Consider the following 57,671-nt stretch of genomic DNA (forward strand, 5'->3'; position numbering starts at 1 on the left):
AAGGATAGACCGCTTATTAGGGAATACGCGATTACAAAAAGAAGCGATTGAATTTTATAGGACAATGAGTCATTATCTACTAGCAGCACAAAGACGCCCCTGGATTCATGTTGATTGGAGCTGTATATGTTCGCAGACTAAACTCTATTTATTGAGAGCCTCCTTGTCGATGCAAGGACGCTCGATTGTGATTTACGAAGAATGTCATCCACAGAAAAAACAAAATAACCATCAAACTCATAAAGAATTTTTAAATAATCTAAAAGCTATTTTACCGAGCTCTGTACAACCTATTATTGTTACCGATGCGGGATTTAGAGCGCCTTGGTTTTCCTATGTTCGAGCGCTTGATTGGGATTTTTTAGGCCGATTACGCCATAAGAATGCGATATATTTAGAGGCTACAGCAACTTGGCAATTAAGTCATATCTATTATGAACAAGCCACAGCCAAACCTAACTACTTGGGGCAGGGCCTTCTTACAGAGAAAGAACAAATCCCTGCTCACTTTATACTCTATAAAGGCCTCTCTAAAGGTCGTCATAGAGTGAATACAAGAAAGGTAGGCGTGATGCAATGAGTAAACGATATGCTAGAGCTCATCGTGAGCCTTGGTTATTGGTCACTTCATTGACCTCAACAAACACCGCTGAATACGCTGTGAATATTTATCGGCAACGCATGCAAATAGAAGAAAATTTTCGTGATACAAAATGTACTCGTTATGGGTTTGGATTGAAAGAAAGTCTTTCTCGTTCTCCTCAAAGAATGAGCATATTACTGCTTATTGCTGCTATCTCTACTTTTGCTTGTTGGCTTGCTGGCATTTTTACCAAGCGTAAAGGATATGCATCTTCCTTTCAGGCTCACTCTTCAAAATTCACCAACATTTTATCCCTGGTCTATTTAGGGCGCGAAGCTCTCAAAAAAGGAATCTCTCTCAAAGTAAAACAGTTTCAAAATTTATTACCTCTACTCTCTGAGCTAAATGCCACAACACAGACCCCCACTACAGTCTTTCTTTGAATTTTGTGGGGATCGTACAGGACTTGTTCGCGGAATCCATAATCGATCTAGTTAATCAGTCCTTATTCTCGATGTTCTGGATCCTGCGAACAAGTCTCAGGACGTGGTGCTATGGACAAATTATCAAAAATTTATAAATCGAGTCTGGTATCTTGATTTTTGCATTCATACTCATCATAGTGCAGAGCCGACTTTTGATGGGCATTTACAAAGACATCATAGTTAATACATTCTTAGCAAGGAGTATAATAAATGGGCTACAAATTTCGCTTAAGCTTTGCACTTTTATTGAGTGTGCCGTCGCTTTTGTTTGCAGACGATACCCTTATTTTTGCTGTTGATATCATTCGGCATGGGGACAGAACACCTATTGTTCCTCTTTCAGCTGTAAATTATCAATGGCAGGAGGGGCCTGGCCAGTTAACTGCTGAGGGGATGCAGCAAGAATATAAAATGGGCATGGAGTTCCGTAAAAAATACATTGAGCAGGCACATTTATTGGCTGAACATTACGAACAAGGAACAATGTATGTCCGTTCTACGGATTATGAGCGTACGCTTATGAGTGCCGAGTCATTATTAATGGGATTATATCCTCCTGGAACGGGGCCAAATACTTCAGAGCCGTCTCTTCCTGCTTTACCCCATGCTTTTCAACCCATCCCTATTTTTAGCGCACCGTCTAAATATGATGAGGTGATCATTCAACAAGTAAGCTCTGCAGAACGGGCAAAATTGATGGAACAGTATGTGTATTCAACCAAAGAATGGCAAGAAAAAAATAATGCACTCAAGGATAAGTATCCTCTGTGGAGTGCTTTGACAGGTGTGCAAATTAAGAACTTGGTTGATCTTGAATTACTTGGTGATACTTTATACATTCATCAACTACATAACGCACCGATGCCAGTTGGATTGAGTACCCAAGATGTGGAAACAATTATTAGTGCCAGTAATTGGGCTTTTATGGCGCAGGAAAGACCACATCCAGTAGCAACGGCTTACAGCACCAAGCTCATGACCAATATTGCTAATTATCTCAATAGCGGCAGCCAGAAAAAATCCAAGCTTAAATATGTTTTGCTATCAGCACATGATACTACTATAGCTAGTGCGCTGAGCTTTTTGGGCGCTCCTTTGGAAATCGCACCACCTTATGCTTCAAATCTCAATTTCTCACTTTATGAACGTGATGCAAATTATTATCTGGTAAACATCACGTACAATGGAAATCCTGTTTCAGTTCCGGCATGTGGCGGGGCTACCTGCGAGCTGCAGCAATTTATAAAACTGGTGAAGAGTTCCGGAAATCATCTGAGTTAAGAAAATTGTGTTCTCTCCCGTGAAAAACGGGGGAGCCAAAGTTATAAATAACTCATCTCAGCGGGAATATACTATTATTAATTCATTTAAGTAAGAGAGTTCATTACTCACCTAAAACTAGTAAGTCCATAGGGCTCTCTACTCCCACTACCAGTCTGGATTTACGTTCGATTTTTGGTGTTTCATTTTTATAATTTTGTTTCAGTGCTTCTGTTAGAGTGGAGACAGCAGTTAATGCTTTTGAATGCTCTTTTTTATTGTGCTTCTCCAATTTAGCAGCCAGGTTTGCAGTTTCTCCAATCACTGTATATTCAAGTCGGTCTGCGTTACCTATCACTCCAAAAACAATTTCGCCACACGCAAGTCCTATGCCGACATCGATAACAATCTCTCCATTTTTTTTACGTGTTTCATTCCATACGGGCAGTATAGAAAGAATTTCATCTACTGTTCTTAAAGCATCCGCTGCATAAGTATCTGAAGGAGTTACCGCACCAAAACTTGCCATGATGCCATCGCCCATAAACTTATCTATGGTCCCATTATGTTTTTGAATAATAGGAACGAGTAAGCGCTGATAATCTCCCAGTAATCTGATTAAATTGCTTGGCGAAAGTGTTTTTGATGCTTTAGTAAAGCCGCGCATGTCCGTAAACAAAATAGCTGCTTGTCGTGTTTCACCATATCCTGCTTGGAGCACGGACTCAGAGCGTGTAATTTTTTGAGCAACACCTATATCAAAAAAACGCGCCAGATCTTTGGCTGCGCTGGTTTGTTCTACTGCTTGGCAAAGCGTCTTTTGGGCACGCTGGAGTACTAACGCCAAAACAATAGTGACTAATAAAATAGACAAAAGTACATCAAATACAGCACCTAAATAGACACTGCGTGTTGAGGCATAGGTTACATAATCCCAAGTGATAACATTCATGCCGGCGCTGGATAAAGTTTGCCAAATGATAAGGCTCCAGCCTATTACTGCACTAAAACCTGAGAGTAATACCCATTCTGGTTCGAAGCGCAATGCGCGCAGTGTGATTAAAATGTAAGCATAATTAATGTGTGTATTTTTTAAATTAATCGTCGGGGAAGTTTCATATTGTAAGTAGTAAGTCCAGATAATAAACAGCAACAAGAACATTTCTGTGATTACAAATAATCCGAGTACTAGAGGTGTTAATTGATTCGTATAAGCAAACCATAATCGCGTTAATATGAGAATAGTAAATAATGAGAGGCCCAGAGTGGTGGAATGTACTGGTGCATTCGGTGTATAACCCACCGGAGTGAAACAGTTTATGACCATAAACAAAATGATTACCCCTAATTGTACTCCTCCTACTAGCAATTCGCTTTGATACTGCTGTATCTTTATTTCATTTTTGATACGAGGCGGCAATTGGGTATAATTAAGCACTTATTCCTCCTGCGATGCGTTCACACAGTCCTTTAGGTAACATAATGTATTCTTCTGGATCGCTGTCCGTTGTTGCTTGGGCGGCACAAGAGTGTTTCGATGTTGCACAGTCATTTTTACCTGCGCGAACTATGTGATAACATCGTTCAAATTCTCCAGTCTGGCCCTTTTCAGACAGCCAATCGGTATTTGTATGTAAAGAAACGAGTGCAGCGCCTACAGCAGCTGCAATAACGGCACTATTTTGTATCTTACGTTTATTCATGTTTGTGATCCAACCTTGGATTTATAAATATCGCTTTTTTACATGTGCAAAATAGTAGTCGGGATTTAATGTTTCACCAGTTGCCAGATGTAATAACTCAGGATAGGTTAATAGCCTTCCTTTTTGATGAATATTTTCCCTTAGCCAAAGTAACAAAGGTTTGAAATCACCATGTTTTAACTGCTCTTTAATACCAGGAATTGATTTTTTTACTGCCGAGAATAACTGAGCAGCAATTAATGCTCCGAAGGTATAGGCAGGAAAGTATCCAAAAATTCCTGAGGGCCAATGTACATCTTGCATCACCCCATTTTTATCATTACCTTTTGTTGATAATCCTAAATATTTTTGCATGGATAAATCCCAAATTTCGGGTAAGTCAGCAATATTAATCTCGGAAGCAAAAAGTTTCTGCTCTATTTCGTAACGAAGTATCACATGTAAGGGATAGGTTACTTCGTCGGCATCAACACGAATTAATCCGGGCTGTACTTTGGTGAAATGATAAAAAATATTTTCTTCAGTTATATTTTCTACACCTTTGAAATATTTTTGGGCAATAGGGACCAGAAAATGGAGGTATTCCAGACTTCTGCAAATCTGCATTTCAATAAATAAGGACTGACTCTCATGAACTGCCATTCCTAAGGAATGACCCACTGGTTGTGTACTCCATTCTTTTGATAAGCCTTGTTCATATAGGGCATGACCTGTTTCATGGGTAATTGCCATTAAGGAAGATAAAAATTCATGTTCGTTGTAGCGTGTTGTAATACGCACGTCACTTGAAATACCGCCACAGAAGGGGTGATGGCTCACATCCAATCGGCCATGATTAAAATCAAAACCAAGACGCGACATTATTTCCATTCCCAATTGTTTTTGCTTTTCTATTGGAAACGTTCCTGTAATTGTTTTTGTTTGTCGTGTTTTTTGCTTTTCAATAATCCTGGGGATCAGTCTTGGTAATTCATCTTTTAAAGAATTGAAAATTGGAGTAATCGTCTTACAATCTAAATCTGGAGAATACTCATCAATTAAAACATCCAGAGGGGACTTGCCAAATGTTTGTGATTTAATCTCCGCAATTGTTTTTACTTTTTCGAATAATTTTTCCAGGTAAGGCTTAAACGATTTCCAATCATTTTTTGCGCGTAATTCTCGCCATGCCTGACCACAAATTAAGGATTCATTAGTAAATTCTTCAACTAAATTTACGGGAATACAGCTTGCCTGCAAATATTCTTTTTCCATCCAGTATAAATTTTTTCGCTGCCATAATGATAAACCTTCAATATCTTTTGCTTGGTTTAGCAAGTCGCCTACTTTTCTATTGGTTAACCAATCATGTTGAACAGCACTTAACGTAGCCAAAGCTTCTGCCCGAGCTTTGCCTCCACCAACGGGCATCATCGATGCCTCATCCCAGGAAACAATTGCTGCCAAATTTTCAAAATCATAATATTTTTTAAAATGCTGTTCTAATTGCTTGTATGCGTTCATGAAGGGCTCTCATTATTCTGTTTGAATTGCGCAATTTTAAATATATATCCCATATTCATATGAATTAAAATAAATTTATGCTTCGATTAGGTTTGTTTGCATTTCGCTAGATTAAGTCAAAATGGTCTGATTTTTCGAGTACTGAAGCGCAGCATACATGAAGTATGCGAGCATTGGGGCACAGAAAATCAAAATCAGTGCATTACATGGTTTTTAGATTAGAAATGGATCATTTTAAAAAATGATGAAAAAAATAAATTAAATTGTACATTTGCACTACCAAAATTTGTAAATTAACTGTAAACTTGCTCCCTGAAAAGACATAGTCGTAACAAAACGAACTCTTTTCGAGAGGTACTTTATTATCGGATTTTTAATTAATTTTAATTTTTAAGGAGCAATGATTATGCCTCAAACACCGCCAGGCTCACCTAAAGTTGAAAGAAAAACTGAAGAAGAAAAAAACTTGGAAAGTTCTCAGGAAAGCGTAGAAGAAAGCCTGGAAGATGGTTCTCAATATAGCGAAGAAGAATCTTCTCAACACAGTGAAGAAGAAACTGCAGAGCAACAAACCGCACAAGAACAACAAAGCCCACAACCCCCAAGAAATCCCAATACATTATTTGGTTTTGCTCCTAGAGTCCAACGTATGGTTCTTTTTGTTTGTCCACAGGGCCATATGCATATGTTACCCGCAGAGATGTTGCCTATTCTTCAAATTGCATCACTCCTGAACGCTTTAGAAGATGAAAACGAGCTGAAAGAAGATGTTAGTCAAGAGGCTCAAACTGAAGAAAAACAAGAAGAGTCAGTAGAGCAAGAGAATGAAAAAGTAAGTGAATCAAAAAATCAAAAAAATTACGAAGAGTCAGATGAAGAGTCAGACGAAGAACGTAACGAATCAGTTCGCTGCTATCAAATGTAAGCTCGAATTCCGCAGCCTTGGCTGCGGAATCGCTTTAACTATAATCTTCCCCTAAAAAAATACCGTTAATCTCCAAAACAGAATATTCACGGTTGCTAATCCACACTAACTTCCTATAATATCGTCGCACCTAAAAAAAGCGACCTGAAATTTAAAAAGGAATAATAATGCGTGGTATAAAATGGATGTTAATTGGATTTTTTGCTTCTGCTTCAATGGCTCATGCCAATTTACCTTATTTTCCCCTCGACTTTCCTAGAGATGAAGCAGCCCATTATCAAAATATACCTTATTCATTTGATCGCCTCATTGAATGGTGGTATTTCAATGGCAAGTTGGTGACTGATGAGGGCAGGCATTTAAGTTTTGATGTGGCTTTGTTTAACTCGGCGATTAATGTAAAAGGGCGTGTTTATACACAACCCATGCTGCATATGCAGCTTGCAGATTTGGACAACAAAATAGGCTATGGGGTTGCTAAAGACTATTTCCTTAATGAAGGTAAATTTGCTACGGATACATTAAATATTACTTTAAAAAATGATTATAGCTTACAAAAGAAGGTTCAGCAGGGGAAAGAGGTCTATTTGTTGAAAGCAGAGGGTCGGCAAAATAATACGGTTTTAAAATTCAATTTAATTTTGGAACCCAATGCTCCGTTTTTTTTGATCAATGAGAATGGACTGATGCCCATGGCTGATGACACCAACTCCTATTATTATTCTATACCTCATTTTAAAACAACAGGTACTCTTAAACTGAATAACAAGACTTATCAAATTACCCAAAACCCCGGTGATTCTTGGATGGATCACCAGTGGGGAGATTTTAATCTGGATGCGAATGGTTGGGAATGGTTTGGCGTACGCCTAAATAATGGAATGGTCGCTAATATTTTCCTTATTTTCAATTTTAATGGCAACCATGTAATCGGTGGTTTAGCCAATGTCATTCTTCCTTCTGGAGAAAAACGATTTATTTCTTATCAGGAGATGGAGGTGATTCGAGAGGATTATTGGCTTGATTCCGAATTATCAATCCTTTATCCCACTACATACCGGATTAATATACCCAGTATCGGTCTGTCATTTACTAATGTTGCAGCTTTTCCTGAGCAGGAAAAACATGGTTATTGGGAAGGGTATTGCGAGATATCAGGGAACTACAATCAACAAGAAGTTTCAGGTTTTTCTTATACAGAAATTGTTTACCAGAATCCAACTTTATCTTTTTTTCCCGACGGAGATGGTTTGAGAATGAATAAATTAACTGATTAAATCATCAACGATGCGTTTTTAAATCAGGACTAGCACGATATTAAAGTGAGAATAAATGAGACTATTAATAAAGATGATTAAAAAACTTCTTTTCTTTCCATTTATAATAATAATTCTCTTCATCGCCATTTCAGTGAAGGGCGCTCCTGAGTCTAAAGAAATTCAGCTAGAGATAAATAAATTGGCTGAAATCGATAAAATAGGTGCTAAGGTAAGCTCTACTCAATTGCCTGAGCCTTACAATGAGTTATTAACTCAATCTTTAATGACAAAAAGTATCGAAAAATATTACGGGCGTAACGCTATTATAAAAACAATATATGCAAATAAGGATCAAGCGAGCAATACTTATAGACGTTCCATCATAATGTTTGTTGATAGCAACAAAACGCGAAATAAACCGAATGTTGCACAAACCAAAAATGAAGCGCTGGCGGTTGAGCTTGCCTTTATCACTATAAATTTTAATGAACTCCCAAAGCGCGTTATAGAAGAAGTGCTGCATACGAGTACTCCTTTTGGCAAACTGCTGGTCAAACATCATATACAAATACTTACTCAAGACCGAAATTATTTTAAGATCAAGTGTGGCAGCAAATTGAAGTCGTTAATCCATTGCAATTTAAACGATTTTATTTATGGACGCACTAATACCATTATTAGAGCAGATAATAAAAAATGGCTGGCGCATGTTATAGAGATTTTACCCAATCCTGCTGCAGTAACCTCCCAAAACAAAGACAAAAAAAGTGTTAAATAACGGTTTCTTTCAGTGTGTATTAAATGTTTATTGTGATATTATCCAGGCCAATAAGTTATTACATTAAACCTTGATATTCATAATGCTCTAGATCTAAATGAGATTTTTATTGTTTAAAATAGCAAAAGGAACTTGGTGATTTATGTGGAATCAAAAAGCAACAAAACCTTTCCTCATTATTTATATTGGCTTTTTATTTCTTGCAACTTTTTTTATTGTTCCTACCATCACTAGTTTTTATTATTACGCTTGGGGAAAACACTTGGCTTGGTCCTATTTTGATGGGCCGCCCATGATTGCTTATTTTTTCAATATTTCGCGCACGATTTTTGGTGAGACATTTTTTTCAATTAATATTATTGGTTTTTTGTGTTTAATTGCAGGTGCCTATTATATATACAGGATAGGTTGCCTCTTGCATGATCAACGAACAGGATTAATTAGTGCGCTGATGTGGGTTGCTTTGCCTACTACTACAGAAAGTATTTTTGTTCGTGTTTTATATGATGCGCCATTGAATTTATTTACTATTTTGTCCTTTTATTATTTTGCCCGTTATATTTCATCCAAGCGAATTCTTGATTTATATCTTTGTGCTTTATTTATTGGCGCCATGCTTTTATCTAAATATACAGCTGTAATTAGTGTGATGGGGCTGTTGCTGTATGTTGTCTTTTCAAAACAGAGACAATTATTTAAAAGTATACATTTTTATCTTGCCAGCCTAGTCATTATTCTCATGGTTGCTCCTGTTATTTATTGGAATGTTAATCACGATTGGATATCCATTACTTACTTATTAAATTTTCACAGTCAAACTCAAAATAATACTACGGCAGCCCATAGTCTCTTAGCACTGTTCGGTTCATTATTTATTAATTATTCAGTTTTTCTATTAGTCGCTGCATTTGGGTGGTTCAAGTATCGGCAAACTAAGAATTTATCCGATAACCCGGTTTTGGAACTGACTTATGCGGTATTGCTTATAGGGCTATTATTCTGGATTATTGCAACTTTATTAGGTGGTGATGCCCGATCGGTTTACTTAACCCCGCTTGGGATGAATCTTGCCTTAATCACCGGATTTAATGTTGCACGATACCAATATCAACGCTTTTTTATGATCGTTTATCCATTTTTTTTGTCTTTTAGTATCGTTGTGATTCTCGCTAATTCATGGCCAATCGCAACCTATCTAAAAAAGGGCAGGGCTTATACGGTACTAAAAAAAGCGATTAATACGCCAGAAATTATAAAAAAAGGACAGCCAGTTGTTACAGGTTATTTTGCTAATGCCGCTGCATTGAATTTCTTTATGCCCAGTGAACCTGTCTATGCAATTCCTTGCGGTGATATTAATCAATATCAATATTGGGGAGAAGCTTTTTTAGATGCTTTATCTAAAGGAAAAATTGATAAAATTTCTTATGTTGATTTTAGAGATACAAAGCAATGTGCAGAACGATTTTTTAATCATTGCCAATCAGTAGCGACATTGTCTCATCATAAGATGATTCCGGTAATCCACAAATTGATCAAACCTATGTATCTGTATGTCTATGAATGCTCGTCACCTCGTGCACAAACTTCTAATGCATAGATTGAATGGGATTCTCCCCTAAAAAAGCATTTATCATTTTGCAACAGAACAAAGAGGCTTTATGACACACAATGTTGTGTGTCATAAATTATTAGATTGCGCTTAATTGGTATCAGATTGGCAACTTGCAGGAAGTGGGTTATCGAATGGAGGGTAACTTCCACTCTTGGGGGTAAAACCCATATAACCTGGGACTGTTTTAGTCACCCAAAATGGTTTGATTTTGACTAATAACTGATGGTTATTTATAGCACTCACCTCGCTAAACACCCCTGGAGAGACATTAATTTGGGTTAAATCAATGTTAATTGAACTAAAGTCTAAAATAAAGGGGGCTTTATCGACGTAGATATTGTATCCCATCCAATATGCACTGGAGCCACTTTGGCGCTCTATAGTGCACGTTTCTACGGGATTATTACTAGGTACGACATAAATATAGGCATTCTTAATAATACTTGTAACTGGAGCATAAATTTTATTATTCAGGTTGCGCCCAGGTTCCACCTTTCCATTGGTATCTAATATACCAATCTTAACGGAGAAGTTGTTGCCCATATTTATGACTTGCGCCAACGTATAAGCAATGTTTTCCGGTTTGGCGGACTCACTATCTAATACAAGAGGTTCGGAAGGTAAGAAATAATCTTTTCCGTTGTTATCGATTAACCTTAGCTGGATCTTATCTCCTGATTTTAATGTTTCAGATACGATAGCGTTGCCTACTAGCTGCCAGGAGGAGGTTATCGCAGGCGAGTGGATAAACATTAGACTCGTTTGCGAGCGTAAGTCATTTTTTGTTACTGTAAGATTGATGGTTACAGGTTGCTGAGCTCTTAGATTAGCAAGAGATAAATGGGCTTTTGCACTGTTGCTATTAGTTAATGTATAAGGGGATAAATCATCGGCATCAATTGACCATGTATAACTTAAATCAGAACCAATTGATTGACTGCCATCAAGCTCTAGTTCTTCCGCGCCGGAGATTTGTGTAGGGAGCTTTTGAATCACCGCTTTGATGTCCACCGGCGGCGGGGGATTATCATTAAAGCTTACATCGATACACGAATGGAAACGTTCATAAGTCCATTTATTACGACCCCACTCTCCATAGATTACGGCTCTACTCTCTCTGGCTGGGACGTTACACAGGGTAACAAATTTATTATTCACCTTATCGGGAATCACATTGGGATTTGCGTTAGGGTTTTGATCATTGTAACTTAAATGGCAAAATGGTGTTGTTTCAAAATCATCCCAGCTAAGTTCTTTATTCGGATCAAATCTGAAATCCGGTTTGGTTATCCAATAAACAAATTCTTCAGTATCACCAAAATGGTTACCCCAGGAAATATTCCACACAAATTCCTGCTGTCCGCTACTCATGGGAACCGTTGGCCAATTCAGTGCGCGATCCCATGGTGTTTTTCCACCTTGCCAAGACTCCGAATTAAAACCACATACATTAGCAGGTAGTTCGGAAATAGGTTTAGTTGACCGCCCAGTTGTATGGGTGAGTACGGCCATAAAGTTATAAATGCTGTTATCCAGGCTACCATCACTTTTAGTCATCATCGGACGGCATTCTTCATGAGTCATTTTATCTTTGTATATTTCATCAGGCTTACTTTCAACGCCGCAAAACTGTTGTCTTGAAGCGGGGCTCTCAATTACCCCATGGGCAAAGACGAAAGAGCTAAGCAGTATACTCACAAAATTGAGTAGTAGAAATTGCCATAATTTTTTCATTGAAACTCCTTTTTATGTTGTAGTTAAATAGAACTTTGTGAAACAGCAAACTAAGTTCAACATATAAAGATAAAATAATTCAAAGAATTTTCAAATACTTACACCATACATAATTAAATTTACCACCTGAAAAAAATGGAACAACTTCTGCTACCAATGAAAAATTTCAATCCTTTCTCATAATTGCTACCATTGGCTAAATGGGCAATTTGCTCTTGCAAAATAAAGGGTTTGGAATTTATTTTCTCATTCTGGTTTCTTTCAATTGCACTTGTAGTTTTATAACGTAATAATAAATCCCGCATTGCGCCGTCACAACAGATGGTGTTTTGTATTAGGCTTTATTTCTTTAAGGATGAAAAATGAAACAAAAATTACTCATTGGATTTACTGTTGCTGCACTGTCTTTTGCAACTATATCGCATGCAGATTTTACATTTTATTCTAGTGCAAATAGTTGTGACGATGTTCCTGGAAATTGGATCGGATCAGGTAAGGCTTCTAATTGGTTAATTGAGTGTGTCTATAATGGATCGGGAACAGTTAGCACTCTGGATAGTGCCGGGAATTTTAATATCGAGGTCAGCGCAGACAAACGTTCAGGAAGTATTTTGTGCCCTGATCATCATACCACAAAACTGATGGGAGTTTGTGCTAATGGAGCGGTTACTATTAAAACAGAATTTGGTAACTTAAACGGTATTTTCACAAAAAATTCAGGCAGTGCAAAAGGAAGGTTAAATGTTTCTCCAGGTGTAGATGTTGATGTAGCGATTCAATTTAGACGTGTAGATTAAAAATTCTAACCTGGCAGCAGGGAATCAAAACGACAAGGCTTAATAAAGTCCAGTTTCACTTCGCTGCATCCAGGCTATATGTGTCAGTGCTCAGCCCCAACTTCGGTGCACAGTCCCTATCAGGGAACGATCAGGGAACGGCCGTATTTGGCGTAATCCGCGATTAAATCAAATTATTAGGTCCTGTTACCCCTAATTTAATGATTTTTTTAAAGCTACTATATGCTGATATGCTTCATTTATTCGTTCTTGGCTGATTTCCCCAGATTGGACTTTGGCTTCAATTATATCGATGACTTGCACTGGATCTTGTGCTGGAACAGATAAGTTATTACCAAACATCAGCATGTCTGCGCCGGCATTAATCGCCAGTACTAAAGCTTGTTCAAGTCCATAATTGTCGCTAATTGCCTTCATTTGCATATCATCAGTGATGATCACGCCTTTGAAACGCAGTTGATGACGCAGAAGATCCGTTAATATTTTGTGAGATAGCGTTGCTGGTAATCCAGATGGATCTAATTGACGATTCACAATATGTGCTGTCATGACCATACCACATGCTGCAGAAGAGTTTAGTAATTGCTCAAAAGGATTTAATTCATAAGATTGCCAAGTATCGGTAACATCTACAAAACCCAAATGTGAGTCTTTGGTAGAACTCCCATGTCCTGGAAAGTGTTTATAAGCACATTGAATTTTTTGATTTAAGAAATGATGTGTATAAATTCTTGCATAACGTATTACTTGCTTGGGATCATTGGAAAAGCTTCGATCTTTTTTTCCAATTACAGGATTGTCTGGGTTGACGTTTACATCCAATTCCGGAGCAAAATCTAAATTAAATTCTGCCTTTTTTAAAGTTTGAGCCATAGAAGCGGCGGTAGACTCAGCTTCTTTAGTTTCTCTTTTGCCAACTTCGGCAGCAGATAATGCTGGAGGAAATCCATATTGCTCTCCTAAACGATTTACTTGTCCTCCTTCATAATCTACTGAAATTAATAGAGGTAATTGCAGTCGATGATGTTTCAAATTACCTAATTCAGCAAAATAGCGCAGGTCATGATTAAGTTTCTTTACCTGTTCTGGACTTTCAATATTTTTGTCAAATGTTTTTGTGCGATAATTGTAGTCAAATAAGATAACGCCACCAATATTATTTTCTTTAAGCGCTTTTACTATTGCAGATTGTTCATTAATTTTTTTCCCATCAAAACCAACAAGAAGCATTTGGCCAATTTTATCGCGCAAACTCGCCTCAGATGCAACGCCAGCGAGGCTGCTCGTTGAAAAAAATAAAGCAAGTAATAATGTGTAAAAATAGTTCATATGTGGCCCATATATTTGCCAAATGGAACAAATTTTATCATTTAGCATTGTTTTGTGCAATCTGCATTTTATTTTATCTATACTGGTTTAGTGTACCTGAATGATGGGAGTTGCTATCATCCTCCTTTTTATATAACTAAATACTATAAGGTATAAACCATGACTGCCGCGAGTGAGTACTTTAATAAAAATTGGCAACGGTATCAAAGTGCTATTAAAAATAATACATTATATCATCGTGAAATGTTGCAGGCGTTGCAACAATTTCTCGTAACTCATATGGGAGACCGTCTTTTTTCTTTTGCAGATGTTGGTTGCGGGGATAGCAGTACTGTTGTTTCTGTACTTACTGGAACATCAATAAAAAAATATATTGGTATTGATGCCGCGCCAGATGTTTTAAAAATGGCGGAAAACACGCTTGCATCGCTGGATTGTGAAAAAGAGTTCATTGCGGATCATATGATTGCCGCACTTCCTCGTGTATCTGCACCCGTCGATGTGATTTATACCAGCTATGCGGTTCACCATTTATCTTTGCACGAGAAAAACAATTTTATTGCTCTATGCAAACAAAAATTAACTCCTAATGGTTTTTTATTAATGGTCGACGGTGTGCTTAAGCAGCATCAAACACGTGATGAATGGCTGGATGCTTTAAAATCACGTATGCTGGAAAGCGACTCCGAGATAGCTGATGATGAGATTATTGCACGGATGGAGCATCCACGTACTGACGATTATCCTGAAAAAATTGATACATTTGCCCAGATTGCTTGTCAGCAAGCTTGGAATAACTTTCAAGTTCTTGTAGATAAAGGAATATTTGCTTTTATGGCATTTACCAAATAATTTGATTGTGGCCTTAGGTGCGGGCGAAGCCGTAACCCGGGTTAGCGAACGGTGTTTATCCAGAAACCCTACAATGCTATATATCTTAATTTTATGCAAATAGTTGTGCTTTTTTTGCATTAATATAAATTTGATCGATTACCCCTATAATCAATGAAGCTGGGCCTGAAGCACCACTTGAAGTTGGCCCAACGCATTCAGCATAAAAATGCACTGCATTTTTAGCGGCCAAAAATTGATCTTTAATCACAGAATGAAAAACGCTAATCATTGCTGAAAGTAAATTACCTATCCCCGCGACTTTTTGTACCATGGCCGAATCGAAATTAAATTGCTCTATTTGATTTGAATTGACAACTAAATGTCTTTTTCCACTAACAACTACAGTGAGTTTATATTTTTTTGATAATGACTGAGCGTTTTCTATTATTATTTTATCTTCCATAAGATGGTTATTATCCTGAATTACCAGCTCCCCAGTCAGCAAACTCGCAATTTCATTAGGATAGCCGCGGATAATGGATATTTGATGTTTTTTTATTAAGTTGGTTGCAACATCTGTTCGGTATTGGCTTGCGCCCGCTCCTACAGGATCTAAAATAACGGGAATGTTCTTTTTATTTGCTATATCACAGAGGAGATTAATCAGTGTAACAAAAGTATTATCTAATTTGCCGAGATTGATTATTACTGCTTTAGAAATTCCTAGTAATTCTTCGACTTCCTCTTCTGCGCCACACATTAATGGGAAACCGCCAATGCTACGTATTCCACTTCCCACATAACCCATAGGAAAATAATTGGTGATAGCTAAGATAAAGGGTTTTTGCTGCCTTATTTTCCTTAAGGCTTCATTTACTTCTGGTGTCATAAAAAATCCATTTTAAAATGATTTCAATTTTTAAAATTACTTTAACGCACTTTTTAAATTACAACCACTGAATTTACGAATTAAGTGCCACTCAAAAATCAGGGTTTGTTTCCATGTCTCCTATTTTGGTTCAATCTAGCGAATTGGCACCAGACCTGGTGAGTACGATTGCGAAAAGAGAGTGATTTGCTTTTTTAAGTAAGTCCTACTAAGTTTAAATTCTATGGAAATTTTAATCAAAAGGAGAGTGCACATGTCAAAACATAATAAAGGAGAGTGCACATGTCAAAACATAATAAATTTAAGAATGAGTCACAAGATGCGCGCCGTCACGATCAACAGCATTCTACTCATCCTGATAAAATAAAACATCCTCAAGAAAAGTCTAAATTAGAACCTCATTCTCATAAAAAGAAATAAGATAACTGTTAAGTAAAACTTAGAACAAATAAGTTTCTTAAGTAAAATTGAGTTAAAAATATGGCCTTACCTTTTAAGAAAGGCAAGGCCAAGGAAGTAATTATCTATAACAACGTAATTGGCCCCAAGCATTTCGCCAGCAGCCTGGATGGTATGGAGCTGGTGATGAATTGGGTCCTGGAGCATTTAATACACACCCACCATACATATTCCTATGATATCCATGGCCGCATCCTTGAGCTGCGCTGGCGATAGACGTATAACCTACTGCGAAGAATAATGAGCTGACTATGATACCTGTACGTAGCATTTTTGAAATGCTTGAACTTGTATTCATTACATCCTCCTTGGTTTTACTTTTTTTCACTCAGATTAATTATAGAATTTATTTCTTATTTTGCATTAATTTTAATCAAATATATTTATTTAAGATCCAAGTGGTAGTAAAAAAAATCAGAAAGGTATTCTTTCCAATGAATGTTTGGAATCACTCTACCATTCATCCTCCCAGAGGCTTAATTGTTTGGATAATAAATCTTCTTTTTTACAAAACTTATTTATTTCCAAATGAGGCTCAGGTTCAACATTGAGCCGAAATCGTTTACAAGCAAGAAGAAATCGAGTCTTTAATAGATTGGCATATTCTCCTTCGCCGTGCATACGGACACCAAATCGTGCATCGTATTCTTTCCCGCCACGCATTTGGCGAATAAGACTCATCACATGTTCGGCCCTTTGGGGGAAGTGTTCGCTCAGCCATTCTTTAAATAATTCTTTGACTTCATGAGGTAGTCTGATTAATACATAACTGGCATGTCTGGCACCTGCGTGTGCAGCAGCTTGCAATATTTTTTCCATTTCAATGTCATTGATCATGGGAATAATCGGTGCAACCATAACGCGAGTAGGTATTTTGTTTTCAGTTAAATGTTTTATTACTCTTAGCCTGCCAGAAGGCGCTGTCGTTCTAGGCTCCATAATCCGTTTCAGATCTGTTGAAAGAGAAGTAATACTTATCGCAACTTTGATCAAATTGTGTTTTGCCATATCGGATAAAATATCTAAATCTCGTTCTATAAGCGCATTTTTAGTGATAATAATGATTGGGTGACGGTGATAGGCTAAAACCTTTAAAAGGCTACGAGTAATGGCAAGTTTTGTTTCTGCGGGTTGATAAGGATCAGTATTTGCCCCTAAAACAATAGGTTTACACGCATAACTCGATTTATTAATTTCTTTTTCTAAAAGTTTGGCTGCATCCACTTTATAGAAGATTTTAGTTTCAAAATCGATTCCCGGTGACAGATTGACATAGGAATGGCTGGGTCTGGCATAGCAATAAATGCACCCATGCTCACAACCTCGATAGGGATTAATTGACTGTTCAAAGCCAAGATCAGGAGAATCATTATGGCTAATTACTGATTTAGAATACTCAGGTAGTAAAAAGGTTTCTAAAGGGGGAAGAATATCTTCTTCGATGTCCCAGCCATCAGCAAAATGTTCGCGGGTCTGTGGCTCAAATCGGCCATCTGGATTGCTAAGGGCGCCCCGATTTTTAAGTGTTTGATTGGGTTTCATAACAGCGGAGAATAAATCAAATGCACTTTATTGTATCATAATGTCAGAGGGAAAAAGATACATAGACCGTTTTACTCTTTGGGATGGTTTATTACCGAAGCAGTCATTCTTGAAATACAGGTTAGTCTTCCTTTTTCATTAAAAATCTTAACTTGCCAAACTTGAGTAGAACGTCCCAGATGAAGAGGAGAAGCGATTGCTGTAACTTCACCTTCTTTAACTGAATGAATATGATTGGCATTAATTTCCAAGCCGACGCAAAAAAATTGATTCAGATCAATAACGGCGTTTGCTGCAGTACTGGCTACTGTTTCGGATAATGCGACATTGGCACCGCCATGAAGAATACCTATAGGTTGTTTGGTACGCGCAGTTACAGGCATGGTTGCTTTTAAAAAATCATCACCAATTTCAATAAACTTGATGCCAAGAAATTCAGACATAGTATTTTTTCCAAATTGATTGAGATCTTCTAAAGTAATTTCTTTAAACCATATCGCCATTTTTATCTCCTTTATTAGGGTCTGTTTAGATTTCTACTATCTTGGCCAAAACGGCCTGATTTTTTGCGTTCCGATGCTCACATACTTCGTGATGCTGCGCTTCGGTGCTCGAAAATCAGACCATTTTAGTTCAAGCTAGCAAAATCTAAACAGACCCTATAAAATAAGATAAACTTTATTTATCCAAAAACCAATAAGAAATTTTATGATGAATCAAGCATGTATGAGATGTTATATCTCGGGAAAAGTTCAAGGAGTATGGTATCGCGCCTCAGCACAAAGAGAAGCGAAGAAACTGGGTATCACAGGGTGGGCGCAAAATCTGGATGATGGACGCGTAGAAGTACTTGCGTGTGGGACAGTTGACAATTTGAAATTATTTTATGCATGGCTGCAGGAAGGACCGCAGCTTGCTATTGTAGAAGAGTGTACTTATGAAGAGCTCAGTTGGCAGGAGTATGAGGGGTTTGATACCTTGTAGCCTGGGTGCAGGCGAAGCCGTAACCCGGGTTTCGCAAGCTACTTAGAGTGTGCTTTGATAAAATGTTCTATAGATCCAATTAATCGAGAGACCTGCTCAGGGACAAATATTTCAAGTTGGGCAAAAACATGAATCATTCCCTTAAATTCTTCTAATTTAACGGGAACTCCTAAAGTTTTTATTTTTTTTGCAAAAGCGATTGCTTCATCAAATAAAGGATCGTATTCAGCAGCTGCAATATAGCAGGGCGGTAATAATTCCAAATGTTTAAAATACATTGGTGATGCTTGAATTCGATCGCCACCATTTTTGAAATAATTGTCAAAATACCATTTAACTTTCTCTCGGGTGAGTAAAAATCCTTCTCCATTACGTTGATATGATTCATAGTTCATCGAAAAATCAACGGATGGATAAATTAATACTAATCCTTTAATTGTATGATCACCAAGTTCTTTCATTTGATGACAAACAGAAAGTGCCAAATTTCCTCCAGCACTATCACCTGCTAAAAAAACATGATTTATATTCACCTGAAAGTCTTTGACTAACTCAACTTTTTGTTCAAAAACTGCCATACAATCAAGTAATCCTGCTGGGTATGGAAACTCTGGAGCTAAACGATATCCCACAGAAAGAACTACTGCGTTACTGGAAATAGCAATTCGCCGACAAAGTGCATCATGAGTTTCTATGCTTCCTGATAAATGCCCACCACCATGAAAATAAATAATTAAGGGTAATTTTTTTTGTGGGTCAGGATGATAAATTCGTGTCGCTATGTCATGATCAGCAAGTTGAAGCACTGGGTTGCTGATTAGGGGTACAAATAACTTAGGTAGAGCAAAAGCCTCTGCTGTCTTTTCAGCGAGATCACGTACTTCCTCGGGTATAAAAACAGCTGGTCTTGTATTGGTCAAATCCAAAAAATTTTGGAGTGATTGTGGTATCTGGCCATGCGACATTGTTGCCTCCTGCTCCAATTATAGAATTAAATAGTTAATCTACATCCTAATCACATCAATAAACCTCTTTCCAAACCTATTGGAAAGGAGAATTGCGTATACGACTCATCATATGACTGCGTATACACTCCAGCTTTCTTCGTACTCGCTCTCCTCAATGAGTTTGGACGAGGTCTATTGTGTTATTGGTCTTTGAGACTTTTATTAATAATAGTGCCACAACAAGTAACCAAACAAGGCTTAAAATAATAATAAAACTTAATAAAGGATTGACCATCAAATAGCCCATCACGATGACACTGAGTGTGGCAAAACACATATTAACAAAACTCATCATTGCTGCAGCACTGGCTTTGTCCTCAAGCGCATTGGAAGCAACAAATGAACCTCCCGAAAATAGAAAACTGCTAAATAAATATAAGCTGGCTGTAATAAGAAAAAACCATAATGAAGACTGATTCCCAAAATACCACATGATTAATAAATTAATTATTCCTGCCACAACACCAAGAAAACCAATGGTAATGAGTTGGTTTGCCGAAAAACGAGCAAGTAATCGTTTGGCTAATAATCCACCTAAGAGCATTCCTATAATGTTAAGGATATTCCAATACCCATACTCAGCTGCCGAGAGTTTCAATATTTTTTCTGCAATTTGAGGCCCAGCCGCAGAAAAGCAATAAGATATTGCAGAACAGCAACCTACTACTAATGAAAAAATTACCAATTTCGCAGAAGCAAGTGCAGCATAATAATCGCGAACAATAGTCAAAACATATATTGATTTAGGATGAATCAATGTCTCACTAAAGATACAAGTTCCCCACAGCATTATTAAACCATGCACGAGTAAAATCCAAAAACATCCTTGCCAATGAAGAAATTCTGTAATGACCCCACCTATAACTACAGCAATACCGATGCCCAGTGCAAAGGACAAAACAGAATAGGCTATAGCCGTTTTGCGTTGTGCTTCAGGTAACCATTCATTAATTAACATGAAGGTACAGGCAAGCCCACTGGCAGCTCCCAAGGCAGTGATTAGCCGTCCGCTTACGAGTAACCAATAGTTTTCTTGCAGTAGTGCAAGCAAACATACACCAAGCCCAATCAGATTAATCACCAAACCTATGCGTAATGCTTTTAAACGGCCAAATCGATTAGCAAGTGGCCCATAAATCAATTGACCAACTACATAACCAATCAAAAATGCCGAGACTATCCACTCAATAATACCGGGGCCTAAAGCATATTCAGTTTGGATTTTTGGTAAAGCGGGAGTGATGATAGCCGCCGAAACTGATGCAATAGAAATGTAGTTGAGTAACCAAAACAGATTAAATGATGAAGTTTTTTCTGTTGCACTCATGACTATCCTTAACGTACTTTTAAATTAAGGGATTCATTGTAAGTACTTCTTTATCTGAGTCAATCATTCTTTTTTATGAGTTGTGCTCATTTAGCCTTAGGAGTCGCCAGTTTTTCATTGTCCGTACTTCCTCTACGTCTGCGAATAAGCTGTGGAACGTAGTAATTAATTGAAAATAACTCAATAGATCAAGTTTTTTCTCAAAAAACCGACGATACTCTAGCCTATTTAGATGATTTAAAAATAAATTCGAGTTGCCATCACTCTATAGGTGCTTTGCGAAATGTCCTGACGGCGTTATTTGTCTGATTGTCGATAATCTCACCACGTATATCATCAAAGTGTCCATTGACTTGAATTAACATCCAGGCATAAAGCTGATCAATATCGTTTCCTGTTTGGGTCGCGATTCTTTCTTCTTTACAGTAGACATTTGCAGTAAATTGCTCGCTCATTTTAAGAATCCTTTGATCCAAACATCATATTATATAAGTTTAGCTTTTTTTAACTGTTTCACCACGTTATTCAAGGAGATATTGCACTATAATTTATATAAGAGGGATGTTTCAGGAGATTATTATGAGTACCAATTTTTTAGCTTCTGTACTAGGTTGGTATTTGGTAATTGTGAGCCTGCTTTTACTTATACGACGTGAAGTTGTAATCACTGCCATGAGAGAATTGATGGGACAACGAGCTGTCATGTTAGTTGTTGGTATCATCACATTAATTATTGGATTATTAATGGTTCTGAGCCATAACGTATGGGTAATGGGTTGGCCAGTCATAGTAACAGTCTTTGCCTGGCTAATACTAATTGGCGGCTTGTTTAGGCTCTATTGTCCAGATACTGTGTATAAAATTTGGAATAAAACGATAAATAAATCGGGAGTGTTTATCTCAAGTGGGATAATTACGTTAATCATTGGCTTATTTTTATTGTACAAAGTTTATTTTGGTTGATGAAATGATTCAAAATATATAGACCGCATTAGCTATAGAGAGCCGAACATATACCTATATTTCGGGGATGTTTTAACGTGGAGTAAAAAGAAATTTTACTTTGATTCCTCAATCAGCTCTTTGAATGTTACAGATAAACCGGTATAAAAAATTGTAGTTGTACTTTCAAATCCAGAGTCTGTGCCGAGGACTAACCATACCTCGCCTTGATTATTGCTTCTGGTTGTATAATTGGCGAGCTTCGCTTGCATTTCTTCAGTGGGTAAGTAAGGTAATGCCTTTAACCTGTAAATGGAGTTTGCAGTGTCTACCCCAATGGATCCGATAGTGATCATATCTTTTCCATCAAGAGCTTGATTTCCTTTATCCAGGTTAATTCTGTAATGATTGGAGTCATCCACATCGCGTTGCGGTTTATGAGATACAGCCCCAATTTTTACATACACTGAATCACCAGGCGAGCCTCCTGCACCCATAGAACCCTCAGGAGCATTCGAGGCAAATTCTAAAGAAAAACTGACGTGATAGGTTGTATTGGGTTTTAAATTCTTTACTTTTTTATAAGCATACATGAATAAATCATCACTATGATTATTGCCTGATATTTTTAATCCATGAAGGGGCGTATTAATTTCATGAGGCAATTTAGCACCATTTTTAAATTGAAGTTCAAAGAATTTTTCTTCACCTTTGGGATAATCAGCGAAAGAGACCTTAAAATTTTCTTTTTTGGAGAAAGTATATTTATAGGATTTTAGCTCTGGATTATTTAAAGCAAACACCGAATAAGAGGTGATTAGAAAAAGAAAAAATAAGGCAGGTCTTTTCAAGATTTATCCAATTTCTGGCTGATAATGCTGCATTTTAAAATTAAACCGCCAATAGAGCAATAAAACACTGATGACTGCACCTAATGACACGCCCCACCAGAGGCCAATGCCGCCCCATTGCAGAGGAATTGCAAACAAGTAACCTACAGGTAACGCAATTCCCCAAAAGCTAATCATTGAAGTTATTAAGGTATAACGCGTATCTTTTAATGCACGTAAAGCGCCAAATAGTGAGATCCGGGCTGATTCGAATATTTGAAATACTGCACTGACTGCCAGAAGTTGGATTGCAAAATGTAATATTTCCTGATTACCAGGCTCGTGAATATCAAAATCAATAGCAATAAGTAACTTAGGGAAAAACCAATAAATAAGTGCGGCACCAAACATAAAAGTAACCGAAGTAAAAGTACCGATATAACCCACCTGTTTTGCAGTTACTACATCGCCTTCCCCTAATAAATGCCCCATGCGCACAGTGATTGCCTGGGCTATTGAAAAAATAACAGACGTTAAAATACATAAATATTGCAATGTGATTTGATTGGCTGCTAGCAGTTGATTACCGAGTGAACCCATAATTAAAATCAAAACAAAGAAAAAGCCAATTTCAACACAATACATTATTCCTAAAGGAGTCCCAATTTTGAGTAACTCAATCAAGTAAAATGGTTTAACGTAAGTAAAGAGTAGGCGAGTATACGGTTTATAGTTTTTATTCGTAAAAATATACCAAGAGAAAAATAATACAGTAATCCAAAAACCTATGGTTGTACCCCAGCCTGCACCAGCAACTCCCATGGCTGGCAAGCCAAATTTTCCAAAAATCAGAGCAAAGCTAAATAAAATGTTCAAAGAGACATTCAATGCACTAAAGAATAGTGCAAATCGAGTTTTGCCAAGTCCTATTACAAATTCCATGAGTACCACTGTAATAAAATTCGCTAATAATCCCCATGTTAGTGCATGTAAATAAGATTCAGTTAGTTTCACCAAAGCTTGGTTTTGGCCAAGATATAAGAGAAGTGGGGCAATATGCCAAAAAAAATAACACGCAGGAATGGTCAAGATACAAGCTAACCAAAATCCATCTCGAAATACTAAAGCAATTCCATGTCCATCTTTAGCGCCATGTCGATGGGCTACCAAGACATTAATCGCATTTAATATACCGATAACAATGATGTTAAACGTCCCAAATAGCCAGGCAACCAGTGAACCCGCTGCTAATGCATCTTGACTAACACGAGCTAGGAATATGGTTATAAAAAAATAAACAGAAGATTGTAATAACCCGGTGAGAATTAGTGGGATGGCTAATCGTACCAAGGATTGAAAATTATTTTTAAATGCTTCCACAACTCTCACTACCGTAGTTTATTCTTCTCATTATTCGAAAAATAATAAGAAGAAGTTAAATTGATATGCTAAATAACCTAATTATAGTTGTTACACTCAATAATGAGTATATTTGTCAATCAACCATGCATAAAGCGCGGAAATGTAGGTTTTACCTAACACGTAAGAGAAGTCGATTGGGGTGATTTAGGACAGTAATCATCATAGAAGCATTTTATGTTTTCATATAATTCTGTTAATTCTTCTATATCATAAATTTCTTTTTTGGCTTGTTTGCTTAACTCCTCGTATTTTTCAATGTATTCTTCGAAGAGACTTTTTATATCGGAATCATTCATGAATGAATCTCTTTGAATTGTTACAATAAAATCATCTAATTCCGTTTTTATTGCCTCATATTCATCTTTATTTCCTAGAATTTTCACTTTGGGCTCGGATTTATTATTGAGTGCTTGATACAGTAAATAGAGTGCAATTAATCCAACAGGAATTAAAACAATTAAGCCCAAATAAACGCCGGCATAAGATGTTTCTTGTTTTGATACTGGACATACATCCATATCCTGGTCGCCGCAGGCTGTTATTGCTAGAGCTTGTGGTTGCTCTGGAAACACAGGACATACTGCCTGTTCATAAGTCCAGTTGGGTAAACAGCCATTGGTTCCGGAGATTTGTCTATTCGCCTCAAAGAAGGATGGACGCAGTTTTGGTTGGCTGTGGGATTGTTGTTGTGATTTTGGTTGTTGTGATAATAATTCCAGCTTTTCAGGTTTTTTTGGTGGTTCCAGTCCTTTGATTTTGTATTGGAATGTGATCCAGCGATGCATTGAATCCATCAATGCATTTAATTCTTGAGCTTGCCCGGCTAGTGTTGCGAAATCAGTACTTTTTACTTTAGGGCCATTTAAATGGCCAATAACATAATTTACTTGTTGTTTCAGTGCTTGATTGGTTTTTGCAAGATCTGCTGTAGTTGAGGGAAATTGCGCTAAAGTATCTTGATTGTCTATGAATGTGTTTAACTTTTCTTGCTCGGATGTTAACCACCTTTTTAGCAAAGGTAAATTCTGCTCCTCATGAATCGCTTTATGATAAGCAAGCGTATTGGCATGAATAATTTCGTTAATATGAACGGATGATTCATCAATAAAATGTTCAATTTGTTTCAATAGAAAAGAGAGTTGCTCCTTAAATTGAAAAACGGTATACACTTCACCTGCTTGTCCCAAGAGATCCATTGTTTGAGTAATGACTTTTTGAAACTGATCGAGCTCATTTAAATCAGTTATGGCTTTGGCATAATGATCTAACACTTTATCTTCCATGTTTATTAACTGGAAATTGGAGCAATCTTTAAGCTCTTCACCTGTTAATTGCAATATGGATATAGGGCTTTCTACGACAGCAGTTGAACTTTTCCCACACTCTTTTACTGCCTGAGTAGGGTAGGCTTTTAAATCATCAGGCTTATCAATTGCGAAAGTATAAGGGTGGGGGTTAACCTGATTCGCATTCAGAGCAAAATGTAATATTCTGTTGCGCTCGGTGGATAATTGTTCGATGCTTTTTGATAATTCACCAAGGCGATCTCTTAATAATTGTGATTCAATCTTCCGCGTTAATTGCGGATGGATTTCATCATCAATCGTACTGCGGAAATTAGCTAAAAATAGCCGATCTGAACCTGCAAAGGGAGAAATGTTTTTTTCGATAGTGCGTACGTAGCGGGTGACATGCTCCAGTTGGTCTCTTGTTTGTTTGATATTTGGATTTTGACTTATTCCTTTCAGAATATGATTCAGATCCAATAGGAAAAAATTCATGGGCTGATTTAAATGAGTTTGGGGCAACGCCTGATTTCTTAATAATAAATAATCTCCGGTTTTTTGCATTAAGTCATATAAAGCAGTCCATTGGAGACGTTGGCTATCGATAGGTTGAACATGAAAGTCATCCCGGTTTAAAACATGACGTGTCTTGTATGCATTAGAGTAAAACCAGGAGCGCTCATACACGTTGATTAAGGCCTGGGAGTCATCAGCAAACCAGGAACTGGGATTTGATAAATAATCAGGATGAATTCCTGAGTTACTGCGCACTTTAAGAATCCATGTTCTTTGCTCTAATTCTTCCTCAGTATAACAGGATTCCGAATGGACCCAAAAACGAGATTGATGCTGTTGAGGCTGATATGAGGTGTAATACTCTCTTTTTTCCTTTGCCATACTTCTCACTCCTTGAGATAGAATAACCTGAAAGCTATTGTACGGTTGGTAACTAAATAGAATATTTTTGAACCAATTAATTTGATAACATTCTTTACGCAAATATGCAACATTAGGAGAAATTGACATTTGGAAATATGGTGCCGCATTCTGTTTTTTGTTAAATTACATTTTTAACTTGAACGAGTAACTTATGCCTTCTTTTGATATTGTCTCTGAAACAAATATGGTTGAATTACGTAATGCTGTGGATAACGCTTTGCGTGAGATGGGTACTCGCTTTGATTTTCGGGGAGTAGAGTCAAGCATAGAACTTAAAGATCTGACAGTGACATTACGAGCCGAATCTGATTTTCAGGTCAGACAATTAGAGGATTTATTCCGCAATCACTGCAGTAAACGTAATCTTGATGCTTCGGGAGTGGATATAGAGGATGAGCCGGTGCACAGTGGAAAATTTTATTCCTTGAATATGACGTTTAAACAGGGAATCGATCAGCCAACAGCCAAAGACATCGTGAAATGTATTAAAGATTCCAAAATTAAGGTTCAGGCCTCTATTCAAGGAGATAAAATTCGGGTTACTGGTAAAAAACGTGATGATTTGCAAGAAACAATCGCTCTTTTAAAGAAATCAAATATCAAATTGCCATTGCAGTATGAGAATTTTCGAGATTAATTTCTATTGTGAGAGTAAATTTGAGTAGCCTTTTTGCTTGCACTTGCACTTGTCTCCTGATCACATCTCTGCCTACACCCCGTGGCTTCCGCGGGATCCAATTATTTAGGGCGGATTTTATGGGCTGATTTTTCAGCGATGTATAGAAGATGTAGTTGCAAGCAAACGAGATTAGTCAATAGAAAAGGAAATTCTTACAATTGTGTGGTTTTCTCCAATTAAGTTACACCGCAAACATCATTTAATTCACAATTTCATCAATTTTGGCAGAGATCCTTGCCAATAAATAAGGGTCCTTTTTGGCAAGACTACGGGCTACTTTGAGTTGAGCTACTGCTGCTCTTTTTTGGCCTTCAAGAAGTAAACACTGGGCTTGGGTAAAATAAGCATAGCCTTTTTGATGTGATTGCGCTTGGGCTCGAGCTAGCTCACGACATAAAACAAGATCCTGTTTATATTTCCTACTACCTTTAAGCAGGATGCTTGTGGCTTTTTCATGTTGATTTGCAGCCAATAAACCTTGGGCGTATGCCATAAGTGCCGCATAATTGTCAGGGTAATTCTTTTGTATTTCTTCCAATCGGGAGAGGGCGGCTTTATGTTGGGATAATCCTGTTTCAGCTTGTGCCATAGCAATTTGAAAATATAGATTGTTATTTTGTACTAATAAAGGAGTCAAAATGGCAGCTGCTTTTGTATAACTATTATTGTTGATTAACGCAAGGGCATGACCATATTGGCAAGCATATGCGGGAGTTTTTTGGTTACATTGATGCTCATAATAATCAAGTAGCATTTTAGGATCGCGGATGACTGAAGTGCGAATTAATTCTTTGACTAATGGGTATTCGAGAGTTTCTGTGTATTTTTTGTGCGAAAATTGTGCGGTTCGGTTTTCTGCTTCAGCGATTCTATCCCCATCCAGAGGGTGGGTTCGTAAAATGGCAGGTACATTTGCAGTGTAATAATAACGAGAATTTTCCTGCATTTTTTTAAAAAAAGCGGCCATACCGTGAGGATTATATCCTGCTTTAATCAGCATATCGATTCCAATTCTATCCGCTTCTTTTTCTTTAGAACGGGTAAAATTGATGTTATCTTGGGAAAACCCTGTCATGGCACCCATCATTCCCGCCATCCCAACTGTGGGATTGATTACACCTAAAGCAGCAGAGGCCAGTATGGAAGCAAGCATGGGAATGCGCATTTGTTTTTGATGCTCGATCATTCTGTAGAGATGGTGCAAACGCACATGCGCGATCTCATGGGCCATAACCCCAGCAAGCTCACTTTCACTACTTGTGGTTAAAATAAGCTGTGAATTAATACCTATATGTCCACCAGGACCAGCAAAGGCATTGATTTCATTTGATTTTACTATAAAGAAATCTGGTGTTTTAATATGACCCGCATGAGCAAGATTTTTCCCAATACGATTAATGTATTGGCTTGCTAACGGGTTTCGCTCCACACTTTCTGACTGATTAATTTGTTGTACAAACTCTTTTTCTAATTGTTCCAGTTCTCCTGTTGAGTATGGAGACAGCCCCTGGGAGAAAGAGGATTGTGCAAGAAAAGTGGCTAACAGTATTAAACAGACGTTTTTCTTAATTTTCAATTTAATCATTAGGCTACTCAAAAATTGAATAATTTGTTATCATTCACGCATCGTAACTACTCATCCTCTCTCGTTATCCCGAGGTTTATCCTTAGGAGGACGTCTATTTAGCACGTGAGCAGTTACCATGCATCATAGAAAGGTACTAAACAATGCACAAAAAGTTTTTGCTCGCAGCACTTGAACAGGCCCGACTTGGACAAGGCCATTGCGCCCCAAATCCTTGCGTTGGCGCTGTTGCTGTGCAAAATGGAACTATTATAGCACAGGCATGCCATAGAGGTGCAGGGACTCCGCATGCAGAACAATTATTGTTAACACAGATTCCTCCTAAAATGCCAGGGGTTACGCTATATATTTCTCTTGAGCCCTGTAATCATTGGGGAAGAACGCCTCCATGTGTTGATGCAATTATTAATTATGGAGTGGAAGAGGTTGTTTTTGCTTATTTAGATCCCAATCCAGTCGTAGCTAAAAATAATTCTTCAGATAAGTTACGTGCCCATGGCATAAAGGTAACGTATTACCCTGTAGATGAAATTACAGAATTTTATAAAAGTTACTCTTACTGGACTTTAACTAAAATGCCAAGGGTAACGGTGAAAATAGCGCAAACATTGAATGGTAAAATTGGTCGCGCAGTAGGAGAGCGTGTTATTTTGTCAAATACTCAATGTGGGGAATTTACGCATCAAATGCGCGCTGCAACAGATATCATTCTTACTACGGCTAGAACAATACAACTGGATAACCCTAAGATGAATGTGCGTTTAGGCCAGAAAGAACAGGCAAAGCCAGTTGCAATTATTGATAGGCAGTTGAGTCTTAATCAACAATCCATAATTTTTTCAACAGCAGCTCATTGTCATGTGTATCATTGTAATGAGCAGGAAGCTTCTTATCCCAATAGTACTTTGCATTTAATGCCCATGAAAAATGGAGTAATGGATTTAGGTGCTGTGCTCTGCCATCTGGGGGAGTTGGGGTATCATGATGTTTGGGTTGAGGCGGGAGGCGCTCTTTTTAGTGCGCTGCACCAGGAAAAGTTAGTTCATCGAACTTATTTATATATCGTTCCAAGTATTTTGGAGCACGATGCAATTTCAGCCTACCAGCAGAGTGGGATATTTGACCGAGCGCATACTATTTCTTGGCATGCTATGGGTGACAATATGATAGCATGTCTGGATTGGCAGGAGGATTAAATGAACACTGGATCAAATGAGGTCGCGTTATGAAGTATTCATTAGCTACAATAGAACACGCAGTGGAAACACTTAAAGCCGGTAAAATGGTTATTTTAATGGATGATGAAGATAGGGAGAATGAAGGAGATCTGGTTGTGGCTGCAGAATATGCTACGCCAGAAGCAATTAATTTTATGTCTCGTCATGGTTGTGGATTGATCTGCTTGTCTATGGCTGATGAATTGATTGATAAATTACAATTGCCAATGATGGCGCAAAATAATAAATCACCTTATGGCACAGCATTTACTGTATCTATAGAAGCAGCGGAAGGTGTCTCAACGGGAATTTCAGCTAAAGATAGGGCTCAAACAATTAAAGTTGCAATTAATCCTGAGAGTGGACCGACTGATATCATTTCTCCAGGACATATCTTTCCCTTACGCGCTAGAAAGAAAGGAGTTTTGGAACGGCAAGGTCAAACAGAAGGTAGTGTTGACTTGGCAAAGCTTGCTGGTTTAACTCCTGCTGCAGTGATTTGTGAAATTATAAATGAAGATGGTACTATGAGCCGTCGTGATGAATTGGTTTCATTTTCCAAAAAACATAATATTCCTCTGGTAACGATTAAAGATTTGATAGAATACCGAATTCGCCATGAGGTGCTGGTCAACGCTGCTGCTTCAACACGTATTCCTTTGCAAAATAAAGGTGATTTTACTATGACTGTGTTTGCAAACGAACTTGATAATGCAGAGCATTTTGCTTTGGTAAAGCCGCCTGTGTTTGCGAATCGCGTGCCTTTAGTGCGTATTCATTCAGAATGCATTACTGGTGATATTTTTGGTTCCTGTAAATGCGATTGCGGTAACCAATTGGAAAAATCTTTGGCATTGATTGCTGCTGAAGGTGGTGTTTTAATTTATTTACGCCAGGAAGGACGAGGAATTGGCTTGGCGAATAAACTAAAAGCTTATGCCTTGCAGGAGCAAGGTTGGGATACTGTTGATGCGAATCATCAACTAGGTCTTCCTGTTGACAGTAGAAATTATGCTATTGCCTATCAAATACTCAAATATTTTGGTATTGATGCAATAAGGTTATTAACCAATAACCCTTCAAAAATTGCTGCTGTGGATCGTTATGGAATAAAGGTTATGGAGAGAGTGCCTTTAGAAATAGAGCCTACTAAGGAAAGTCACAGATATTTAAAAACTAAAAAAGAGAAACTGGGACATTTATTAGCGATAAATTAGGGCTATATCCTGATTTGTTTAGCCACAGTATATTGTAGCCTGGGTGCAGTGTAGCGGAACCCGGATTTTCTTACTACGGAATTCCCGGGTTCCGCTACACTGCACCCAGGCTACAATAAAACCTAAATTTCTATTTCTCTACTGAACAGTACTTAATTAGCAGGATACAAGGTCAATTATGACAAATTTTATTTTTATTACAGGTGGTGTGGTATCTTCCTTAGGAAAGGGTATTGCAGCTGCTTCGCTTGCTGCAGTTCTAGAGGCGCGTGGCCTTAAAGTAACATTGATTAAGCTTGATCCCTATATTAACGTTGATCCTGGAACTATGAGCCCATTCCAGCATGGTGAGGTTTTTGTGACCAATGATGGCGCAGAAACAGATCTGGATTTGGGACATTATGAACGTTTTGTAAATACAACGATGACAAAGCGTAATAATTTTACCTCAGGGAAAATTTATGAAAATGTCATTAAAAAAGAAAGAAGAGGCGATTATTTAGGGGGTACAGTTCAGGTAATTCCCCATATTACCAATGAGATTAAGCGATGCATCAAATTAGGTGCCGATGGTTTTGATGTGACAATGGTTGAAATTGGTGGAACTGTAGGGGACATCGAATCGTTACCTTTTCTTGAAGCAATTCGTCAAATGCGCATGGAATTAGGCTCACAAAGAACTTTATTTATCCATCTGACTTTAGTGCCTTATATTGCTACTTCAGGTGAGACAAAAACAAAACCAACCCAGCACTCAGTGAAAGAATTACGCTCCATAGGTATTCAACCTGACATTTTGATTTGTCGCTCGGAAAAAGCTTTGCCTATGTCTGATCGTGCTAAAATTGCATTGTTTACCAATGTGGAGAAAGAAGGAGTTATTCCGCTTGAAGATGCGCCAAGTATTTATCAAATTCCAAGAATATTACATGAACACGGACTCGATGACATCGTTGTCAAAAAATTGGGTCTTGAGGTAAAACCTGCCGATTTAAGTGAATGGGATCGTGTGGTGGCAATGCGAGCCGTGCAAACCATGACTGTAAAAATTGCTATGGTAGGCAAATATATTGAATTGAATGATGCATATAAATCCATTAATGAGGCTTTGCTGCATGCTGGACTTCATACTCAAACTAAAGTTGACATTGTTTATTTGGATGCCGAGTTAATTGAAAAACATGGAGCTTCGCTTTTAGAGGGTATCGATGCCATTCTTGTCCCGGGTGGTTTTGGGGAGCGTGGTGTTGAAGGCAAGATTAAAGCAATCCAATATGCTCGAGAGCATAAAGTTCCTTTCTTGGGAATTTGTTTGGGAATGCAAACTGCTGTTATTGAATTTGCCAGAAATGTTGTTGGTTTAAAAGAAGCGAACTCCACTGAATTTAATAAAGATACTCCATATCCTGTGCTTGGGTTAATTAGTGAGTGGATGGATGCTGATGGCTCAAAACAACTTCGCGATGAACATGGTGATTTAGGCGGTACAATGCGTTTAGGAGCGCAATTGTGTCAATTGGAAGAAGGGACGTTAGCGCGAAAGGTCTATGAGAAGCCGCAAATTATTGAGCGTCATCGTCATCGCTACGAAGTCAATAATAAATATGTTGAAAGCCTGGTTGAACATGGATTGATTATCTCTGGACGCTCAGCAGATAATTCTTTAGTTGAAATGGTCGAATTATCTGATCATCCCTGGTTTTTGGCATGCCAATTTCATCCAGAATTTACATCAACTCCAAGAGCAAGTCATCCACTGTTTAAACAATTCGTACTTGCTGCTCGAACGAAACATCAAGGAAAAAATCAAGAATGAAATTATGCGGATTTGAAGTAGGTTTAGATAAACCTTTATTTTTAATTGCGGGACCTTGTGTCATTGAAAGTGAAGAACTGGCTTTGGAAACAGCAGGTTATTTAAAAGAAATATGCGGTCAATTGCAGATTCCTTTTATCTATAAGTCCTCGTTTGATAAAGCAAACCGTTCTTCTATATCCAGTTATAGAGGTCCTGGTTTTGAAAAGGGATTGTCCATTTTGGAAAAGGTAAAAAACCAGGTGGAAGTGCCAGTTTTAACTGATGTTCATGAAGACACTCCCTTGTTGGAAGTTTCCAGTGTTGTTGATGTGTTACAAACTCCGGCTTTTTTATGCAGACAGACCAACTTTATTCAGAAAGTCGCATCAATGAATAAGCCTGTTAATATCAAAAAAGGACAGTTTCTCGCTCCTTGGGAAATGAAACATGTGATTGCCAAGGCAAAAGCATGTGGTAATGAGCAGATTATGGCTTGTGAGCGCGGTGTTAGTTTTGGGTATAACAATTTGGTTTCAGACATGCGTTCTTTAGCCATCATGCGTGAAACTGGATGTCCTGTTGTTTATGACGCGACGCATTCTGTACAATTACCTGGAGGAAATAACGGAGTTTCTGGCGGACAACGTGAATTCGTTCCTGTTCTTGCGCGTGCTGCGGTAGCTGCAGGTATTTCAGGATTGTTTATGGAAACTCACCCGGATCCGGATAATGCCTTGAGTGATGGTCCAAACAGCTGGCCTCTAGCTAAAATGAAGCCCTTACTGGAGTCATTAAAAGCGCTGGATGCAGTATATAAAAATACAGGGGAGATTGATTAATCAATTTCTCCTAATCCATCTTAGGTATTATGAGCTATAATATTCTTAGGTAAAGTTTTTCCGAGGACATTATGGGCAAGTCATCCAAATGGCAGGCTATTAAATCAAAGATAGAAAATGAAGAACCCAAGGTAGATAAAGAATTAGCGTTTGACCCAATCGATACCCAAAAAGAATTGGATGAGATTGAGAAAATGACTTACGATCCAAACAATACTGCGCGTGAAATGGAAGTTCTTCGTAACACTTTAATTGGTGCCCCAGTAAAGTTGCCAGCACAATTGGCTGATCAAGAAAAGAATTTAGGGGCAGACGATACACTTTTCGAAATTGATGACCCTGAGCCCAATGCCCCGAAAATGCCTTAATCTTTATTTATTGTTCTTATTTTGATCAGATTTTAATTTCTCGCTACTTTTTAAGTTTTGTAGCCATTTTGCTCTATTTTCTTTTCCCATATCGGATTTCTTAATCACATAGTGTAAAAGATAAATGCCTTGATCATCTTTGAGAAACATTTCCAATTCATCTTGAGCCTGGTTTTGAGGTTTTTCTATCCTTATTTCGAGGAGCACCCTGTCTTGCGTATCTTCAAGATAATTCACAATAGGTTGGTACCCTAAAGATTTTATATTTTTAACCATGGTATTTGCAAATTGTTGCAAAGTCATTTTTTTCTGCAATCCAGGAAAAAACTGACTTGTAACCAATTCATTCCAATGATTAATATCATCACCTGCAGGAATGTATTCAATTGTAGTTCCAATTGAATTTTTATTTCCCCATGCCATTTGCCAAGGACGGTCATCAAATACGATTTTTAATTTTTCATAGTTCTTTAGTTCAGGATCCATAGTCTGCGTATCAGTTTTCGTTGTATCACAGTAAAGAACACCTTTATAGAGGTAGTATTGTATGCATTGAGTATCATTTTCTGGAGTTACTTTAACTAAATTGTCTAAAGAAAATGAGGCTGCTGTTGCGTTTGAATTCGTAATGACGAAAGTCCAAATATATAGAATAGCCCTGACGACTTGATACATGATGATCTTTTTTAGAATAAGTGTATTAAAGAATAGCTTAGAAATATGAAATATAGAATAGTAGCCTGAGTGCAGCGAAGCGGAACCCGGGATTTTAAATTACCAATTTTCCCGGGTTCCGCTTCGCTGCACCCAGGCTACAATACACCCAACTACAATCTGATGCCATTACGTGAGCGGTTACTTTGATTAACTCAGTTCGCCCATAGTAGATACAGCATGATAGCCAGCATCTACATGTACTACTTCACCTGTAATACCCGAAGCAAGATTAGAGCATAAAAACGCCGCAGTATTACCTACTTCTTCAATAGTAACATTTCGATGGAGTGGAGTAATGTTGGCATAAGCACTTTGAATTTTACGAAAATCTTTAATTCCGGCAGCAGCAAGTGTTTTGATGGGACCTGCAGATATAGCATTGATACGGATACCCTTAGAGCCTAGGCTTGATGCTAAATAACGTACAGAGGCTTCGAGACTGGCCTTGGCAACACCCATAACATTATAGTTAGGCACTGCTTTTTCAGCACCATAGTATGATAAAGTTAGAAGAGATCCTTCAGTGCCTTCCATCATGGGTAAAGCGGCTTGTGCAAGACCTATTAGACTGTAGGCGCTGATGTCATGAGCAATTCTAAAACCTTCACGAGTGCAGGACTCTACGAAATCTCCACTGATTTGATCTGCCGGAGCATAAGCAACGGAATGGATTAAGATATCCAAATGATCCCAGTGCTTGTGGAGATTGGAAAAAAGAGTTTTGATTTCTTCATCATAAGCTACATCGCAGGGAAAGGTTAGTGATGAATTGAATTCTGCAGCCATTGTTTCCACACGCCCTTGCAGCCGTTCATTTTGATAAGTAAATGCTAATTCAGCTCCTTGCTCATGAAATGCTTTGGCAATACCATAAGCAATTGATCTATTGCTGGCCAGACCAATAATGAGTGCCTTTTTACCTGCTAAAAATCCCACCATTCTCTCCTCAAATTAATTAGTGTGTGACGCTAACAATTCACGCATTTTAGCTTGAATCATTTCAATAGCAATCCTGTTTTCTCCTCCGCGAGGAACAATGATGTCAGCGTAGCGACTGGATGGTTCAATAAACTGCAAGTACATAGGACGTACTGTTGTTTCATATTGATGTACTACTGATTCAAAGGTTCTATGCCGTTCAACCACATCTCTTTTTAAACGTCGGGTTAAACATACGTCCAGAGGGGTGGACATAAAAATTCGAATATCCATTATTTCCCGCAATTCTTTGTCGCTAAAGAGCAAAATACCTTCAAGAATGATAATGGCATGTTGGCCAACTGTTCTGGTTTCAGGCAGACGCATGTGTTTGGAGTGAGAATAAATTGGAATTTCAACAGGTTTTCCATCTCTTAATTGACGTAGGTGTTCACAAAGCAAAGAATGATCAAAAGAATCAGGGTGATCATAATTAATTTTTTCTCTTTCAGGGAAAGGCAAATGTCCATTATCTTTATAGTAAGCATCTTCAGAAATGACTACTACTTGTTCTGAGCCAAGCTCATTAACAATAGTATTTGCTAAAAGACTTTTTCCTGATGCAGAAGGGCCAGAAATCCCAATAATTATCGCTTGCTTATTCATGATGATATCGTTAGAAATTTCGTGCAAATACTAAAGCTTTTTTGTGTTAAATTCAATCTTTATATTAGGTTTTACTTGCAAAACCACTGGTTTTCAGAGTAATAAAACACAGCCATTCTTTATAATATAAGTTTAGCCGATTTCGATATTTTTTTGATACTCAAATGTAGTTTGGGTTCAGCGAAGCGGAACTCAGGATCTGAGATAAATCACTCCTGGGTTACGGCGCGTTGCCTTCACCCAGCTACATTTCTACACAAAAAAGCATTTTTTAATTAAAAGCCTGTACTACTTCTTGCAAAGGTTGGCCCACAGCTCCAGATGGATTTTTTATCATAAGAACAGCGGATAAAGTCGGTGCAATATCTGGTGTGTAAGTCGGTCGAAAAATGCGTTGTGCTTTAAAATCCGGGTGGACGAAGAGTAAGGGGACATAACTGTCATATTGCCAAGGACTGCCATGAGCAACGCGATCTTTACTTTTAGTACCATATGATTGATTAGGGGGTTGAATGAGATATATATCTCCAGATCGCTCCGGATAATACATTTTGTTGACTTTGGCGCTAAGCCAGTCTTTTTCTATTTCAGTAATTGGTAACGCATATGCTTTGAATATTCCCGGTTGTTGTGTTAAAGCATGGGCAAGATAATTTTTCACTTCATCAAGTTTCACCTTATGCTGATTTATGACTTGATGATTGAGATAGATATAAGGCGGGGTAATCGACATCAGAGTTTCCTCTGGAAGTGCATATTGTTTTTTTAATGCAGTACGAATGTATTGTTCCATTTGCAGGATATCAATGGGTTTGATTTCATGCATTTGATGCGCCTTGAGATAAGTTGGCCCATCATTTACGCCATGATCTGCAGTAAGCACAATGAGGGTATTTTTTAGCCCCACTTGTTTATCAATGACTGTAAAAAGATGTGCTAAAGTTTTATCCAACTCTAATAAATTGTCTTCAGACTCAAGGCTATTGGGACCAAATTGATGGCCTATCGCATCAACTCCGGAGAAACTAATACCTAAATAATCGGTTTTTTCGGGAGATTGTCCTAATCGCTCCTCAGTTAAAAGATGCTCTGCAAAATCTGCAGTTAATTGGTCGGCCTTGGGAGTTCTAGACAAGGATTTGAAAAACTCAGGGCTTGGAGCTTGTGTTACATGATGTGGAAAAGTTTGACCAAAAAGCTCATCTTCATGATGGAAAACTGGTGAATTGGCATTTTGATATTCCTCTTTGGCTCGACCAAGAATCCAATCATAGTTTTGCGGATGATAATTTTCATTCCAATTTTTAACCCATTGAGGATATTGAGTATAGTAATAAGAACTGGTAATAAAACCACCATTAGTTGTATCAAACCAAAAAGCTTTGCCCGCATGGCCTGCAAGGGTTATTGCTGAACGATCTTTCAATGATACCCCAAAGGCCCGTCCTTTTTGGGAGAGTATGACTTCATCGCTTAAGGTTGATGTATATAAGTTCTTAGGAGAACGTCCTGGAGTCGTAATGCGTGTATGAGGGGTATTTAATATATTGGTTTTTAAATCTTCCATGCAATAGACCAGCTGTTGTGATTTTCGGTCATACCATTCATTATTTATGACGCCATGTAAGGCTGGAAAACTTCCTGTTGCTACAGTCGCATGCCCTGCACATGTTGTTGTGTTAGCATGTGGATGATGGGTATTATGATAATCAATAGCATGACTTAATAAATAATTAAATCCGCCATTACCAAATTGCTGCTGATGTTGTTGGATTAAATCGCCGCGTAGTTGATCAATAACCAGTTGCACAACCAATTTAGGTTGATTGATTTGTGCGTAGCTGTTCAAGCAGCTTAGAAAAAGAAAAATGAAGTAGGTGTATTTTTTCATAACTTACCCTGGGGACAAAAGTGTAAATTAATCAACAGAGCAGTAAAAAGCAATCAAAAAAGGTAAATTTAAAGTTTTACTCCCAATTTCTTAAGTCTTTTTGCATCGACTAAAAACAGAAAAATAGTTCTGATCAATTGCAGATATGGTTAGAAATATGTGCTCTATGTTATTGACTTTAAAGATTAAAAATTAATTAAGCAGTAAAAAGAAAATGCATGACTGGCTTTGTGAATTAGTTTAAACTTCCTGTTGAAGTAAATTTTACTAATCCCGATTCATGGAGTTTAAGGAGAGCAGAAATGGGTTTTCAGTATGTTGACTATGATACATTGTCGAAGTATATCAGGGAGAGTATTGCAACTGAATTAAAAAGTCATAAGCTCGATGCAAAAAATTTACCGAAAGCATTACGGACTCTTTCTATTAGACATCCTGATCGAGCAATCCAATGTAGGTATTTACTGGCAGTTCTTAACAGTCTTGATAAATCCAGTAACCCAGAAAAAACATGCATACTCAACGCAGCCGCTTTTTATATTCGTGAGCAAATTTTTGATAGTTATCAGGGGACCGTAACTTCATTTTTCCTATCTCCCGAGAACAGTACTTTATATAATGCATTAACTGCTTCACTCAATCTTACCTTGGAAAATTTCCCTGACTCCAAAAATTTGCTCGATATGTATGATGCCCTAAGCAAATTTATGCATGAACATGTATATGTAGATTCAGATCCAAGAAAAGGGTATCTGGATTTAAGTAAACAGCTTTTTTCAAGTCAAAAAATTAAGAATTATAAGGTAGAAAAAGTGCTGCAGGATTTGGTTAAAAAAGTAGCAAATTTCAAGTTGGAACAAATTGAACAGACTAGGGAAAAACAGGTGCAAGACTCTGATAAAAAAACAAAGAACCGTATAGGGCTATTTGCAGAGAAAACTGTTTCTACAAGCCTCACTGAGGTTATTGTAGAGCAGGCATCAACCAATACACCACCATAATTAGACCATGAAATGTGCAGTATGGATACATAAAAAGCAGAATCAAGATTATTTGTTACAGTATCAAACATCCGAGTTCTGCTTACTGCCTTTTCCCCAAGATTCTTAATTTGTGACTAAGAGACAGTTGTTGTTGTGCTCAGGTTGCAAACAGATTTTAAAATTATAATTGGGGCTCAAATGTTTTCTGTTGCTCTATAGGGTAACCCGCCATTGCCCAATCGATAATACCACCATCTACTGAATAAACTTCTTGATATCCCAAATCCATTAAGGATTGTGCAGCAAACAAAGATCGCACTCCACCTTTGCAGTGCAAATAAATAGGTTGATCTTTATTGGGGATTATCGCTGCAATAGATGATGCAATGTTGTCTTTAGGAATATGCAGTGCTCCAGGTATATGAAACTCTTGCCACTCGTCCAATTCACGAACGTCAATTAAACAAAGATTGGGATTATTTGCCATCATTTCTTTTAGTTGATGCACATCGATGGTTTTAATATTAGGGTTGGTCATAGCGAACCTCTCTGATTGTCGGTCTTGTAAGGGTGGAGTGGTGCAGCAACCAATAAATTGTTGCCGTGATCACACCACCAATTAACGTTGCAAATGCCCAGGTAGCTGCGGAAACCAAAACTGGTTTTTGTCCCATTCGATTCATGTTTCCTGCATCATGGGCGACAGCACCAGCAAAAATCAAATGTAAAATACCATTGATGAGCATCATGATATATAAAAAAGTTTGTATTTGCGTGGAAAATTGTTGCACTAGCTCATTGATCATGAATAAAGTTCCTTCAGTTTGTTAATGGATTTCTTCGGAAACTCTTCTACAGAGGAGAGTTTCCGAAGAAGTCCAATCAATGTTAGTTGGATTTTTATGCCCAACAAAACTTATTCCATTAGCAATATCAGGCAATTAACGATTATAGTGAGCATAAAAATCTAAGCTGCAATATAATAACAGAAAATCAATAAGATCTTTTATTTCTGTGTTAACCTCGGTAACATCATCGAAAACAATAAAAAGAGAGAAAGCATGAATGTTCATGAAATCCCTGTTCCTCATTTGACCACAGCACATTCTGGACCATTGTTTCATGTGGAAAAAATTGTTTTAAATCAAATAGCAGCTATTGAAGCTTGGTTCAGACACCAATGGAAAGAGACGCCTCCGCCATTAACTTCATCTGTTGACTTGCGGCATGCTGGATTTAAACTGGCGCCTGTAGATACTAATCTATTTCCAGCTGGTTTTAATAATTTGAATCCGGAGTTTCTTCCATTATGTATTCAAGCGGCACAATCGGTATTAATTGATTATGTTCCTGACTGTACCAGAATTCTACTGATTCCTGAAAGTCATACCCGAAATAAGTTTTATTTAAAAAGTCTTAGTGTACTACGAACTATTTTTACAAGAGCTGGATTTGTGGTTCGTATCGGCAGTTTAGATCCTGAGCTCAAAGAACCTACCGAAATTGTCCTTGACAGCGGAGAAGTGCTTTTATTAGAGCCCATACAACGGCAGGGAGATCGAGTAGGTCTGGCCAATTTTAATCCATGTTTTCTCATGCTGAATAATGACTTGTCCCAAGGGGTTCCTGAAATTTTGCAAGGAATACAGCAAAAAATAAGGCCTACAGCCCAATTGGGTTGGTTTTCTCGATTAAAATCCAACCATTTTAATTTTTATGATGAGATTGCTACAGAATTTTCCGAATTAGTAGGTATGGATTCTTGGTTAATCAACCCTTATTTTAGTGCCCTAGAGGGTTTGGATTTTATGGCTCAGGAGGGTATAGATAGATTAGCAATCGAAGTAGAGAAAATTCTTACTTTAATGAACGATAAATATGCAACCTATGGGATCAAAGAGAAGCCATTTGTTGTTATTAAAGCAGATAATGGCACTTATGGCATGAGCGTAATGATGGTGCATGAGGCTGAAGAAGTACGTCAATTAAATAGAAAGCAACGGACTAAAATGTCAGCCAGTAAAGGCGGTCGCAAAGTAGATAGGGTAATTATCCAAGAGGGTGTATATACTTTTGAAACGATGCCAAACGGTTCTGTTGCTGAGCCTGTGGTTTATATGATTGGCCAATTTGTAGTAGGTGGATTTTATAGGGTTCATCAAGAGCGCGGTATTGATGAAAATCTGAATGCACCAGGCATGCACTTTGAACCTTTAGCGTTTGCTCAAGCGTGTAATATGCCTTGTGATGATTTAACTGAATTGGATGAGTCTAATCGTTTTTATGTTTATGGGGTTATTGCTCGATTGGCTGCACTTGCTGCGGCAAGGGAAATTGCAGCAATTGGAGGTGAATAATGAAACTTGCAGTATTGCTGGATCCTTTACATCAATTAAAACCCTACAAAGATACAACTCTGGCTATGCTTAAGAGAGCACAAGAGCTGGGTTGGTCTTGCGTTGTTTTTACCCAAGAAGATTTATTCTGCAGGGAAGGGCGTGCTTTTGCACAAGTTTATGATTTAAGCATAGGCGATGTGCACAGTAAAGATTGGGCGACAGTTAAAAATTTATCGGAAAAACCTTTAGGTGAGTTTGACATCATTCTGATGCGTAAGGATCCTCCTTTTAATACAGAGTACATTTATACCACGTATTTTCTGGAGCTCGCAGAGCGTGAAGGGGTTCTCGTAGCGAATAAGCCACAAGGTTTACGGGATGCAAATGAGAAATTTTTTACTTTAAATTTTCCTCAGTGCTGCCCAACAACACTTGTTTCGCGAAATATAAAACGGTTGAAATCTTTTTGGGAAGAGCACAAACAAGTTATTTTTAAGCCAATGGAAGGAATGGGAGGAAATTCTATATTTCATGTTGAGGAACAAGGGAAAAACCTGGCGGTCATTTTGGAAGTTTTAACTAAAAATCAGACGCAAACCATTATTGCTCAACGGTATATCCATGAAATAAAGAAATCGGGGGATAAACGTATTTTATTAATTAACGGTGAACCTGTCCCTTATGCATTGGCACGCATTCCTGCAGAAGGAGACTTGCGAGGTAATTTAGCCGCAGGTGCACGGGGCGAAGTGGTACCCATTACCGAAAGAGACCGATGGATTTGCGAACAAATAGCACCAACCCTAAGGGCTAAAGGTTTATATTTTGTTGGTATTGATGTAATTGGCGATTATTTAACAGAAATCAATGTGACAAGTCCGACATGCCTTCGAGAAATAGAAACAGAAACGCAACTCGATATTGCTGGTGATTTTTTACGCTGCCTTGAAAAAATATGTCGTGCCTAACAGTAAATCGTACCTATAAAATATAGACTAAATGAAGGGCAACAAATCCAGACAATAGGAATTGAAACAAGAGGGCTTTAGACTTCTGTTTAATCGTTACCCTACAGCTTCTTCGTAAATATTTTAACCCAATAATTGCACCGTTTAATGATACAAAAAATAGCACGCATGATGGCTTATAAAATTTCGATGGGATTATATTTATGACACTTATCGATTTGTTAAAAAAAATGTATTTAATGAAAGACGTCATCCAAGGAAGTTTTAATCCCCAGAGTGAGCTTTTTTCTTACATAGAAAGCTATCAAGACAAAGAGTCAATCTTGGCTTTTTCTAGATATTTCAGATCATTGTTAACAAGGACTCATCCAATTTTTGATAGAGATGCTAATAATCGTCTGACAACACGCTTTGCATTATATCTTGAAGCCTTTATGAAGTTAACCCAAGGTAATTTAATGCCGATGCTGACTTATCTTGAGAAACACAAAGATGTCACATTATTTTTATGTAGTAATTGGGGAATACTTGAGAAACTTTATTATGAATATAAGGGCTTAGGAAAAGATATCATCTTACTTGAGGAGTATTCACTTTTATTAGATGAGGATTATAAGGTAATTAGAGTGGAGCTTAAAAATGGAATTGAACGAAACAGTGAACCCATTAAGAAAGAATTTTTATATGGATTTTTTCAAAAAATAAGGGACAATAAAGAGGTTTTTTTTGGAAAAAACCAACAAGAGCGCGAAGAATTTATAGAGGTAATGGGTACTTTTTTCTCTTCTTTCCATATTTAGCAACTATTGGATGAAAATTACAACAGTTTACAAGCTTGGGTGCTTGCAACTGTCTCTTGATCACCTCTCTGCCTATGCTCTGCCCCATTCGTTCGTGGCGCCAGTGATTGAAGGCAGATCTTCTAGATCCCGCGGACAAGCCGCAGGATGTAGTAGTAGAGTGAGGCTAGTTTTTCAGCGATGTGTAGAAGATTCAGTTGATTGCAACTAGGAATCTATCTTTTATTCATCAACATAATCACCACCAACTTCTGCAGCAGCTTCCTGATCTGCTTTTTTATCATCAACATACAAAGTTCCAGTATCTGGTTGAGTACCGGTGATAAGATGATTACGATATTGTAGGTAGGCATCTCTCATGAAGGCATATTTGTCCAAAGCCTCATCCATTATGCGATCAGTATCTAACAGTTGCGCACGTAAATCTACCGTACGTAAAGCGAGCAGGCTGTAAACTACAGCATCTTCATTAATGTAAACATATGGACTGTATAATGCAAACTGGAATAACCATCCTGCTCCATCTCGAAGAGTACTTGGACCTAACAAGGGAAGAACCAAGTAAGGAGAGTTTTTATCGCCCCATTTGGCTAGTGTAAGCCCTAAATCATTCGAATGAGGGGGTAAGCCAAAGGTTTTGGCTACATCAAATAAGCCGCCTACACCTAAAGAGGAGTTTATAATGAATCGCCATGAGTCACGAATTGCCCACTTGCCTTCAGCTTGTAGAAGGTCATTTCCTACAGTCGGAATAAGATCTAAGTTGTTATAAAAATTATTGATACTTTTACGAACAGGCGCTGGTAAGACGGATCGATATACTTTTGCGGAGGGTCTTAAAATTGTATTATCTAAGACAGTATTAAATTTATATACTTTTCGGTTAAAAGGTTCAAAAGGATCAATGGGATTAGTTCCCTTACTCACACAGCCAGTTAAAACGATACTACTGGTAAAACTGATAACTATTGAAATTAATCGCATGATTTTTTTTATTATTTAACTTAATGAAAGATGTTACACGAGTTTGATGTTCTTGCAAACAATCATAGTAGGTCGTTGCTTTAAAGCGTTAATATTAGAATTTTAACAAAAAAGTCACGGGGCCATCATTGCACAAATGAACCTGCATATCGGCACCAAAACATCCACTTTGTGTATGAGGATATAATTGAGCAGCTCGCGTCAGGAGATTGTCAAATAATTGTCGCCCCAGTTCAGGAGGTGCCGCATTTGAAAAACTGGGGCGTAATCCTTTTTGAGTTTCGGCTATTAAAGTAAATTGAGGTACTAATAATAAACCACCTTGAACTTCTTTAAGACTTAAATTCATTTTACCTTGGCTGTCGCTAAAAATACGATAATTGATGCACTTATCTAGCATTTTATTGATATTATGTTCCGTATCATCGGGTTCAAATCCACAAAGTATCAAAAGCCCCTGATCTATTTTTCCAACTGTTTCACCATCAATATCTACTCGGGCGTGTGTTACTCTTTGAATTACAATCAACATGCATCAAGTCCTTGTTTGGAAATTTCTTTACTCGCATAAATTAGGGCATCAATTATACCCGATTCTCTATCCGAATGTCCCGCATCACGAACTATTCTTAAATTGGAAGCCGGTATTGCCTGATGAAGCTCAAAAGCACCAGCGAGCGGAGAAATTAAATCAAAACGACCGTGTACGATATAAGTCGGGATGTGTCTTATTTTATGGACATTAGTTATTACTTGATTTTCTTCAATGAAAAAATGATTGTTGATGTAATGGGATTCCAATGTTGCAAGAGCCAGAGCAAAATGAGGATCACTGAATTGATCAATAACATATAAGTGAGGTTGCAAACTGCTGCAACGTGCTTCCCATAAAGCCCATGATTTTGCTGCACTCATGCGCGCCAGTTCATTAGGGCCTTGCAGGCAATTGGCATAATATTTGGGAATTTGATCCAGCATGCTTTCAGGGACACTACTAATAAATTCTTGCCAATAATCAGGATAAACCAGGCTGGCACCATGCTTATAAAACCAATCAAAATCTTGTTGTCTTCCTAAAAAAATTTGATGCAGTTGTAAGGCTTTAATTTGTTGGGGGAATTTTTGAGCATAAAGTAATGCAAGCAAAGAACCCCAACCTCCTCCAGACAATACAAATTCAGATAATCCTAAAAAATCTCTGATGGCATCGATATCATCCAATAATAAACTGGTCGTATTTTCACGAATTTCCAGGTGAGGAGTGGAGCGCCCGCACCCGCGTTGATCAAAAAGTATAATCCGATAATGCTGTGGGTCAAAAAAACGTCGAAGGTAACCATCCCCAGAAGAGGCTCCCGGGCCTGAATGTAATACCACAACAGGCAGTCCCTCTGGATTTCCTGTTTCCTCAATATAGAGTGTATGCAGTTCACTGACTTTTAATTCATGTTGCGCATAAGGTTTAATTGATGGATAGAGCGAGTGCATTTTAGTCCTTTTAGGAAGTTATGTTTTTAGCATATTGTTTTATTTTGCTCTGGGAAGCGTTTGAAAGCAATAAGTATTCACTTTAAAACAAGGTTTATACTTATAGTGAGTATAGCTCCAATTTTCTTTTGCTTGCGAGAAAGTAGGATCTATTAATAGAATACAGCATCTATTTTTCCTGGAATTTATTTATGACACTTGCTGCAATTCTTAAAGGATTGAATGAACGACAACATGAAGCAGTTACTTCCCCGCTCGGTAATACGCTGGTCCTCGCTGGGGCTGGAAGTGGTAAAACGAAAGTTTTAGTCAGTCGCATTGCCTGGCTCATTGAAGAAGAGCATATTTCGCCGCATGGGATACTTGCAGTAACTTTTACTAATAAAGCTGCTGGTGAAATGAGGACTCGATTAAACAGTATGTTAAGTACCCCTGTTTTAGGATTATGGGTTGGAACTTTTCATGGTCTGTGTCATCGTTTGCTCCGCCGACATTATAAAGAAGCTAATTTACCTGAGCTATTTCATATTTTAGATTCTGAAGATCAGGCACGTTTAATAAAGCGAGTAATTGGCTCATTAAATCTTGACGCAGAACAATGGCCAGTAAAACAGGCCCAATCCTTTATTAATGGACGCAAGGATGAAGGGATACGACCTCAACACGTACATACTTTGTCTTATGGGCCAGGTAAAACATTGCTCAACATTTATAGTGCGTATGAGCAAGCCTGTCGGACAGCGGGAGTGATTGATTTTGCGGAATTGTTATTGCGAACCCACGAGTTATTGCGCGATAACCCAGAAATTCTTGCCCATTATCGTCAACGTTTTCAAGCAATATTGGTCGATGAGTTTCAGGATACCAATACAATTCAGTATGCATGGATACGTCTTCTTGCTGGTGAGCACGCTGCTGTTTTAGCCGTAGGCGATGATGATCAATCCATTTATGGCTGGCGTGGAGCCAAGGTGGAGAATATTCAGCAATTTGCTCATGACTTTAAAAATACACAAATTATTCGGTTGGAACAAAATTATCGTTCAACAGCAACGATACTTGATGCAGCAAATGCATTAATTACACATAATAATTCACGGATGGGAAAAGATTTGTGGACAGATGGAGCTACTGGAGAAAAAATTCTGGTCTACAGTGCTTTTAACGAGCTTGATGAAGCGCGCTTTGTCTGTGAACGAATTATGATGGAGATCAATCAGGGCATAAGTGCTGATGAAATTGCTATTCTATATCGCTCCAATGCCCAGTCCAGGGTTTTAGAGGAAGCGTTACTACGCGCGGGCATTGCCTATCGTATTTATGGTGGAGTACGTTTCTTTGATCGTGCGGAAGTAAAAGATGCCTTGGCTTATTTACGCTTATTGGTTAATCCCGATGATGATACTGCTTTTGAGCGAGTCGTTAATTTCCCCACTCGAGGTATTGGTGAAAAAACGCTTGATGATCTGCGTTATTATGCCAAATCAGAACAATGCTCTTTATGGCATGCCGCAAAAACATTATTGCAATCAGGTGAAATGACGCAACGGGCAGGTTCTGCACTATCAAAATTCATCGGGTTAATCGAACAGTTGCAACATGATACAGCAGCAATGGAATTGGACGAGCAATTATCGCTAGTGATTCAATTGAGTGGATTGTATGCTCATTTCAGCAAAATCAAAGGGGACAAGTCGGAGTCCCGCCTGGATAACTTACAAGAATTAATCAATGCGGCAAAACAATTTCGTTATGAGCAAGAGGAAGAAGAAGAAATTCCTTTAGTGAATGCATTTTTAGCACATGCTTCTTTGGAGGCTGGAGAAATGCAGGCAGGAGAACATGAGCGATACGTACACTTGATGACCTTACATGCTGCTAAGGGTCTTGAGTTCCCCATCGTATTTTTAGTAGGTATGGAAGAGGGGATATTTCCAGGAAAACAGTCTTTAGAAGAGCCTGGACGCTTGGAGGAAGAGCGTCGTTTATGTTACGTGGGCATGACGCGTGCCATGCGCAAGCTCGTTTTATCTTATGCTGAAATAAGACGACAATACGGACGAGAAGAATATCATCGACCCTCACGATTTTTAAAGGAACTACCTCAGGAATTACTGGATGAAATTCGTATCAAGGCGAAATTTCAAGCACCAGTTATATCTCGAAATAAACCTTCCATTGCGCCAGAAACCTCGGGATTGTCTTTGGGCCAAAGTGTGACTCATGCAAAATTTGGTCAAGGGGTAGTATTAGCAGTAGAAGGTAGCGGTGCGCACACTCGCGTTCAAGTGAAGTTTAGTGAGCATGGTGTCAAATGGCTTGTTTTAGCCTATGCTAATTTAGCTATCGAAATAGGGTAGTAAATAAAGCTCGAATAAAGCGAAGAAGTGACTTTTTGGAGGTTTTAATCTCCTGGGCGAAGACTTTATTTTCGCCCAGGCTAAACATATCCTGGTTAAACTATTAGGAATAATACAGGAGGAATTCACCATTTAAGAAGCCAGAACGACAAATAACCTCCTGACATTATAAAAAAGTATTAATTTTCAAAGAAATAGAATAAAGTATTGCTTTTTTATTTACAGAGATCCAAGGACGAACATGAAAAGGAAGTATCGATTTCATAAAAAAACGATTATGGCATGTTTTATTGCGTGTACAGGTATAAGTAATGCACAACCAGGTATTGAATGGGTGTTAGAAGGTGGCCCCAGCTGGTTTAATGTTCCTCAGACAACCATAACACCTACAGATATTGAAACAGATAATTTAAGTCAAGGGCATGCGAATACGACAGGTGAGTTAGGTTTTGGGGTTTATTATAAGAGGCCCTTTTTGGTTAATAATTCAGTTTGGTTTAATGCTTTTGCGGTCGGATTAGCTATTCGTTACAGTGGATTTTTAGACAACATTGCCGATGGGAATGTCTATCAATTTGAACAAACCAACCTAGATAATTATCGGTATCAACTTTATTTTGAAAACACACGGCTTTTAGCTCAATTGTCATTAGATGTTCTAACTTATAAACACGTTTCATTGTATCTCATAGGGGGAATTGGGGAAGGATGGTCACGTTTACGCTATCACGATTTTCCTAATGAAGAAGAGCTGGGTGGTGGGTTATCTTTATCTAAAAAGAATACATCACAACTTGTTGCTAATGTAGGTACTGGTATTAACTTTCATTATACTGAGCATCTGTCTTATTCATTGGGTTATCTTTATACCGATTATGGACATATAGCCGCAAGCAATGATGGCCTTTTAAACGGTGAGGCAGTTATGATCAGTGCGCCCACCTTCTCCATTGAGTCCCATGCCCTGTTGCTGGGTATCCATTATTTAGCTTAATTTCATATAAAGGTGCATGATGCGAATTTATAGTTCTCTAAGTTTATTACTACTTTGTTCTGCTGCAAGTTGGGCTGAACTTCCAGTTTCATTTACTTCTGTACCAACAATTCACAATATCGCGATTGGTCAACAACAAACATTAAACTACGTGATTCATAATAATGTAGTCCGTCGTAGTTTACCCATTCGCAATATTCAGATAGTCAATGATGGAGATATTCAACCCCCATCAGTCACTCAAACGACTACTACCTGCGGCAGTAGTTTGCCTCCTAATGGTAGTTGTGCAATTAGCGTCACTATTAAAAATGCCACCGCCAACATAAATCGGCGTTTAAGTATCAATTATGGTGGTCGCGCTCCTTTAACTAGCCCAATAAAATTAAAGGTGAGTAAAGCCAAGTATACTGTTTTTGTTTACATTATTGGGTCGGATTTAGAAAGAAAATATCAGTATGCCACATTTAACATAAATCAAATGAAAAAAGTGGGTTCAACTGAAAATATTAATATTATAGTGCAAACAGGAGGGGCTGACTCTCCTGGTTATTTAACTGTAAAGCGACAAATAGTTTATCCTGGCTCCCTGGTTGAGTTAAAAGATCTGGGTAGTGTGCCAATGGCAGCACCTAATGTAATCCAAGATTTTTTGGAATGGGGCTTGGCAAATTACCCGGCAGAACGATACATTACTATTTTTTGGAACCATGGTGGTGGTCCTAATGGTGGATATGGTGGCGATGAAAACAGGCTACCACCGGCAATTGCCATCAATAGCTTAGCTTCTGTCATTAATAATGTGACAACAAAAACAGGTAATCTTTTCGAAATCATCGGGTTTGACGCTTGTCTGATGGGTAATGCTGAAACGGCATCTGGTTTTGCCCCCAATACGCATTATTTTATTGGCTCAGAAGACCTAGAGCCAGGTAGTGGCTGGCAATATGATACTTTTCTAGCCTATTTAAATGCATATCCAAATGCGAATGGAAACGAGATTGGGCGGGTGATTATTGATGGTTATACTCAGCAAAATGAAGGAGAATCTACTACTTTGTCATTAATAGATACGAGTGAGCTATCAAATCTAAGGATGGCAATGACAAATTTCGCCGTTGCTCTTCGCCCTTATACAACGACTACTACGAACTGGAAATTAATTGCAAAAAATCGTTTTAAAGCAGCTGATTATTATACTTCTGTTTGGGACAATCGCAGTACTGATTTAGTGGACCTTGTGGAGTTTGTGCAACGAATCAGTAACCAATTTCCTTCCGATATAAACCTAAGTACTGCATCACAAGTCGTGATCTCTGCAGTAAATCAAGCGGTTTTATATTATAAAAATAGTTTCGATCGCGCAGACTCTTATGGATTAACCGTTTATTTCCCATCAATTTTAGCGCAGTATAAAACTCAATATCCACAAGTAACCTCTATAAATGGAGTTAATTTTTTCTCGCAATTGTATGTTAATTTAGTAGGTAATTATCGCACCTTCTACCTAAATAATCTAAATTCATTGGTAGCGATACTTTCGGACTTGGCGTTTGATGGAACAAATTATACTGCAAGGTTAAGTAATGATTATAATGAACTTTATGCGGCTGTAGGTAATGAAAGTTGCACCAATTTGCTTGATTCTAACAATAATCCTCTGCCTGCCAATCCCTGTTATTCCAGTATTCAGTACCAAGGCATTACGGCAATACCGGTTGGGACCGATTGGAATATTAGTTTTCCTAAAACTCCTTACTTGAATAGTTGGCCATTACTGAATGGAGTGCCTGTATTGTTTATCCCAGATGATGCAACTCCGAGTAATCCAGGCGAAACCAACTTTCTAATTCCGGTCACACTAATTCAAGATGATGGTGTAGATGGTTATCTTAGTGTCCTACTGAATCAGCAAAATCAATTTGAAGTAGTTGGCTTCCAAAGAGCTATTGGCAGCAGCAATACTGCGGCGAAACTTGCTGCTTTAGATCAAAGAAGTTCTTTCCATATTCGCAGTTATGCACGAGTAAATTCGACTTGGCAATTAACACAAACAACAAAGAGGGTTAATTTTCCATTCACTGTTTCCTTTGGCAGCGTCTCATCCGAGTACAATGCCTTTCGTTTTCTGGCAGGAGACATTACAGGGGCATTGATTATTAGTCCTACATTTAAACCGTACTAAGTTGTTGGCAGTGCCGTATCCAAGCCGTTGTTACCTACAACAGCTTGGATGCAAAGTTCTTTTATTTCTGCTGACTTAAATTTTTTGAATTCAGCATAGTAACAAGGCTACTAGATATTGACATGCATGATTACCGCTTGGGTAAAAACCAAAACTCCACTTTAATTTTCTATTTTTTTGCATTTAAATTAAAAGCTGCGGCAGTACGGTCTGATTGCCTATGAATTGAGAGCTTAGGTACGTAGCTCCAACAAGGAAGCGGTGGATTATTACTACTGACAGTATAAACTCATGTCGCTCTATCTTATATTGAAATAAGACGACAATACGGACGAGAAAAATATCATCGACACTCACGATTTTTAAGGGAACTACCTTAGGAATTACTGGATGAAATTCATATATCAAGGCGAAATTTCAAGAACCAGTCATATCTCGAAAACCTTCCATTGCGCCAGAAACCTCGGGATTGTCTTTGGGCCAAAGTGTGACCCATGCAAAATTTGGTCAAGGGGTAGTATTAGCAGTAGAAGGTAGCGGTGCGCACGCTCGCGTTCAAGTGAGGTTTAGTGAGCATGGTGTTAAATGGCTTGTTTTAGCCTATGCTAATTTAGCTATCGAAATAGGGTAGTAAATAAAGCTCGAATAAAGCGAAGAAGTGACTTTTTGGAGGTTTTAATCTCCTGAGCGAAGTTTATTTTCGCTCAGGCTAAGTATATCTTGGTTAAACTATTTTAATTCCCTATTTTTTGCATTTAAAGCAAAAGTTCTGGCAGTAAGGTTCGATTTGCCCATGAATCGAGAGTTTTGGTATGTGGTTCCGATAGGAAGCGGTGGATTATTACTACTGACAGTGTAAACCCATGTAATACCGCCATCATTACTGCTTGCCAATAATGCGGACTGGGTTCGCCCTGTTGTAAAATATGCGCCTGAGGCGATACACGCGCTACCATTACAGTATGCATTGTCAAAATAACCACCTCCATTCATATCAAAATCATTAGGCAGTTGAGGCATGGTGTTCGTAATTTTATACGACCAATGTGCACCGCTATCTGTACTAAGCGCCAAAAAAGGATACCTGACATCTTGGCCAGAACTGCTTTCATAGGCGAAATAAGATCCTACACCAATACAGATGTTTCCGTTACAAGAAACACTGTTGAATTGACCTCCTGGGGAAAGACGAGACCCATCTGCATCAAAATTTGGTGGTGGATTTCCGTTGTTAATCGGATAAGTCCAACTGATTCCGCCATTAAGGCTTGAAGCGAGCATTGGGTATTGAATATTTATATCCGCTGAAGGGTTATATACATTATATGAACCTGCAGCGATACAATTCATTCCACTGCAACTCGCACTGTTGAAGTGGCCGCTAGGGAAGGGATTTGGAACCGCGCCTGTGGAATTAAAATTGGGTGGCAGATTGCTACTGGTAATCGTATAAGACCAACTGGTTCCACCATCACTGCTGGATGCTAATAAGGGATATATTATCTGATTACCACTGGCATTTAATGCAGTGTAAGAACCTGCTGCAGCACAAAAATAACCACTGCAACTTGAATCATTAAAGTTACCACCTCTACTGTTAAAACTAGTCTCAAAATCACTGGGTAGTTGTGGATAGCTTTTTGCAATTTTATAAGACCAATGAGCGCCCTTATCCGTAGTAATAACTAATAATGGATAAACAACCCCATCAATGTCACTATAAGAACCTGAGGCAACACAGCTCTTGCTACTGCAACTTGCGCCGGTAAAGATAGCGCCATTACTAGGTGCAGCTAAAGCCCCTGGCATAACATACGACCAATTGATACCCGTATTTGTACTCATTGCTAATAAGGGATATCCTAAACGAGTGGCGGCTAATGGAGTTGTTGCGTGTTTAAGGGTAGGAATGGGAGTTTGGCCAAACTGGTAGCCTCCTACAGCAATACAGGTATTGCCATAACAGGATGATGTAGCAAATTGCGCTTGCGAAACCCCTGTAGGAAGTGCCGGAGAACTGGAGACTGGGTATGTCCAATTGACACCACCATTGGTACTGCTGGCGATTAAAGGATAGGTCAAACCTGCGCTATTTATATAAGCACCTGAAGCAATACACATAGTGCCAACGCAATGTGCGCTGTTGAGTGCCCCTTCACTCATTCCACCAGGAACTTGGGCAGTATTATTTGATAAGGTATACAACCAACTTAATCCATTATTAAAACTTGTTGCAACTAAGGGATATCCAATACGACGAGAAACTGGGGCTGGAGCAGTAAAGAACCTGCCTGCTTGATAATCAAACCCGCCTGCTTGATAATCATATGCCCCGGGAGCAACTAAAGGCATAGGCGTCGTAGCTCGAAGTACATACAAAGGTGTCGTAGCAGTAGTGCAACTTGAACCGCGGCAAAGAGCAAAATTTGAAACGGTTTCTCCAGTAATATCAAGCTCCATAATGCAGCTGGCATGGGCTGCAAGATTTACTGGATTAGCACAATAGCCACTGTAGGTTGTATTTTGTTTCACTGTGGCAGGCAAACCTTGCAATGAATAATTACTCAATGCGGATTGGGTATTATTTGTTACAGTATAAAAAGCATAGACGGTACTTCCAGGATAAATTGTGGTTGGAATTGTCGTTCCTGGTGTTGGGCTAATTGTTAAATTGGAGGCTGCCAATACCTGGCTGGAGACAACTACTGAAAGCAGGGCACATGAAATGCGCGATAAAGAAATATTGTGTTTTTTGTCCATAATAATTTTCCTATCTTCTATGAATTAGGCCAGATAACTAAGTTGAGCAATGAACTGATTTGCATAAGTACTGCTCGCACCTACTTTAAATGGAACTGGTGCATGATAATCATCAAAGACTACTTCACCACGACCTAAAGAAGCATTACCAAAACCACTGAATCGGTATCCTACACCAAAACGCCAGTGTTGATTAATGTTGGTATCTATTCCTGCCCCCAGATTATAGCCAAATTGAGTCTGTGAATGATCTGTAAAAATTGGGGTGAGGTTAATGCTACCTGTCTCATTTGTTGCAGTGCTGTAGTTGCTTGTATTATTAAAGGCAGCCCCGATTCCTGCTGCTAAATAAGGATGAAATCGCTCATAAACAGTGCCTAGTAATCTTGCAGAAACAAGCAATTGCTGGGTTTCGAACCGATATTGATATGTATAAAGCGTTGAGGTATCGGGTTCTATGCCTACCGTATGAGTACCGCTGACATATATGGGCCAAAAATAATTATATTCCAGTCCTCCCTGAAGAAAAAATCCGGAGTATGGCAATTGGTATTCTGCGCCAAGAAAAGCTCCTATAAAACCTGAGTTTTTTCCTCCAGAGTTATGATAAGTAAAAACATCGTCATCTGTCCCTAGATAGGTTGCTGATGAACCTGCATTAATGTTGGCATAACCACCTAAAATTGCTGCCATGGGTCTTAAACCAGATGAAGAAATGGATTGAATACCTGACTCGCCAGCCGTAGTTAATGAAGAATACAGACAAATCATTGCCATACCAGGAATTGTGATCCGTAAAGCCATACAAGTTTTCTCCTTAATTTTATTATTTTTTTAATAGCCCGCTTTATTAAAATACTAGGTTCTTACGATTAAATATACTGGAATTATTTATCCATCTTTTTTCATGTTTAGATACAATATTTATTTATAAGGCAATCTGGCATTTTTTTATTTATTTTGACTTGATGAAATGTTAGTTAGATTAGGATATACTTTTTAAGCTACTTAGTTTTTTACTACATACATATTAGCTGCAGTAAGGCATTATAATCTCTCGGATTTTGTTGATATAAAAATTATGCAATAACATACGAACTATTGAATTTTCTGCAAGCGGATGCTAGGGTGCCGATTGGAAAGTTGTTGGTATTATGTTAACTATTAAATAAAAGGGGAACTGTGTGAAATTTACAAATTTATTAACAGTAGGAGCGCTGACAGCATCTTTAGTATCACCTGCAATTATGGCAGCAGATACCAATAATACAACTCCTATGTCTGATGCACAAAAAAAAGAAATCGAAAAAGTAGTGCATGACTATTTAGTAGCAAATCCAGAAGTGCTTTTGGAAGCGTCACAAGCTCTGCAACAAAAACAACAACAAAATATGCAGCAGCAAGCCCAATCTGCAATTAAAGAAAATACAGATCAATTATTCCTGGGCAAAACTACGATTGTAGGTAATCCAAAAGGTAATGTGACTATAGTAGAATTTTTTGATTATCAATGCATTCATTGCAAAAAAATGTCACCAATTATTGACAGCCTGATTAAGAAAGACAGTGATTTGCGTGTTATTTATAAAGAATTCCCAATTTTTGGTAAGAGCTCTGAGTTAGCTTCTAGAGCTGCTTTAGCAGCTGGTATGCAAGGTAAATATCAAGCCATGCATAATGCATTGATTTCTATCGACAAACGCTTAAATGATCAAATCATTATGTCTACTGCTAAGTCTTTAGGTTTGGATATGAAAAAATTTAAGACAGATATGCAAAGCAAAGAAGTAACTGCTATTTTAGACGCAAACCGTGAATTAGCAGAAAAGTTACATCTGATGGGGACTCCTGCGTTTATAGTTGCCTCAACTCCAAATGGTCAATTTAAAGAAGGTTCTGAGCCCTCGTTTATACCTGGTGCTGCCAGTGAAGAGTCGCTACAAGAATTAATTAAGAAAGCAGCAGGTAATTCATAAGTACCGTAGCAATCCGGGTTAAGGGGAATCCATAACCCGGGAATACCTCTTCTCTGCAAACAACTCCCGAGATTCGGGTTTCGGCTTTTACCTAGAATATGTTGAGATCTTCATGACAAAACCATCTACATTTCAGGATATTATTCTCACTTTGCAGCAATATTGGGCTGCTCAAGGATGTGTCATTTTACAACCCTTTGATATGGAAGTTGGTGCGGGTACTTTCCATCCGGCCACTTTCTTGCGGGCAATAGGGCCTGAACCCTGGTCGGCTGCTTATGTACAGCCTTCCCGAAGACCTACTGATGGTCGTTATGGGGATAACCCAAATCGTGTACAACATTATTATCAATTTCAAGTAGTGCTCAAGCCTTCTCCTCTAGATATACAAGATAAATATTTGGATTCCTTACGTGCACTGGGAGTGGATCCTTTAGCAGATGACATTCGTTTTGTTGAAGACAACTGGGAGTCGCCTACTTTAGGCGCGTGGGGTTTAGGATGGGAGGTTTGGCAAAACGGTATGGAAGTATCCCAATTTACCTATTTCCAACAAGCAGGTGGTTTGGTGTGTGCGCCGGTCACTGGTGAATTGACTTATGGTTTGGAACGTTTGGCAATGTATATATTAGGAGTGGATAATTTATTTGATCTTCCCTGGAGCAATACTGCTAATGGCACAATAACTTATGGTAATGTGTTCCATCAAAATGAAGTGGAAATGTCCGCTTATAACTTTGAACATGCCAATGTAGAAGAATTATTTAAACAATTTGATTATTATGAGAGTGAGGCACAAAAACTGATCGCGTTACAATTACCACTTCCTGCTTATGAAATGGTAATTAAAGCATCCCACTCATTTAACTTGCTCGATGCTCGCAAAGCGATATCCGTTACTGAAAGACAGCGTTATATTTTACGCGTAAGGCATTTATCAAGAGCAGTAGCGCAGGCTTATTATCAAGCACGCGAAGCTTTGGGTTTTCCTATGCTTAACCAGAAGGTGTGTGATGGTCAATGATTTTATTTTTGAATTGGGTTGTGAAGAGTTGCCTTCTGGTTCAGTTTGGCCTTTGGCTGATGAGTTTGCTAATCAATTATTGGCTGCATTGGATAAAGCACAATTAAGCTATGGACAAGTAAAGCGTTTTGCAACACCAAGGCGTATCGCAATTACTATTTTTGATTTGCAAGAAGAGCAAAAAAGCCAGATTGTTACCCGTCGAGGCCCTGCATTAGCTGCTGCTTACGATAAAGAGGACAAACCAACACCTGCTTTACTTGGCTTTGCCAAATCATGTGGTGTAGAAGTGGAACAACTTTCCCGAATAGAAACAGAAAAAGGGGATTGGATTGTCTATGAAACGCAAAGCCAAGGTAATAAAACCAAAGATTTGCTACCGGCTTTAATTAGTCAATCCTTGACTGCTTTGCCGATTGCTAAACCCATGCGTTGGGGAGCAGGAGATGAAGAGTTTGCGCGACCTGTGCATTGGGTTGTAAT

55 protein-coding genes and 1 pseudogene (2 of these 56 only partly in view) are annotated in these 57,671 nt (G+C 38.2%); 29 read left to right on the forward strand and 27 right to left on the reverse strand.

What is annotated here, in order from left to right:
* The 3 genes from DY223_RS05950 to DY223_RS05960 all read left to right on the forward strand — a co-directional run.
* On the forward strand, positions 1 to 580 hold the 3' portion of the coding sequence (locus DY223_RS05950) for an IS4 family transposase (protein WP_160116276.1). 170 nt of this gene lie to the left of the window's left edge; the window shows 580 of its 750 coding nt (coding positions 171-750); its start codon lies beyond the left edge, outside the window; the stop codon is at positions 578 to 580.
* A complete protein-coding gene (locus DY223_RS05955; RefSeq protein WP_058460248.1) occupies positions 577 to 1,026 on the forward strand; it encodes a hypothetical protein in 450 nt (149 codons plus the stop codon). Before DY223_RS05950 ends, DY223_RS05955 begins: the two co-directional genes overlap by 4 nt.
* A 252-nt stretch (positions 1,027 to 1,278) precedes the next feature.
* The gene (locus tag DY223_RS05960) at positions 1,279 to 2,349 is read left to right on the forward strand and encodes a histidine phosphatase family protein (RefSeq protein ID WP_058459063.1); all 1,071 of its coding nucleotides are present in this window, start codon (positions 1,279 to 1,281) and stop codon (positions 2,347 to 2,349) included.
* Between the two features lie 103 nt (positions 2,350 to 2,452).
* Here DY223_RS05960 and DY223_RS05965 read toward each other — a convergent pair whose 3' ends face one another.
* The 3 genes from DY223_RS05965 to DY223_RS05975 are packed head-to-tail and all read right to left on the reverse strand — an operon-like array spanning position 2,453 to position 5,534.
* The gene (locus DY223_RS05965; protein WP_058459064.1) at positions 2,453 to 3,766 is read right to left on the reverse strand and encodes an adenylate/guanylate cyclase domain-containing protein; all 1,314 of its coding nucleotides are present in this window, start codon (positions 3,764 to 3,766) and stop codon (positions 2,453 to 2,455) included.
* Complete coding sequence (locus DY223_RS05970; protein ID WP_058459065.1) at positions 3,759 to 4,031, reverse strand: BufA1 family periplasmic bufferin-type metallophore; 273 nt, start codon at positions 4,029 to 4,031, stop codon at positions 3,759 to 3,761. Before DY223_RS05970 ends, DY223_RS05965 begins: the two co-directional genes overlap by 8 nt.
* Before the next feature lie 21 nt (positions 4,032 to 4,052).
* Positions 4,053 to 5,534, reverse strand: a complete 1,482-nt coding sequence (locus DY223_RS05975; RefSeq protein WP_058459066.1) for a carboxypeptidase M32 — start codon at positions 5,532 to 5,534, stop codon at positions 4,053 to 4,055.
* Between the two features lie 406 nt (positions 5,535 to 5,940).
* On the opposite strand from DY223_RS05975, the gene DY223_RS05980 reads away from it, so the two are divergent.
* From DY223_RS05980 to DY223_RS05995, 4 genes are all read left to right on the forward strand, one after another.
* On the forward strand, positions 5,941 to 6,459 hold the full coding sequence (locus tag DY223_RS05980) for a hypothetical protein (protein ID WP_058459067.1): 519 nt from the start codon (positions 5,941 to 5,943) through the stop codon (positions 6,457 to 6,459).
* A 167-nt stretch (positions 6,460 to 6,626) separates the two neighbouring features.
* Positions 6,627 to 7,736 (forward strand): lipocalin-like domain-containing protein, encoded by a 1,110-nt coding sequence (locus DY223_RS05985; RefSeq protein ID WP_058459068.1) that lies wholly within the window; start codon positions 6,627 to 6,629, stop codon positions 7,734 to 7,736.
* A gap of 55 nt (positions 7,737 to 7,791) precedes the next feature.
* Entirely contained in the window at positions 7,792 to 8,496 is a 705-nt protein-coding gene (locus DY223_RS05990; RefSeq protein WP_058459069.1) for a hypothetical protein, read from the forward strand.
* A 142-nt stretch (positions 8,497 to 8,638) separates the two neighbouring features.
* The gene (locus DY223_RS05995) at positions 8,639 to 10,096 is read left to right on the forward strand and encodes an ArnT family glycosyltransferase (RefSeq protein WP_058459070.1); all 1,458 of its coding nucleotides are present in this window, start codon (positions 8,639 to 8,641) and stop codon (positions 10,094 to 10,096) included.
* Positions 10,097 to 10,198: 102 nt separating this feature from the next.
* Here DY223_RS05995 and DY223_RS06000 read toward each other — a convergent pair whose 3' ends face one another.
* Positions 10,199 to 11,845 (reverse strand): lytic polysaccharide monooxygenase, encoded by a 1,647-nt coding sequence (locus DY223_RS06000; RefSeq protein WP_058459071.1) that lies wholly within the window; start codon positions 11,843 to 11,845, stop codon positions 10,199 to 10,201.
* A gap of 362 nt (positions 11,846 to 12,207) precedes the next feature.
* On the opposite strand from DY223_RS06000, the gene DY223_RS06010 reads away from it, so the two are divergent.
* Positions 12,208 to 12,642: a hypothetical protein gene (locus DY223_RS06010; RefSeq protein ID WP_058459073.1), complete on the forward strand. Its 435-nt coding sequence runs from the start codon at positions 12,208 to 12,210 to the stop codon at positions 12,640 to 12,642.
* A gap of 192 nt (positions 12,643 to 12,834) precedes the next feature.
* Here DY223_RS06010 and DY223_RS06015 read toward each other — a convergent pair whose 3' ends face one another.
* Positions 12,835 to 13,971 (reverse strand): glycoside hydrolase family 3 protein, encoded by a 1,137-nt coding sequence (locus tag DY223_RS06015; RefSeq protein ID WP_058459074.1) that lies wholly within the window; start codon positions 13,969 to 13,971, stop codon positions 12,835 to 12,837.
* Positions 13,972 to 14,130: 159 nt separating this feature from the next.
* On the opposite strand from DY223_RS06015, the gene DY223_RS06020 reads away from it, so the two are divergent.
* The gene (locus DY223_RS06020; protein ID WP_058459075.1) at positions 14,131 to 14,823 is read left to right on the forward strand and encodes a class I SAM-dependent methyltransferase; all 693 of its coding nucleotides are present in this window, start codon (positions 14,131 to 14,133) and stop codon (positions 14,821 to 14,823) included.
* A 91-nt stretch (positions 14,824 to 14,914) separates the two neighbouring features.
* Here DY223_RS06020 and thiM read toward each other — a convergent pair whose 3' ends face one another.
* Positions 14,915 to 15,694: a hydroxyethylthiazole kinase gene (gene thiM / locus DY223_RS06025; protein WP_058459076.1), complete on the reverse strand. Its 780-nt coding sequence runs from the start codon at positions 15,692 to 15,694 to the stop codon at positions 14,915 to 14,917.
* 282 nt (positions 15,695 to 15,976) lie between these two features.
* Here thiM and DY223_RS19220 point away from each other — a divergent pair, with 282 nt between their 5' ends.
* Complete coding sequence (locus DY223_RS19220) at positions 15,977 to 16,114, forward strand: hypothetical protein (RefSeq protein WP_165482424.1); 138 nt, start codon at positions 15,977 to 15,979, stop codon at positions 16,112 to 16,114.
* 100 nt (positions 16,115 to 16,214) lie between these two features.
* Here DY223_RS19220 and DY223_RS06030 read toward each other — a convergent pair whose 3' ends face one another.
* The 3 genes from DY223_RS06030 to DY223_RS06040 all read right to left on the reverse strand — a co-directional run bounded on the left by DY223_RS06030 (position 16,215) and on the right by DY223_RS06040 (position 18,198).
* Positions 16,215 to 16,451 carry a GCG_CRPN prefix-to-repeats domain-containing protein gene (locus tag DY223_RS06030; protein WP_082642428.1) on the reverse strand — a complete coding sequence of 79 codons (237 nt, stop codon included), beginning with the start codon at positions 16,449 to 16,451 and terminating at the stop codon, positions 16,215 to 16,217.
* 155 nt (positions 16,452 to 16,606) lie between these two features.
* Complete coding sequence (locus DY223_RS06035) at positions 16,607 to 17,695, reverse strand: PA0069 family radical SAM protein (RefSeq protein ID WP_058459078.1); 1,089 nt, start codon at positions 17,693 to 17,695, stop codon at positions 16,607 to 16,609.
* Positions 17,696 to 17,766: 71 nt separating this feature from the next.
* Positions 17,767 to 18,198, reverse strand: coding sequence for a hotdog fold thioesterase (locus tag DY223_RS06040; RefSeq protein ID WP_058459079.1), 432 nt, complete (start codon positions 18,196 to 18,198; stop codon positions 17,767 to 17,769).
* Between the two features lie 205 nt (positions 18,199 to 18,403).
* On the opposite strand from DY223_RS06040, the gene DY223_RS06045 reads away from it, so the two are divergent.
* Positions 18,404 to 18,679, forward strand: coding sequence for an acylphosphatase (locus tag DY223_RS06045; protein ID WP_058459080.1), 276 nt, complete (start codon positions 18,404 to 18,406; stop codon positions 18,677 to 18,679).
* Positions 18,680 to 18,717: 38 nt separating this feature from the next.
* On the opposite strand, the gene DY223_RS06050 is transcribed toward DY223_RS06045, so the two are convergent.
* The 3 genes from DY223_RS06050 to DY223_RS06060 all read right to left on the reverse strand — a co-directional run bounded on the left by DY223_RS06050 (position 18,718) and on the right by DY223_RS06060 (position 21,468).
* Positions 18,718 to 19,644: an alpha/beta hydrolase gene (locus tag DY223_RS06050; RefSeq protein ID WP_058459081.1), complete on the reverse strand. Its 927-nt coding sequence runs from the start codon at positions 19,642 to 19,644 to the stop codon at positions 18,718 to 18,720.
* 154 nt (positions 19,645 to 19,798) lie between these two features.
* Complete coding sequence (locus tag DY223_RS06055; protein ID WP_058459082.1) at positions 19,799 to 21,013, reverse strand: MFS transporter; 1,215 nt, start codon at positions 21,011 to 21,013, stop codon at positions 19,799 to 19,801.
* Positions 21,014 to 21,273: 260 nt separating this feature from the next.
* Positions 21,274 to 21,468, reverse strand: coding sequence for a hypothetical protein (locus tag DY223_RS06060; protein WP_058459083.1), 195 nt, complete (start codon positions 21,466 to 21,468; stop codon positions 21,274 to 21,276).
* 124 nt (positions 21,469 to 21,592) lie between these two features.
* Between DY223_RS06060 and DY223_RS06065 the strand changes: the two genes are divergently transcribed.
* Positions 21,593 to 21,976 (forward strand): DUF308 domain-containing protein, encoded by a 384-nt coding sequence (locus DY223_RS06065; RefSeq protein WP_058459084.1) that lies wholly within the window; start codon positions 21,593 to 21,595, stop codon positions 21,974 to 21,976.
* Between the two features lie 95 nt (positions 21,977 to 22,071).
* On the opposite strand, the gene DY223_RS06070 is transcribed toward DY223_RS06065, so the two are convergent.
* The 3 genes from DY223_RS06070 to DY223_RS06080 all read right to left on the reverse strand — a co-directional run bounded on the left by DY223_RS06070 (position 22,072) and on the right by DY223_RS06080 (position 26,390).
* Complete coding sequence (locus DY223_RS06070; protein ID WP_235810497.1) at positions 22,072 to 22,806, reverse strand: hypothetical protein; 735 nt, start codon at positions 22,804 to 22,806, stop codon at positions 22,072 to 22,074.
* A 3-nt stretch (positions 22,807 to 22,809) separates the two neighbouring features.
* Positions 22,810 to 24,165, reverse strand: coding sequence for an MATE family efflux transporter (locus DY223_RS06075; RefSeq protein WP_058459086.1), 1,356 nt, complete (start codon positions 24,163 to 24,165; stop codon positions 22,810 to 22,812).
* A 155-nt stretch (positions 24,166 to 24,320) separates the two neighbouring features.
* Entirely contained in the window at positions 24,321 to 26,390 is a 2,070-nt protein-coding gene (locus tag DY223_RS06080) for a hypothetical protein (protein WP_058459087.1), read from the reverse strand.
* A gap of 193 nt (positions 26,391 to 26,583) precedes the next feature.
* Between DY223_RS06080 and DY223_RS06085 the strand changes: the two genes are divergently transcribed.
* On the forward strand, positions 26,584 to 27,069 hold the full coding sequence (locus DY223_RS06085) for a YajQ family cyclic di-GMP-binding protein (RefSeq protein WP_058459088.1): 486 nt from the start codon (positions 26,584 to 26,586) through the stop codon (positions 27,067 to 27,069).
* A 241-nt stretch (positions 27,070 to 27,310) separates the two neighbouring features.
* On the opposite strand, the gene DY223_RS06090 is transcribed toward DY223_RS06085, so the two are convergent.
* Positions 27,311 to 28,696 carry a M48 family metalloprotease gene (locus tag DY223_RS06090; RefSeq protein ID WP_058459089.1) on the reverse strand — a complete coding sequence of 462 codons (1,386 nt, stop codon included), beginning with the start codon at positions 28,694 to 28,696 and terminating at the stop codon, positions 27,311 to 27,313.
* A gap of 143 nt (positions 28,697 to 28,839) precedes the next feature.
* Here DY223_RS06090 and ribD point away from each other — a divergent pair, with 143 nt between their 5' ends.
* The 5 genes from ribD to DY223_RS06115 all read left to right on the forward strand — a co-directional run bounded on the left by ribD (position 28,840) and on the right by DY223_RS06115 (position 34,135).
* Positions 28,840 to 29,892, forward strand: a complete 1,053-nt coding sequence (gene ribD / locus DY223_RS06095; protein ID WP_058459090.1) for a bifunctional diaminohydroxyphosphoribosylaminopyrimidine deaminase/5-amino-6-(5-phosphoribosylamino)uracil reductase RibD — start codon at positions 28,840 to 28,842, stop codon at positions 29,890 to 29,892.
* A gap of 29 nt (positions 29,893 to 29,921) precedes the next feature.
* Positions 29,922 to 31,130 (forward strand): bifunctional 3,4-dihydroxy-2-butanone-4-phosphate synthase/GTP cyclohydrolase II, encoded by a 1,209-nt coding sequence (locus DY223_RS06100; protein ID WP_058459091.1) that lies wholly within the window; start codon positions 29,922 to 29,924, stop codon positions 31,128 to 31,130.
* A gap of 178 nt (positions 31,131 to 31,308) precedes the next feature.
* Positions 31,309 to 32,946 carry a CTP synthase gene (locus DY223_RS06105; protein ID WP_058459092.1) on the forward strand — a complete coding sequence of 546 codons (1,638 nt, stop codon included), beginning with the start codon at positions 31,309 to 31,311 and terminating at the stop codon, positions 32,944 to 32,946.
* Positions 32,943 to 33,767 carry a 3-deoxy-8-phosphooctulonate synthase gene (gene kdsA / locus DY223_RS06110; RefSeq protein ID WP_058459093.1) on the forward strand — a complete coding sequence of 275 codons (825 nt, stop codon included), beginning with the start codon at positions 32,943 to 32,945 and terminating at the stop codon, positions 33,765 to 33,767. Before DY223_RS06105 ends, kdsA begins: the two co-directional genes overlap by 4 nt.
* A gap of 71 nt (positions 33,768 to 33,838) precedes the next feature.
* Positions 33,839 to 34,135 carry a hypothetical protein gene (locus DY223_RS06115; protein ID WP_235810498.1) on the forward strand — a complete coding sequence of 99 codons (297 nt, stop codon included), beginning with the start codon at positions 33,839 to 33,841 and terminating at the stop codon, positions 34,133 to 34,135.
* Between the two features lie 3 nt (positions 34,136 to 34,138).
* Here the strand turns inward: DY223_RS06115 and DY223_RS06120 are convergent, their stop codons facing one another.
* From DY223_RS06120 to DY223_RS06135, 4 genes are all read right to left on the reverse strand, one after another.
* Complete coding sequence (locus tag DY223_RS06120; RefSeq protein ID WP_058459094.1) at positions 34,139 to 34,810, reverse strand: hypothetical protein; 672 nt, start codon at positions 34,808 to 34,810, stop codon at positions 34,139 to 34,141.
* Between the two features lie 189 nt (positions 34,811 to 34,999).
* Positions 35,000 to 35,791, reverse strand: coding sequence for an enoyl-ACP reductase FabI (locus DY223_RS06125; RefSeq protein ID WP_115684289.1), 792 nt, complete (start codon positions 35,789 to 35,791; stop codon positions 35,000 to 35,002).
* 12 nt (positions 35,792 to 35,803) lie between these two features.
* Positions 35,804 to 36,436, reverse strand: a complete 633-nt coding sequence (udk, locus tag DY223_RS06130; protein WP_058459095.1) for a uridine kinase — start codon at positions 36,434 to 36,436, stop codon at positions 35,804 to 35,806.
* A gap of 271 nt (positions 36,437 to 36,707) precedes the next feature.
* A complete protein-coding gene (locus DY223_RS06135; protein WP_058459096.1) occupies positions 36,708 to 38,327 on the reverse strand; it encodes an alkaline phosphatase family protein in 1,620 nt (539 codons plus the stop codon).
* Positions 38,328 to 38,629: 302 nt separating this feature from the next.
* Between DY223_RS06135 and DY223_RS06140 the strand changes: the two genes are divergently transcribed.
* Entirely contained in the window at positions 38,630 to 39,328 is a 699-nt protein-coding gene (locus tag DY223_RS06140; RefSeq protein ID WP_058459097.1) for a hypothetical protein, read from the forward strand.
* Positions 39,329 to 39,491: 163 nt separating this feature from the next.
* Here DY223_RS06140 and DY223_RS06145 read toward each other — a convergent pair whose 3' ends face one another.
* Both DY223_RS06145 and DY223_RS06150 read right to left on the reverse strand, forming a co-directional pair.
* Positions 39,492 to 39,848 carry a rhodanese-like domain-containing protein gene (locus DY223_RS06145; protein WP_058459098.1) on the reverse strand — a complete coding sequence of 119 codons (357 nt, stop codon included), beginning with the start codon at positions 39,846 to 39,848 and terminating at the stop codon, positions 39,492 to 39,494.
* The gene (locus tag DY223_RS06150) at positions 39,835 to 40,116 is read right to left on the reverse strand and encodes a hypothetical protein (RefSeq protein WP_058459099.1); all 282 of its coding nucleotides are present in this window, start codon (positions 40,114 to 40,116) and stop codon (positions 39,835 to 39,837) included. The genes DY223_RS06145 and DY223_RS06150 overlap by 14 nt, the downstream gene beginning before the upstream one ends.
* 255 nt (positions 40,117 to 40,371) lie before the next feature.
* Between DY223_RS06150 and gshA the strand changes: the two genes are divergently transcribed.
* The 3 genes from gshA to DY223_RS06165 all read left to right on the forward strand — a co-directional run bounded on the left by gshA (position 40,372) and on the right by DY223_RS06165 (position 43,417).
* Positions 40,372 to 41,667 carry a glutamate--cysteine ligase gene (gshA, locus tag DY223_RS06155; RefSeq protein ID WP_058459100.1) on the forward strand — a complete coding sequence of 432 codons (1,296 nt, stop codon included), beginning with the start codon at positions 40,372 to 40,374 and terminating at the stop codon, positions 41,665 to 41,667.
* Positions 41,667 to 42,617 carry a glutathione synthase gene (gene gshB / locus DY223_RS06160; protein ID WP_058459101.1) on the forward strand — a complete coding sequence of 317 codons (951 nt, stop codon included), beginning with the start codon at positions 41,667 to 41,669 and terminating at the stop codon, positions 42,615 to 42,617. Before gshA ends, gshB begins: the two co-directional genes overlap by 1 nt.
* Before the next feature lie 203 nt (positions 42,618 to 42,820).
* Complete coding sequence (locus DY223_RS06165; protein ID WP_058459102.1) at positions 42,821 to 43,417, forward strand: hypothetical protein; 597 nt, start codon at positions 42,821 to 42,823, stop codon at positions 43,415 to 43,417.
* Positions 43,418 to 43,639: 222 nt separating this feature from the next.
* Here DY223_RS06165 and DY223_RS06170 read toward each other — a convergent pair whose 3' ends face one another.
* The 3 genes from DY223_RS06170 to pip all read right to left on the reverse strand — a co-directional run bounded on the left by DY223_RS06170 (position 43,640) and on the right by pip (position 45,889).
* The gene (locus DY223_RS06170) at positions 43,640 to 44,401 is read right to left on the reverse strand and encodes an MlaA family lipoprotein (protein ID WP_058459103.1); all 762 of its coding nucleotides are present in this window, start codon (positions 44,399 to 44,401) and stop codon (positions 43,640 to 43,642) included.
* Between the two features lie 94 nt (positions 44,402 to 44,495).
* Complete coding sequence (dtd, locus tag DY223_RS06175; RefSeq protein ID WP_058459104.1) at positions 44,496 to 44,933, reverse strand: D-aminoacyl-tRNA deacylase; 438 nt, start codon at positions 44,931 to 44,933, stop codon at positions 44,496 to 44,498.
* Positions 44,927 to 45,889: a prolyl aminopeptidase gene (pip, locus tag DY223_RS06180; RefSeq protein WP_058459105.1), complete on the reverse strand. Its 963-nt coding sequence runs from the start codon at positions 45,887 to 45,889 to the stop codon at positions 44,927 to 44,929. The genes dtd and pip overlap by 7 nt, the downstream gene beginning before the upstream one ends.
* A gap of 191 nt (positions 45,890 to 46,080) precedes the next feature.
* Here pip and uvrD (DY223_RS06185) point away from each other — a divergent pair, with 191 nt between their 5' ends.
* The 4 genes and pseudogenes from uvrD (DY223_RS06185) to uvrD (DY223_RS19795) form a co-directional block, all read left to right on the forward strand.
* Positions 46,081 to 48,249, forward strand: coding sequence for a DNA helicase II (uvrD, locus tag DY223_RS06185; protein ID WP_058459106.1), 2,169 nt, complete (start codon positions 46,081 to 46,083; stop codon positions 48,247 to 48,249).
* A gap of 241 nt (positions 48,250 to 48,490) precedes the next feature.
* Complete coding sequence (locus DY223_RS06190; RefSeq protein WP_115684290.1) at positions 48,491 to 49,243, forward strand: polysaccharide deacetylase family protein; 753 nt, start codon at positions 48,491 to 48,493, stop codon at positions 49,241 to 49,243.
* A 16-nt stretch (positions 49,244 to 49,259) separates the two neighbouring features.
* Positions 49,260 to 51,428 carry a clostripain-related cysteine peptidase gene (locus DY223_RS06195; protein ID WP_082642429.1) on the forward strand — a complete coding sequence of 723 codons (2,169 nt, stop codon included), beginning with the start codon at positions 49,260 to 49,262 and terminating at the stop codon, positions 51,426 to 51,428.
* Between the two features lie 293 nt (positions 51,429 to 51,721).
* A pseudogene (gene uvrD / locus DY223_RS19795) lies at positions 51,722 to 52,059 on the forward strand (DNA helicase II); the annotation flags it as partial.
* 98 nt (positions 52,060 to 52,157) lie between these two features.
* Here uvrD (DY223_RS19795) and DY223_RS06205 read toward each other — a convergent pair.
* Together DY223_RS06205 and DY223_RS06210 are read right to left on the reverse strand one after the other, a co-directional pair.
* Positions 52,158 to 54,188 carry a hypothetical protein gene (locus DY223_RS06205; RefSeq protein WP_058459109.1) on the reverse strand — a complete coding sequence of 677 codons (2,031 nt, stop codon included), beginning with the start codon at positions 54,186 to 54,188 and terminating at the stop codon, positions 52,158 to 52,160.
* Between the two features lie 24 nt (positions 54,189 to 54,212).
* Positions 54,213 to 54,992, reverse strand: a complete 780-nt coding sequence (locus DY223_RS06210; protein WP_058459110.1) for an outer membrane protein — start codon at positions 54,990 to 54,992, stop codon at positions 54,213 to 54,215.
* Positions 54,993 to 55,372: 380 nt separating this feature from the next.
* Here DY223_RS06210 and DY223_RS06215 point away from each other — a divergent pair, with 380 nt between their 5' ends.
* The 3 genes from DY223_RS06215 to glyS form a co-directional block, all read left to right on the forward strand.
* Entirely contained in the window at positions 55,373 to 56,164 is a 792-nt protein-coding gene (locus DY223_RS06215; protein WP_058459111.1) for a DsbA family protein, read from the forward strand.
* A gap of 112 nt (positions 56,165 to 56,276) precedes the next feature.
* Complete coding sequence (glyQ, locus tag DY223_RS06220) at positions 56,277 to 57,188, forward strand: glycine--tRNA ligase subunit alpha (protein ID WP_058459112.1); 912 nt, start codon at positions 56,277 to 56,279, stop codon at positions 57,186 to 57,188.
* On the forward strand, positions 57,178 to 57,671 hold the beginning of the coding sequence (glyS, locus tag DY223_RS06225) for a glycine--tRNA ligase subunit beta (protein WP_058459113.1). It continues 1,579 nt past the right edge of the window; the window shows 494 of its 2,073 coding nt (coding positions 1-494); its start codon is at positions 57,178 to 57,180; the stop codon falls past the right edge of the window. The genes glyQ and glyS overlap by 11 nt, the downstream gene beginning before the upstream one ends.

Source organism: Legionella bozemanae (assembly GCF_900450575.1).
Classification (GTDB): Bacteria; Pseudomonadota; Gammaproteobacteria; order Legionellales; family Legionellaceae; genus Legionella; species Legionella bozemanae.

Excerpts from the sequence above, each read along its gene's own strand:
- DY223_RS05955 (WP_058460248.1), top strand. The coding sequence starts at position 577 with ATGAGTAAACGATATGCTAGAGCTCATCGTGAGCCTTGGTTATTGGTC.
- DY223_RS05960 (WP_058459063.1), top strand. The coding sequence starts at position 1,279 with ATGGGCTACAAATTTCGCTTAAGCTTTGCACTTTTATTGAGTGTGCCG.
- DY223_RS05970 (WP_058459065.1), bottom strand. The coding sequence starts at position 4,031 with ATGAATAAACGTAAGATACAAAATAGTGCCGTTATTGCAGCTGCTGTA.
- DY223_RS05975 (WP_058459066.1), bottom strand. The coding sequence starts at position 5,534 with ATGAACGCATACAAGCAATTAGAACAGCATTTTAAAAAATATTATGAT.
- DY223_RS05980 (WP_058459067.1), top strand. The coding sequence starts at position 5,941 with ATGCCTCAAACACCGCCAGGCTCACCTAAAGTTGAAAGAAAAACTGAA.
- DY223_RS05985 (WP_058459068.1), top strand. The coding sequence starts at position 6,627 with ATGCGTGGTATAAAATGGATGTTAATTGGATTTTTTGCTTCTGCTTCA.
- DY223_RS05990 (WP_058459069.1), top strand. The coding sequence starts at position 7,792 with ATGAGACTATTAATAAAGATGATTAAAAAACTTCTTTTCTTTCCATTT.
- DY223_RS05995 (WP_058459070.1), top strand. The coding sequence starts at position 8,639 with ATGTGGAATCAAAAAGCAACAAAACCTTTCCTCATTATTTATATTGGC.
- DY223_RS06000 (WP_058459071.1), bottom strand. The coding sequence starts at position 11,845 with ATGAAAAAATTATGGCAATTTCTACTACTCAATTTTGTGAGTATACTG.
- DY223_RS06010 (WP_058459073.1), top strand. The coding sequence starts at position 12,208 with ATGAAACAAAAATTACTCATTGGATTTACTGTTGCTGCACTGTCTTTT.
- DY223_RS06015 (WP_058459074.1), bottom strand. The coding sequence starts at position 13,971 with ATGAACTATTTTTACACATTATTACTTGCTTTATTTTTTTCAACGAGC.
- DY223_RS06020 (WP_058459075.1), top strand. The coding sequence starts at position 14,131 with ATGACTGCCGCGAGTGAGTACTTTAATAAAAATTGGCAACGGTATCAA.
- thiM (WP_058459076.1), bottom strand. The coding sequence starts at position 15,694 with ATGACACCAGAAGTAAATGAAGCCTTAAGGAAAATAAGGCAGCAAAAA.
- DY223_RS19220 (WP_165482424.1), top strand. The coding sequence starts at position 15,977 with ATGTCAAAACATAATAAATTTAAGAATGAGTCACAAGATGCGCGCCGT.
- DY223_RS06030 (WP_082642428.1), bottom strand. The coding sequence starts at position 16,451 with ATGAATACAAGTTCAAGCATTTCAAAAATGCTACGTACAGGTATCATA.
- DY223_RS06035 (WP_058459078.1), bottom strand. The coding sequence starts at position 17,695 with ATGAAACCCAATCAAACACTTAAAAATCGGGGCGCCCTTAGCAATCCA.
- DY223_RS06040 (WP_058459079.1), bottom strand. The coding sequence starts at position 18,198 with ATGGCGATATGGTTTAAAGAAATTACTTTAGAAGATCTCAATCAATTT.
- DY223_RS06045 (WP_058459080.1), top strand. The coding sequence starts at position 18,404 with ATGATGAATCAAGCATGTATGAGATGTTATATCTCGGGAAAAGTTCAA.
- DY223_RS06050 (WP_058459081.1), bottom strand. The coding sequence starts at position 19,644 with ATGTCGCATGGCCAGATACCACAATCACTCCAAAATTTTTTGGATTTG.
- DY223_RS06055 (WP_058459082.1), bottom strand. The coding sequence starts at position 21,013 with ATGAGTGCAACAGAAAAAACTTCATCATTTAATCTGTTTTGGTTACTC.
- DY223_RS06060 (WP_058459083.1), bottom strand. The coding sequence starts at position 21,468 with ATGAGCGAGCAATTTACTGCAAATGTCTACTGTAAAGAAGAAAGAATC.
- DY223_RS06065 (WP_058459084.1), top strand. The coding sequence starts at position 21,593 with ATGAGTACCAATTTTTTAGCTTCTGTACTAGGTTGGTATTTGGTAATT.
- DY223_RS06080 (WP_058459087.1), bottom strand. The coding sequence starts at position 26,390 with ATGGCAAAGGAAAAAAGAGAGTATTACACCTCATATCAGCCTCAACAG.
- DY223_RS06085 (WP_058459088.1), top strand. The coding sequence starts at position 26,584 with ATGCCTTCTTTTGATATTGTCTCTGAAACAAATATGGTTGAATTACGT.
- DY223_RS06090 (WP_058459089.1), bottom strand. The coding sequence starts at position 28,696 with ATGATTAAATTGAAAATTAAGAAAAACGTCTGTTTAATACTGTTAGCC.
- ribD (WP_058459090.1), top strand. The coding sequence starts at position 28,840 with ATGCACAAAAAGTTTTTGCTCGCAGCACTTGAACAGGCCCGACTTGGA.
- DY223_RS06100 (WP_058459091.1), top strand. The coding sequence starts at position 29,922 with ATGAAGTATTCATTAGCTACAATAGAACACGCAGTGGAAACACTTAAA.
- DY223_RS06105 (WP_058459092.1), top strand. The coding sequence starts at position 31,309 with ATGACAAATTTTATTTTTATTACAGGTGGTGTGGTATCTTCCTTAGGA.
- kdsA (WP_058459093.1), top strand. The coding sequence starts at position 32,943 with ATGAAATTATGCGGATTTGAAGTAGGTTTAGATAAACCTTTATTTTTA.
- DY223_RS06115 (WP_235810498.1), top strand. The coding sequence starts at position 33,839 with ATGGGCAAGTCATCCAAATGGCAGGCTATTAAATCAAAGATAGAAAAT.
- DY223_RS06120 (WP_058459094.1), bottom strand. The coding sequence starts at position 34,810 with ATGTATCAAGTCGTCAGGGCTATTCTATATATTTGGACTTTCGTCATT.
- DY223_RS06125 (WP_115684289.1), bottom strand. The coding sequence starts at position 35,791 with ATGGTGGGATTTTTAGCAGGTAAAAAGGCACTCATTATTGGTCTGGCC.
- udk (WP_058459095.1), bottom strand. The coding sequence starts at position 36,436 with ATGAATAAGCAAGCGATAATTATTGGGATTTCTGGCCCTTCTGCATCA.
- DY223_RS06135 (WP_058459096.1), bottom strand. The coding sequence starts at position 38,327 with ATGAAAAAATACACCTACTTCATTTTTCTTTTTCTAAGCTGCTTGAAC.
- DY223_RS06140 (WP_058459097.1), top strand. The coding sequence starts at position 38,630 with ATGGGTTTTCAGTATGTTGACTATGATACATTGTCGAAGTATATCAGG.
- DY223_RS06145 (WP_058459098.1), bottom strand. The coding sequence starts at position 39,848 with ATGACCAACCCTAATATTAAAACCATCGATGTGCATCAACTAAAAGAA.
- DY223_RS06150 (WP_058459099.1), bottom strand. The coding sequence starts at position 40,116 with ATGATCAATGAGCTAGTGCAACAATTTTCCACGCAAATACAAACTTTT.
- gshA (WP_058459100.1), top strand. The coding sequence starts at position 40,372 with ATGAATGTTCATGAAATCCCTGTTCCTCATTTGACCACAGCACATTCT.
- gshB (WP_058459101.1), top strand. The coding sequence starts at position 41,667 with ATGAAACTTGCAGTATTGCTGGATCCTTTACATCAATTAAAACCCTAC.
- DY223_RS06165 (WP_058459102.1), top strand. The coding sequence starts at position 42,821 with ATGACACTTATCGATTTGTTAAAAAAAATGTATTTAATGAAAGACGTC.
- DY223_RS06170 (WP_058459103.1), bottom strand. The coding sequence starts at position 44,401 with ATGCGATTAATTTCAATAGTTATCAGTTTTACCAGTAGTATCGTTTTA.
- dtd (WP_058459104.1), bottom strand. The coding sequence starts at position 44,933 with ATGTTGATTGTAATTCAAAGAGTAACACACGCCCGAGTAGATATTGAT.
- pip (WP_058459105.1), bottom strand. The coding sequence starts at position 45,889 with ATGCACTCGCTCTATCCATCAATTAAACCTTATGCGCAACATGAATTA.
- uvrD (WP_058459106.1), top strand. The coding sequence starts at position 46,081 with ATGACACTTGCTGCAATTCTTAAAGGATTGAATGAACGACAACATGAA.
- DY223_RS06190 (WP_115684290.1), top strand. The coding sequence starts at position 48,491 with ATGAAAAGGAAGTATCGATTTCATAAAAAAACGATTATGGCATGTTTT.
- DY223_RS06195 (WP_082642429.1), top strand. The coding sequence starts at position 49,260 with ATGATGCGAATTTATAGTTCTCTAAGTTTATTACTACTTTGTTCTGCT.
- DY223_RS06205 (WP_058459109.1), bottom strand. The coding sequence starts at position 54,188 with ATGGACAAAAAACACAATATTTCTTTATCGCGCATTTCATGTGCCCTG.
- DY223_RS06210 (WP_058459110.1), bottom strand. The coding sequence starts at position 54,992 with ATGGCTTTACGGATCACAATTCCTGGTATGGCAATGATTTGTCTGTAT.
- glyQ (WP_058459112.1), top strand. The coding sequence starts at position 56,277 with ATGACAAAACCATCTACATTTCAGGATATTATTCTCACTTTGCAGCAA.